Below are 56233 nucleotides of genomic sequence, written 5' to 3'. Positions count from 1 at the left end.
CAGCCCGGCCGCGGGTGACTCGATGAAGCGCGCCTCCGCTTCGATCCGGCCGCGCAGGTCAGGTGCCAGCGAGGCTGCGAGATGGCGCATCAGTCCGGCGTTGCCGAGCGTCGCGGCCGCCTCGATCCGGCGCAGCTGGCGTGCGGCATCCAGCCGGCCGATGCGGCGCAGGGCCTCGATCGCCGGGTCGCAGGCCGCCGGCAGGCTGTCGCCCCGATCCCACAGGCTCAGGGCGTCGTCCACCACCGTTGCGTCGTCGCCCTGGGCGAAGCGCGCGGTCAGCGCGTGGCAGCGCAACTCCGGATCGTCGCCATCGCCCGGACCGAGCCCGATGCGCTGGAAGCCCGACCAGTCCCGGCGCTTGGCCAGATCCAGCAGCACCGCCCGGCGCAGGACCGCGCCGACCGGCGCCTCGCCGTGACGGTCGAGGAAATCGATGGCCTCGGGGATGTGCAGATGCACGTCGCGCCCACGCAGGTGCTGTTGTTCGACCCACGGCCACAGAGGATCCCCGCCAAGCCGCCGGGCCAGGGCGAGGAACTCGCGGTCATTGGTTTTGGGCGCATCCGCGAGCGCCCGTCGTAGTTCGGACAACCGCTCCGCATCGCTGGCAGGCAGCGTTTGCGCGCGCGCCGGCAGAGCCGCCGAGAGGGCGAGCAGGCAGGGCAGGGCGATGAGCAGGCGCTTCAACATTCCGTGTCGTCGATGGCAGGGTGGGATGGGCCTGTCGCGGGCGGCAGGCATGGGAGAATCCGACACCGCGTGGCGTCAGCCCTCAAGCGCGCCACGCACACGCCCACGATCTGAGTCAGCCAAGTGCGGGCTCGCCGCCGATTCTTCCACAGCCCTTCCGGCCCTGCCGTCGCGATTGGATGTCTCCTGATGACCCTCTGGCTGATCTACCCCGCATTGGGAGCCTTGGCCGGCCTCTTGGCAGGCCTGCTCGGCGTCGGCGGTGGCCTGGTGATCGTCGCCGCCCTGGCTTGGCTGCTGCCCCTGCAGGGGGTTCCCGCAGACCAGGTCATGCACGTGGCGCTGGCCACCTCGCTGGCCAGCATCGTACTGACCGGGCTGTCCTCGGCGCGGGCGCATGCGCGCCGCGGCAGCGTGCTCTGGCCCAGCGTCTGGACCCTCGTGCCCGGACTGGTGCTGGGCGGCGTGCTCGGTGCCATGCTGGCCAGCAGACTCGACAGCGACACCCTGCGCTGGTGCGTGGCCGGGTTCTGTCTCCTGGCCGGCAGCCAGCTCGCCTTTGGCTCGCCGCGCGCCGCGCGCGAGCGCAGCGATGCACCGCGCTCACCGGCACTGGCCGCGGCCGGGCTGGGCATCGGCGGGCTGTCGGCGGTGGTCGGTATCGGTGGCGGCAGCATGACCGTGCCCCTGCTGGTCTGGCTTGGCGTGCCGCCGGTACGCGCTGTCGGCACCTCCAGCGCCTGCGGCGTTGCCATCGCGCTCGCCAGCGCCATCAGCTACGCCGGGCTGGCGCCCCCGGCCCCCGGTCTGACCGGCTCCATCGGCTACGTCTACCTGCCGGCTGCCTTGGGTATCGCGCTCGCTTCGGTGACGATGGCACCGCTCGGCACCCGACTCGCGCATCGCCTCAGTGGCCCGGCCTTGAAGCGGGTGTTCGCCGGTTTCCTGTATCTCGTGGGCCTGAGTCTCCTCGTCCGGTGAGCGGAACGCCGCTGGCCGAACCATGCCTTTCTAAAGCGGACCCGTCGGCTGAAGTCTTGTCAGTCAGCTGGCCGCCCGGTCAAACTCCACGCGCTGCCGGCCTCGGGGGAGCCGGCAGACTACCGATCCGCGCCCAAGGGCGCCCTTTGCATGAGGGGAACCATGAATACCATCCGTCACCGCCTGTCGGCGGCGATCCGCTGCGCCTTGCCTGTCCTGCTGTTGCCCGCGCTCGTCGTGGCGCAGGATGAGCCGCGTGAACTCGACCGTGTCGAGGTCACGGGATCGCGCATCAAGAAGGCCGAGATCGAAGGCCAGTCGCCGATCCAGGTGATCACGCGCGAGCAGATCCAGCGCACGGGTCTCACCGCCGTCGCCGACCTGCTGCAGCAGATGACCGCCGGCGGTTCCTCGCTCAACACCAAGTTCAACTCAAGCGGCAACTTCGGCTTTCCGCCGGACGGCAGCGGCGTGGGTGCGGGTGCGGCCACGGTCGACCTCCGTCACCTCGGCGCGCAGCGCGTGCTGGTGCTGGTGGATGGCGTGCGCTGGGTGAACGAATCCTCGGCCTCGGGCGTGGGCTCGGCCACCGACCTCAACACCATCCCAGTCGGCATCATCGAGCGCATCGAGATCCTCGAAGACGGCGCCTCCTCGATCTACGGCTCGGACGCCATCGCCGGCGTGGTCAACATCATCACCCGCCGCGAAATCGATGGTGCCCAGGTGTCCATCCAGTACGGCGGCTATGGCGGTGATCGCGGCGAGACCAGCTCGATCGATGCCAGCCTCGGCGGCAGCGGCGAGCGCCATGCCTTCTTCCTCGGCGTCTCGCGCACCGAGCAGAAGCAGATCGCCTCCTCGACCTACGATTTCTCGGGCGTGCCGCGTCCGGGCACGGGCCTGACCTTCGGCAGCTCGGCGACGCCGAACGGCCGCTTCATCTTCACCGACCCGAATACCGGGCAGACGGTCAGCCTGACCACCCCGAACGGCCAGTCCTTCCCGAACAATCCGAGCTACCCGCAGGACTTCATCCCCTTCACCACGGCGAACCGCTTCAACTTCGCCGAGTACAACCTGATCCTCACCCCGAGCACCCGCAAGTCGGTGTTCTCGCAGGGCCGGATCGAGCTGGGCGAGTCCACCACCGCGTATGTGCGCGCCCTGTTCAATCGCCGCGAGTCGGCCAACCAGGCCGCGCCCGAGCCGATCTTCCTGGGCCCCGATGCCGGCACCGGCAACCCCTATGCGGATGACATCCGCATCTCCGCCAGCAACCCCTTCAACCCCTTCGGCTTCGACCTGATCTCCAGCGGTCCCGGTGCCAACCTGATCCTGATCGGTCGGCGTCCGGTCGAGGGCGGGCCGCGTCGCTTCGAGCAGGTGGTCGACACCTGGTACTTCGGCACCGGCCTCGAGGGCAGCTGGGACCTCGGCAGCCGCAGCCTGCTGTGGGACCTGAACTACGCGCGCAGCAGCAACCAGGCCGAGCAGACCAACTTCGGCAGCTACAACATTCGTCGCATCGCTCAAGGCCTCGGCCCGCTGGCCGCCTGCCAGGCCGATCCGCAGTGCGTGCCGCTCAACATCTTCGGCGGCCCGGGCACGCTCACCCGCGAGATGCTGGACTACATCCAGCCGGTGGTCCGCGATTCCAGCGAGAACAACATCGAGCTGATCTCGGGCAACCTGACCGGTGACCTGTTCAGCCTGCCCGCCGGCGCGCTGTCTTTCGCGACGGGCTTCGAGCACCGCCGCCTCGACGGCTTCTACCGCCCGGATGCACTGACCGTCGCCGGCGAGTACAACGGCGTGCCCTCGCGCCCGACCTCGGGCGAGTACGACGTCACCGAGTACTACGTCGAGTTCAACGCGCCGATCTACGAGGCCGGCAGCTCGCGCCTCGACCTGAGCGTCGCCGGTCGCTACTCGGACTACTCCACCTTCGGCGGCGAGACCACCGGTAAGCTCGGCTTGCGCTGGCAGCTCAACGAGCAGTTCCTGCTGCGCGGCACCTTCGCCGAAGGCTTCCGCGCGCCCTCGATCGGTGAGCTGTTCGGTTCGGCCAGCCGCTTCGACGCCCAGCTGGACGACCCCTGCCTGATCAGCCTGTCGGGCGCGCCGCCCACTGCCAACTGCGCGGCCTTCGGCGTGCCTGCTGGCGCCCAGCAGGCCAACTCGCAGATCTCGGTCACCACCGGCGGCAACGCCGAGCTGCAGCCGGAGATGGTCGACAGCACTTCGGCCGGCTTCGTCTGGAGCCCGGGCTTCGCCGAGAACAGCGGCTGGTCGCAGCGCCTCGACATCGAGTTCGCCTGGTACAAGCACGAACTGGAAGGCGGCATCCAGGCCATCGACGCGCAGACCCAGCTGAACCTGTGCGTGGCCGGCGGCCCGTCCTCGCCCTTCTGCCAGGGCATCACGCGTGCGTCGACCGGCGGCATCAACGGCTTCGACAACCGCCTGCAGAATCTCGGCAGCATCGAGACCAGCGGCTTCGACCTCGACATCGGCTGGACCCTGCCGGAAACCGGCCTCGGCCAGTTCCGCGTCGATTGGCAGAACACCTTCGTTGACGATTACGAGGCCCGCGGCGCCAACGGCGTGCAGCAGCCGCGCCGGGTGGGTATCGAAGTCAACAACAGCACCATCCCCGAGTGGACCTCGAACCTGGCGCTCGACTGGACCTACGGCGACTTCAGCGCGCGCTGGACGACCCGCTTCATCGACCGGGTGACCGAGGACTGCGGCGACGCCCGTACCTTCGCGGTCTGCCGCAACCCGGCACCGAACGCCAACCCGCTGGGTTCGACCACGTATCACGACCTGCAGCTGGGCTGGCAGGCGCCGATGCTGGAAGGCACCCAGTTCACCCTCGGCGTGAACAACCTGTTCGAGAAGCAGGCGCCGCTGTGCCTGTCCTGCTCGCTGAACGGCTACGACGCCTCGACCTACGATTTGCCGGAGCGCTTCATCTACGGCAAGATCGACGTGCGCTTCTGAGCACGGGTGCGATCCGAGGCTGAAACGCATGAGCCCCGCTTCGCGCGGGGCTCATGCTTTCTCGGGATTCGGGATTCGGGATTCGGTATAGCGAGAGCTCCAGTGCGCACATGCGGATTGCCGCTACAGCGCCACGGGAACCTCGATCTCGGCCGCGACCGGCAGATGGTCCGCGGGCGCGCCCTCCAGCAGCCAACGGCGCTGCACGCGGATGCCTTCACTGACCAGGATGTGGTCGATCGCGCGCTTGGGGCGCCAGCTGGGGAAGCTGGGCAGCAGACGATCCGGTGGCAGCAGTCGGGTGCGGCGATACAGGGCCTGCATCTCGGCGGCCAGCGGCTCGCAGTTGAAGTCGCCCATCAGGAGCGCGCGCGGCGCGTTCTCGATGAGTTCGGCGATGAAGCTGAGCTGGGCCAGCCGCGACTTCACGCCCAGTGAGAGATGCGCCACCACCACCACCAGCTGCCCGCTGCCTTGCCCGTAGCGCGCCAGCAGGGCGCCGCGGCCGGGAATGCGGCCGGGCAGGGGATGGTCGATCACTTCCTGTGGTTCCAGGCGGCTCAGCAGCGCGTTGGCGCTGGTGGCGATGCCGCCCATGCGCCGGTTCGGCTGGTGGCTCCAGAACGGAAAACGCCCGCGCTCGGCGAGGTAGTGGGTCTGGTTGACGAATCCCGAGCGCAGCGAGCCGGGGTCGGTCTCCTGCAGGCCCACCAGGTCGAAGCCGCGGGCCATGCCGGCCAGCGCATCCAGGTTGCCGCGCTTGTCGCGATGCGGCAGCACATGGGTCCAGGGCCGCGACACGTAGTCCATGTAGCGGTCGGTGCGCGCGCCGGCCTGGATGTTCGCGCTCAGCACCGAAAGCTTGGTGGAGGCCGGGGCCGGAGACGCAGCGGCCCCGGGCGCGGGCGCGACCGGGGCCGAGGGTGGACGCTTGGACATCTTGGTGGCTGCGGGCGGGCGATCAGCCGCCCTTGGCGGCGGCCAGCTCCTGCGCCACAAGGGCGTCGACGATTTCGAGCATGCGCTGGAAGCCGCCCTCACGCGGGGACATCACGCGGTACTTGCCGTTGACGATCATCGACGGCGTGCCCTCGACGCCGTAGCGCTGCACGGTCTGCTGGGCGCGGGCGATCTTCGCGTTGACCGCAAAGCTCTGCATGCTGGCCAGGAAGTCCTCGCGGGTCACGCCGTAGGCGGTGTACAGGTCGGCGACGTCCTCGATGCTCTGGATCGGCTTGCGGTCGGTGTGGATGGCCTTGAAGACCGCGTCATGCGACTGCTCGAGGATGCCCATGGTTTCGGCGGCGTAGTAGGCGCGGGCGTAGATCTCCCAGGCACCGCCGAACACGGCCGGCATGTAGCTGAACTGCACGTGCTCGGGCAGGGCCTTCTTCCACACGTTGACCACGGGCTGGAAGGTGGCGCAGTGCACGCAGCTGTAGCCGAACACTTCCACGACCTCGATCTTGCCCGGCGCGGCGCTCGTCGGCACCGGCGGATTGATCAGCACGTAATCGGTGCCGGCGACAGGAGCCGCGGCGGTGGCGGGTGCCTGCGCCGAACAGGCGGTGGCGGCGAGCAGGGCAGCGGCAGCGAACAGGCGCATCAGCATGGAGGGTCTCCAGATAGGTGAAGGCCCGCCGAGGGTAGGCGGGCCTGTCTGAACATCAGGTCACGGCTCGCAGGCGCGCGGGCCGGGCCTGCGACCGCGGGCGGCGTGCGAGGGTTCCCGCACTTACTCCGCCTGGTGCAGGCCTTCAATGTAGGTGGCGAGCGCCTGGATCTCTTCGTCGGTCAGGTAGCGCGCCACGCCGGCCATCACCGCATTGGCGTTGGCGTCACGGCCGTGCACCGTGCCGTCGCGGAAAAGGTTCAGCTGGGCGGCGGTGTAGGTTGCGTGCTGGCCGCCGAGGTTCGGATAGGCCGGGCCCGGATTGCCCTTGCCGGCCGGGCCGTGGCAGGCCGCGCAGGCCGGGATGCCGCGCTCCAGATCGCCACCGCGGTACAGCTTCTCGCCGACCTCGTAGAACTTCTTGCCTTCGTTCGGGCCGCTGGCGATCACGCTCTCGTCGGCGAGACCCGCGCGCACCTTCTGGGTGGCGAAGTAGGCGCCGATGTCCCGCATGTCCTGCGGGGACAGACCGGCCGCGAAACCGAGCATGATCGCGTTGTTGCGCTCGCCGCTCTTGTAGAGGGCCAGATGGCGGGCGATGTAGCGCTCGTGCTGGCCGGCCAGCTTCGGATACTGCGGATCGGCAGAATTGCCGTCCATGCCATGGCAGGCGGCGCAGACTGCAGCTTTGCCTTGGCCCGTGGCGGCATCGCCCGGCACGGCTTTGGCGCTGTCATCGGCCAGGGTGGCGACCTCGGCGGGCGCCTGTTCCGGCGCGGCGGTCACCTCCGCGGCGTTCTGGGCGAGGACGGAAGAGGCGGCCAGCAGGCCCGCCAGCCCAAGGAAGCGGCGAAAACTCATACACTTGCTCCGAACTGGAATGCTGTCTCGACCGCTGGCACCACCGTAGGCTACGGCAGGCGCGGGAATCGCGGGATTATTCCAGCCCGCCCATGACGGGTCAACGAAGCCGCATCGCGCGCCGCCCCGTCCGCCTTGGATCCTCCATGTCAGAGCCGAACCCGTTCCGCGCCGCCAGCTACCTGCTGAGCGTGCATACCCCGCGCCAGCTGCCGGCCGACGAAGCCGTCGAAGTGGCGATTGCCGGCCGCTCCAATGCCGGAAAATCCAGCGCGATCAACCGCATCTGTGACCAGGGCGCGCTGGCGCGGACCAGCAAGACGCCCGGCCGCACCCAGCAGCTGGTGTATTTCCAGCTGGCGCCCGCGCGCTTCCTGGTCGACCTGCCAGGCTACGGCTTTGCCAAGGTGCCGCCGGAGCTGCGCGAGCACTGGCGCGGCCTGATCGAGGGCTATTTCCAGAATCGCCGCTCGCTGGCGGGCCTGGTGGTGGTGATGGACATCCGCCATCCGCTGCGTGATTTCGACCGCCAGATGCTCGGCTTCGGCGAAGCCCGCGGCCTGCCTTGCCACGTCCTGCTGACCAAGGCGGACAAGCTCGGCCGCGGCGCCCAGGCGCAGACCCTGCGCGAAGTCCGCGCCGAACTGGGCGAGGGCCAGAGCGCGCAGCTGTTCTCGGCGCAGACCGGGCTGGGTGTGGATGAGGCGCGTGCGCGGCTCGCCGACTGGCTGCAGCTCGGCGCGACGGGCGGATGAGCGCGGCGGATCCGGCGCTGCGCGCGCGCCTGCAGCAGCTGATGGGGGCTGGCCAGATGCGGCAGGCCCTGGACCTGCTCGATGTTCTGCCCCTGCAGCAGCAGGATGCCGAACTCGCCTACCTGCATGCGGTGGCGGCCGCGCGCTGCGGGCAGCATGGCCGCGCCGAGGCGGCGCTCGCCCACTGTCTCGCGCTCTCGCCGCAGCACCCGGGTGGGCATTTCCAGCGCGCGGCCTTGGCTCTCGCGGCAGGCGATCTCGAGCGCGCGCGCCAGGGCTTCGCGGCGGCAACCCGTTCGGCGCCGGCTTGGGCCGAGGCCTGGTACAACCTGGCGGTGGTCGAGGCCACCCGGGGTGCCTTTGCCGAGGCCGAGCAGTGCTATCGGGCCGCCCTGCGCGCCAATCCGCGGCTGGCGCCGGCAGCCAACAACCTGGCCAACCTGCTCTGCGAGCGCGGTGCGCAGGACGAGGCCGTGGCGCTCATGCAGTCCGCGCTGGCCGCCGCGCCCGAGTTCGCGATCGGCTGGTGCACGCTCGGGCGCAGCCTGTTCCGCGCGCGTCGACTCGGTCCGGCGATCGAGGCCCTGCGCCGCTCGCTGGCGCTCGACGCCGGCCAGGACGCGGCCTGGGAGAATCTCGGCGAGGCCCTGCAGTTGAATGGGCAGACGGCCGAGGCCGCCGAGGCCTTCGCGCAGGCCCTGGCGCTCAATCCCGACTCGCCGAGCCTCGCCTTCAAGCTCGATACCCTGCGCGGTGCGCAGCCGACGCGCCCGCCGGATGCCTTCGTCAGCGGCCTGTTCGATGGCATGGCCGCCGAGTTCGACCAGTGGCTGGTGGAGCGCCTGGGCTATCGCCTGCCGGAGCAGCTCGGCCGCTACCTGCCGAGCGCTACAGGTCTGAACGTGCTCGATCTCGGCTGCGGCACCGGGCTGGCGGCGCCGGCCCTGCGGCCGCTGGCGCTACGCCTGGAAGGCGCCGACCTGTCCGCGAAGATGCTGGAGAAGGCGGCAGCGCGCGGGCTCTACGATGCCCTGCATGAGGAATCGCTGCAGAGTCTGCTGGCGCGCCAGCCGCAGGCCTGGGACCTGCTGCTGGCTGCCGATGTGTTCGTCTACGTGGGTGCGCTGGACGAAGTGTTCGCGCTGGCCGCGGCCGCGCTGCGCAGCGGCGGCTGCCTGCTGTTCTCGGTCGAATTGCTCGACGAGGCGGATGCTGCCGGCGTCCGCCTGCAGCCCAGCGGCCGCTACGCGCACTCGACCCCCTACCTGCACGCACTGGCCGCGACCCACGGCTTCGAGGTCGAGCTGGACGCACCGATCGACCTGCGCCGCGAGCGCGAGGCCATGCTGCCCGGGCGGGTGCTGCGCCTGCGGCGGCGCTGAGCGCCGGGCCCGGCGCTCAGAACAGCTCGATGTCGTCGCCCTTGTTCTTCATCTTCTCCATGAACTCGGCCAGCGCCTGCTGGACGGTCTTGCCGTGCAGCAGCACGGCTTCGAACATCTCCACTTCCTCAGGCATCGAGTAGCGGGCGCGGATCTTCTCCTGCAGAGCCAGCCACTCGTCGGGGGTGGTGGCCCGCTGTTCGTCGCTGACCACCTCGGCCAGCCACTCCAAGCCATGGCTGACGTGGCTCAGGCGCTGCACCAGGCGGTCGTAGAACTGGAAGGCGATGATCGACTGGTGGACCATGCCGGTGACCTGGGCGGCCGCGCCGGACATCCGACGCTTGATCTCGCCCAGTTCGCCCTCGTCGGGCAGGCGTGCGGCATCCTCGGCGATGGTGCCCATGTGCCTCGCCATCACCGTGAAGGTGTCGGTCAGCACCTGCACCGAACTGTCGCTGTCGCGCATGGCGCCTTCGATCTGGCCGACCGCGAGCTCCATCATCAGCACCGTCTCGCGCATCTTGTCCCAGTTCGGATCCGGGATCCGCACGCGGGTGCCTCGGGGCTCGGCGGTGTCGCTCATGTCTGGGCTCCTGTGGGGGCGGGCGCTTGCGGCCCGTCTGCGGTCGATGGGGTTCGAGAGCCTCAAGCAAGTCCCGTACCGTGGAACTGCGACGGTCCGGGCGGGCGCCGCCCGCGCAGGCGCGCGGCATGTCGTTTGCAGCATCCGGCGCGCAGTTTGTGCTGCCTCATGCCCGGATATCGATCCTTTGGCCGTTGCCGCCCCTACGCCAGCCACCCCATCGTCGCGTGAGCGGCGCGCGCGCACGCTCGCGGCAGTGCTGGTCGCTGCCGTTGTCGCGCTGCTGCTGGCTGTCGCCGCGGCGCCCCCGCCGCAGCCGCCGCTGACGGTGGCGATGGGGCCCTGGTTGGGCTACGACCCGCTGGTGCTGCTGCGCGAGCAGGATCGGCTGCCGCCCGAGCTGCGCCTGGTCGAACTGCCTTCTGCGACCGACACCCTGAATGCCCTGCGCGACGGTCGCCTGGATGCCGCCGCGGTCACCCTCGATGAAGCCTTGCGCCTGTGGCGGCGCATGCCCGATTTGCGGGTGATCGCCGTGTTGTCGGAGTCGCGCGGCGCCGACGGCGTGGTGCTGCGCGCCGGCCTCGACCGCGCCCAGGGACTGTCTGGGCGTCGCGTGCTGGTGGAGGACAGTGCGGTCGGCGGCCTGATGCTGGCCGCCAGCCTGCGTGCGGCCGACCTGTCGGACGATGCCGTGTCGGTGATGCAGGTGCGCGCCGTCCACCTGGAACGACGTTGGCGGGATGGCGATGCCGAGGTGGTCGTCTGCTACGAACCGCTGTTGAGCCGCCTGCTCGCGGAGGGCCACACCCTGCTGCACAGCACGCGCGAGATGCCGGGTCTCATCTACGACGTACTGGTGGCGCGTCGCCCGGTGATCGAGCGGCGCGCCGACGCTCTTTCCGCGCTGCTGCGTGCCTGGGAAGGCGAGATCGACCACTTCCGCGCCCCCGGCGAGCTGCCCCTCGACCGCCTGCTGCCGGGCACCGGGCTGACCGACGAGGACTACCGCACCGCCCTCGCCGGCATCGAGTTCTTCGACGCTCGGCACAGCCATCGCCTGCTGGGCGCGCCCGATTCCCCGCTGGCGAGGATCCTGCCCGAGCTGGCCGCCCTGTTGGCCGCGCGCGCGGAGCTGGTCGAGGCGCCTAGCGCGGCCCAGCTGCTGGATCCAGGCCCACAGGCCGCCGTGCTCGGAGCCCCCGGCCATGGGCATTGAACAGCGTCTGCGCGCGCTGCTGATCCGCTGGCCGGCGCGGCTGACCCTGCCGGTGCTCATGGTGTGCGTGTGCGCGGCCCTGCTGCTGGTGATGTTCCAGCTGCGCAGCGCGCAGGCCCTGCGGGATGCGCGCGAGGACCTCCTCGTCGAGATCAGCGAGCTGACGGGGCAGACTGCACGCCGGCTGGAAAGCTACGCCGAGCTGGGGGAAGGCAACGGCCGCCGCGCCATGATCACCCGTCTCGCCCTCTACCCGGAGGTGCGCGAGGCCTGGCTGTTCGACGACGCGGGCCTGGCTCTGGCCAGTCTGCGCCGCGCCGACACCGGCCTTGCGCTGTCGGTGATCGAGACCCGGCTGGGGGCGTCCGAGCGGGGGCTGCTGCGGCAGCTGGCCGGGCAGGCCAGCGACGAGGCCCTCAGCCTGGTGGACGCCTCGCTGCGGCTGCAGGTCGAGCCGGTGCTGACCCGCAGCGCACCGCCCGCCTATGGGCGCGTGATCGTGCTGGCGGACAGCGGCTTCGAAGAGGCCCGCGCGCGCTGGAATGCCCTGCGTCTGTTCCGCGGCGAGGCCTTGATCCTCCTGCTCGCAGCGGGCCTGATCTGGTGGCTGCTGCGCCTGCAGCTGCTGGAGCGCAGCGCACGCCTGCAGGTGGCGGCGCACTCGCTCTATGCCGGCGCCAGCCCCGAGGCTTCGCGGGTCGATGGCGACGACGAGCTGGGCGTGATCGGACGCGCGCTCGACGCCGGCCTGGAGCGCCTGAATCGCCACGAATGCGTTCAACGCCTGGCCCTGCACGGCAGCCGTCTGCTGGTCGAGGATCGTCCCCTGATCGAACGCCTGCAGGCGCTGTGCACCCTGCTGGTCGACAGCGGCGGTTTCGCTGCCGCGCGCGTGCTGGCCGCAGACTCCCCTGCGCAGCGCCTGTGCGAGGCCGGCGACGTGGGCCACTGCGAGCGCGAAGCTGCGCATCTGCGCGCGTGGCGCTTCGATCTGCGCGGGCAGACGGAGGAACGCTCGACGGTGCCGGCGCTGCTCGAAGTCTGGGGCTATGCCGGCGAAGGCGAGGCTGAATGGCTGTCGGCACTGGAGCTGCTGGTGCGCGACCTGCAGATGCTGATCGCCCGCCAGCGCGCGGAGCAGGCCAGGCGCGGCGCCGAGCGTCGCGAGCGTCTGGCGATGGAGGCCGCCGAGCTCGGTGCCTGGCAGCTGGAGCTCGCGCCGGCGCGGCTGCGCCTGTCCACGCGCGGCGCGCGGATGCTCGGCGCCGATCCGGGCGAGGTCGGACCGATCGAGGGCGACGCGCCCGGCGAGCCCGGCGCCAGCGATTCCCTGCATCCCGCCGAGCTGCTGCTGGCGCTTCTGCATCCCGAGGACGCCGAGCGTCTGCGCGAACGCCTGCGCCCCGGCATGCCCTGTCCCAGCCTGCTGGATGAGGAGTTCCGCGTGCGTCGCGGCGAGGGCTGGGCCTGGCTGCTGGGGCGCGGCACCGTGGTCGAGCGCGACGCCGCCGGCGCACCGCGCGCGCTGGCCGGCGTGCTGATCGACATCGATGCCCGCAAGCGCGCCGAGTCCGCCCTGCGGCTGGCCAGCGAGGTGTTCGCCAGCAGCCAGCTCGGCATCCTGATCTGCGATGCCGAAGGTCGCATCATCGACGTCAACCAGGCCTTCGAGAGCATCACCGGCTTCCCCCGCGGGGAGGTGCTGGGCCAACGCCCCAGCCTGCTGGCTTCGGGCCACCACTCGCCCGATTTCTATGCAGCGATGTGGGGCGCGCTGCTGGACGGCGGCCGCTGGGAGGGCGAGGTCTGGAACCGGCGTCGCGACGGCACCGTCTACCCCCAGTGGCTCACCATCACCCGCATCGACGATGCCGAGGGGCGTCCCCTGCACTACATCGGCCAGTTCGTCGAGACCTCCGACCGCAAGGCCTTCGAGTCGCGCATCGAATACCTCGGTGCGCATGACCTGCTGACCGGGCTGCCGCGCCGCGAGCGCCTGATCGAGGCGCTCGACGCCGAGCTGCAGGCCGGGCTGTCGAAGGTGGCGCTGATGCATGTCGACATCGACCGCTTCCGCCAGATCAACGAATCGCTGGGCTATGCCACCGGCGACCTGGTGCTGCGCGCGGTGCCGACGCGGATGGCGCGCGAGCTGCCGGCCGAAGCCTGGATGTCGCGGATCAGCGCCGACGAGTTCCTGGTGGCCGTGCCGGCCCAGAGCGCCGAACAGGCCTTGGTGCTGGCCTGCCGCCTGCAGCGTGCGCTCAGCGAGCCGATCGAGGTCGATGCCCGCGAGCTCAGCCTCGGCATCAGCATCGGGCTGGCGATCGGTCCGACCGATGGTGCTTCCGCGGAAGCCCTGGCCAAGTCGGCGGAGCTGGCGCTGGGTGCCGCCCAACTGGCGGGGCGCAACACCGTGCAGGCCTACCGCGAGGACCTCGCCAGCCGTGGTCTGGAAGCGCTGACCCTGGAATCGCAGTTGCGCCAGGGCCTGCAGCGGCAGGAGTTCTTCCTGGTGTTCCAGCCGCAGATCGACCTGCGTTCCGACGCGCTGGCCGGCTACGAAGCCCTGGTGCGCTGGCGGCATCCACAGCGCGGACTGGTCTCGCCGGCCGAGTTCATTCCGCTGGCCGAGGCGACGGGCCTCATCGTCCCGCTCGGCGAATTCGTTCTGCGCGAGGCCTGTGCCGCCGCCATGCGCCTGCGCGAACGCGGCCTGCCGGCGGTGCCGGTGTCGGTCAACGTCTCGACCCTGCAGTTCAGGCGTGAGGATTTCGAGGCCACGGTCGAGGCCTCGCTTGCCGACAGCGGCCTGCCGGCGGAAGCCCTGGAACTGGAGCTGACCGAGTCGGTGCTGATGGACCACGCCGAAGCGGTGCTGCGGAGGCTCGATCGCCTGCGTGCGCGCGGATTGAAGCTCGCTATCGACGACTTCGGGACCGGCTTCTCGTCGCTGTCCTACCTCGGGCGCTTGCGGCCGGATCGCCTCAAGATCGACCAGAGCTTCGTGCGCGGCATGGGGCGATCGGTGACCAGCCAGGGCGTGGTCAAGGCGATCCTCGCGCTGGCCGAGGAGTTCGGCCTCGCCACCGTCGCCGAGGGCGTCGAAACCCACGAGGAAGCCGCGGTGCTGCGCGCGCTCGGCTGCGACGCCGGCCAGGGCTACCTGTTCGCCCGACCGCAGGAGGAGCACCTGCTGCGCTGGCCGCTGGCGCCTGCCGGTCAGGAACAGGATCGGCCCACGCCCACGTCGCCCTGAGTCTGCGCGCCCTCATAGGGTGGGCTCTGGCCCACCACCGCTACGACCCGCATCGCAGGTTTGGCCGGAGTGCGCGCACACATCCGCACACCTCGGGGCTAGGGTGGGCCAGGGCGCACCCTATGATTCGCGCTGCTCAAATCGCGCGCGCAGGGCGTCGACCACCGCGTTGACCAGCACGATGCCGACACCGACCGTCGCCACCACGCCCAGCACCAGGGTGTAGTCGCGATTGAGCGCACCCTGCACGAAATAGCGCCCCAGACCCGGCAGGCCGAAGATCTGCTCGACCACCGCCGAGCCGCTCAGCAGGTTGATCGCCGCCGGCGCGATCCAGGCCAGCAGCGGCAGCAGGGCGACCGGCGCGGCATGTCGCAGCAGCAGCGCAGAAGATGACAGCCCGCGCGCCTTCGCCGCGCGATACCAGTCCGACTCCCAGGCCTCGAGCAGACCCGCACGCACCAGCCGCGCCGCATAGGCGAGGTTGGGCAGGCTGAGCGCCAGCACTGGCAGCACCAGCTGATCGACGCGCCCCCAGCCGCCGGCCGGCAACAGCTTCAACAGCACGGCGAACACCAGGACCAGCAGCGGCGCGACCACGTACTTCGGCAGTGCCAGCCCGAGACCGGATACGCCCATCAGCAGGCGATCCGGCCAGCGTCCGCGCGCGCGTGCCGCCAGCCAGCCCAGCGGCAGCGCCAGCGCGATCGCCAGCAGCAGGGCGAGGCCGCCGCTGACGAGCGTCACCGGCAGCGCCTGCAGGATCAGGTCGCCGACCCGCTGGTCGGGGTAGGTGAAGCTCGGGCCCAGATCGCCGCGCAGCAGGCCGCCGAACCAGTCGAGGTACTGCTGCCACAGCTGCGCATCGAGCCGATAGGCCTGGGCCAGTGCGGCTTCGATCTCGGGCGGTGCGGCGCGCTCGCCGTCGAAGGGCCCGCCCGGCGCCAGCCGCAGCAGCACGAAGCACAGGCTGAGCAGCAGCCACAGGGTCAGTCCGGCTTCCAGAACGCGTGAGGCGAGGCTCGGCAGCTTCATTCGGCGAAGTGCAGGAATCGGCTGGGGTGGCGGTCCAGCGGGTTCGGCTCGAAGCCGCGCAGGCGCGGGCTGACCAGATGCTTCGAGGTGTAGAAGTACAGCGGCACGATCGGAAAGGCCTCGAGCAGACGCGCCTCGGCTTCGCCGCGCAGACGTGCGCGTGCATGCGGATCGCTGGCCGCGCGCGCCTCGCTGAGCAGACGCTCGTACCCGGCGTCGGCAAAGCCGCTCCAGTTCAGCGGGCTGCCGCTGGCGAACAGGTCCAGAAAGCTGCCGGCATCGTCGTAGTCGGCAATCCAGCCGCCGCGGAACACTTCGGTCACGCGGCGCTGCCGGCGATTGGCCACGAACACCTTCCACTCTTCGTTGCGCAGCTCGGTGATCACCCCGAGCTGCTCGCGCCACATCGCTGCCACCGCCAGCGCAACGCGGCGATGCACGGTCGAGGTGTTGTAGCGCAGGCTGAGCCGCGCCGGGTTCTCGTTCGAATAGCCGGCCTCGGCATAGGCAGCACGGGCGCGCTCAAGCCGCTGTTCGGGCGTCCACCGCGCCCACTCGGGTTCGACTGGGCTGTGCCCGCGCACGCCCGGCGGCACGAGGGTGTAGGCCGGCGCTTCGCCCATGCCCGTCACCGCGCGCACCAGCAGCTGGCGGTCGATGCTCAGGTTCAGCGCCTCGCGCAGCGGCCTGGAATCCAGCGGCGCGCGCTCGATGTTCAGGCCCAGAAAGAACACGCCGAGATAGGGGCTGATGCGCAGCTCGTCGCCGAAACGCGCGCGCAGCCGATCCAGACGGCCCGGCGGCACCGTCTCGGTGATGTGCAGGTCGCCGGCCGCGTAGCGCTTGAGCTCGCTGGCGGCGTCTTCGGTGACGTGGAAGCGCACGCGCTCGATGGCCGCAGGCGTGTGGAAATGGGGATTGCGCGCCAGCGTGATCATCGACTGCGGCCGCCAGGCTTCGAGCACGTAGGCGCCGTTGCCGATCAGCCGGCCGGGCTGGGTGTGGCCGCTGCCGTGCGCCTCGACGGCGTCGATGCGCAGCGGAAACGCGATCGGCAGGGTCAGGCGCGGCAACAGGTCGACGGGTTCGTGCAGGCGGATGCGCAGCGTTCGCGCGTTGACCGCCGCTACGCCGAGCGCGCCGGGCGGCGCGCGGCCCGCCTGCACCTCGGCGGCGTTCTCGATGGCATGCAGCAGCGGCGCCAGCGGTGCGGCCGTGGCCGGTTCAAAGGCGCGGCGGAAGCTGGCAGCCACCTGCGCGGCATCGATGGTCTGGCCGTCGCTCCAGCGTGCCCCCTCGCGCAGATGGAAAGTCCATTCGAGGCCGTCCTCGCTGCGCTGCCAGCGCTCCGCCAGGCCGGGGATCAGATCGCCATGGGCGTCTTCCGCGACCAGGCCCTCGTACAGGTCGCGCAGCACGTTGGCGCAGGCGATCTCCTGGCAGCGATGGGCGTCCAGCGTGGACGGCTCGGGTCCGTTGCCGCGCTCCAGCGTCTCCGCCGCCTTGGACTGCGGGACGAGACAGGGCAGGGCGCAGGCCAGCAGCAGGGCGCGAATGCGGGGGCGGGCGATAGACAGGCGCATCGGCAAGGTCGAAAGGCTTCCATGAGGGGCTGCTAAGCTCGCGGCCCCGCGCGATCTGCCGCGCGCCGCGCATGATGGCATCCCCGTGAGCCCGACATCTCCTTCTCATACCGCCGACACTTCGGCCAGCCTCGCCGAGCAGCTGCAGCGTCTGATCGAGGGCCTGCCGTCGGACGGTCTCGCGCTCGGCGCCCTGCTGGACGCCGTCGGCGACGAAGGCCTGCTGCTGCTCAGCCTGCTGCTGGTGCTGGTGTTCCTGATCCCGGTTTCGATCCCCGGCGTCAGCACGGTGTTCGGCGCGGCCATCCTGCTGGTGGGTTTGAGCCGGCTGTCGGGTCGGCCGCTGTGGATTCCGGCGCGGCTGAAGCAGCGCCAGCTGCCGTCGGAGCGCGTGCGTTCGGGTTTGAGTTCGGGTCTCGTCTGGGTACACCGGCTTGAGCGCATCAGCCGCCCGCACCGCCTGCCGTCGCTGGCCGATGGTCGTGGCATCGGCCTCGTCAACAACCTCGCCTTCATCAGCGCGGCCCTGCTGCTGATGGCGCCCTTCGGCCTCGTGCCCTTCAGCAACACCCTGCCGGCACTGGCCCTGCTGTTCTACGCGGTCGGCCTGATCCAGCGCGATGGCCTGGCCATCCTGATCGGCCATGTCGCCCAGATCGCGACCGTGATCTACTTCGGCGTGCTGATCGGTGCAGGCGGCCTGGCGCTGGGTCAGCTCTGGCAGAAGTTGGGCGGCTGAAGCCAGGCGGCCTCGCCGCCGCTTCACGCGGCCGCGCGCAGTGTGCGCGCCGCTTGTATGGCGTCCCTCCCGGCCCCACTTGCCAGCACTCGGCAAACGCAGCGCGTGCGCCATCGCTTCGGCCGCGAGCCGGGGCCCATCGCCACCCAAGGAGTCCCGCGTGTCCAGCCCCAGCAGCGCGCCCGGTTCACGGATCGAATCCAAACAGCAGCTCATCGACGACCTCGCCGCCGGCAACAAGCCGCGCGAAGCCTGGCGCATCGGCACCGAGCACGAGAAGTTCGGCTTCCGACTCTCCGACCTGCGTCCGCCGACCTACGACGGCCCGCAGGGCATCCGCGCCGTGCTCGAAGGCCTGGCCCAGTTCGGCTGGACGCCGGTGTTGGAGGGCGGGCACCTGATCGCGCTGAAGAAGGACGGCGCCTCGGTCACGCTCGAACCCGCCGGCCAGCTGGAGCTCTCAGGCGCGCCGCTGGAGAACCTGCACCAGACCTGCCGCGAGACCGCTGGTCATCTGGGTGAGTTGAAGATCGTCTCCGACCGGCTCGGCATCGGCTTCCTGGGCATGGGCTTCCAGCCGAAGTGGGCGCGCGAGGACATGCCGTGGATGCCCAAGGGCCGCTACAAGATCATGCGCGAGTACATGCCGAAGGTGGGCGGCCTCGGCCTCGACATGATGACCCGCACCTGCACCGTGCAGGTCAACCTCGACTTCGCCTCCGAAGCCGACATGGTCAAGAAGTTCCGGGTCTCGCTGGCGCTGCAGCCCATCGCCACCGCGCTGTTCGCCGACTCGCCCTTCCGCGAGGGCCAGCCCAACGGTTTCCTGAGCTACCGCTCGCACATCTGGACCGACACCGACCCCGACCGTACTGGCATGCTCGACTTCGTGTTCGAGGACGGCTTCGGCTTCGAGCGCTACGTCGACTACATCCTCGATGTGCCGATGTACTTCGTGTATCGCGAAGGGCGCTACATCGATGCCGCGGGGCTGAGCTTCCGCGATTTCCTGCGCGGCGAACTCAGCGTGCTGCCCGGCGAGAAGCCGACGCTGTCGGACTGGGGCGATCACCTCACCACGGCCTTCCCCGAGGTGCGTTTGAAGCGCTATCTGGAAATGCGCGGCGCCGATGCCGGCCCCTGGAGCCGCCTGTGCGCGCTGCCGGCCTTCTGGACCGGTCTGCTGTACGACGATGCCGCGCTCGACGCGGCCTGGGACCTGGTGCGTGATTTCAGCATGGAGGAACGTACGGCACTTCGCGATGGCGTGCCGAGACAGGCGCTCAAGCTGCCCTTCCGCCACACCAAGGTGCAGGAACTCGCGCGTGAAGCCCTGAAGATTTCCGCGCTCGGCCTGCAGCGGCGCGCACGCCTCAACTGCAACGGCGTGGACGAGCGGATCTACCTCGAATCGCTGATCGAGATCGTCGACAGCGGCCAGACCGCCGCCGAGCGCAAGCTGGAGCGCTTCCATGGCGAGTGGGGCGGCTCGGTCGATCCGCTGTTCCGGGAGTATGCGTACTAGCAGGGATTCGGGATTGGGGATTCGGGATTCGTAAGAGCCGAGGATTCCATTCCGCGTCGATGCTCTATGTACTGGCTCGATCCTGACAGGGGCGGCGACGGCCGCAGTGTCTACGGCGCGACTCGGCCCGAAGCGTTCAGTTCGATTAGGCCGAGGTCGAGAGGACAATGTGCCACGTGCGTTCGGTCGGCGAGCTTCTGACGAATCCCGAATCCCCAATCCCGAATCCTGCGCCGCAGGCGCCGCCAGGCGCCTGCGGCGTTACCATGTCGACCCCAGCATTCCAAAGGCCGACTCCATGCCCTCGATCACGCCGCCCAATGCGCCGTTCTCCGACGCCGATTTCCAACGTCTGGATGACCTGCTCTGGGATGGTGCGGTCCCGCGCGACGGCATGAACCTGGAGGCCGTCGACGGTTTCTTCAGCGCCATGTTCGTGGCGCCCGAACCGGCCGATATCGAAAGCCTGCTGCCCGCAGTCTGGGGCGGTGGCGATGCGCCCTTCGAGGATGCCGAACGCAACGAGGAGCTGCGGCGTCTGCTGCTGGCGTTCTGGCGTTCGGTGGGGCGCCGCATCGCCCAGACCGACACCGAGGATCTCACCGCCCACATGCCGGCGATCCAGCTCAGCGAGGAGGTGTTCCAAGCAGTGACCTCCAACAGCCTGGAGGCGCTGGAGGACGACACGCCCTATGGCGCCGACTGGGCCGCCGGCTTCGAGTACGGCATGTACCTGCAGCAGGACGCCTGGGATGAGCGTCTGGACGACGACCCCGAACTTGAAGAGGCGGTGAGCGTGATCTTCGCGCTCAGCGATCCCGATGAGGACGATCAGGGCGATCTCGACGACGACCTCGAGGACGACGATTTCGAGCAGGACGAAGAGGCCCCCCTGGAGGATGCGCTGACGCCCGAGGACGTGGCCGCCGCCATGGCCGACCCCGAACTCGCCCGCACCGCGAGACTGATCGAGCAGGCCGGCGTGCCGGACACCCAGGTGCGCGCCGCGCTCGACGAGATCATGAACGTGGTGCGCGGCGGCGAGCCGCTGCCCGGCAGCCCGATCACCCGTGGCGCACTGGACGAAGCCCTGCGCGAGGTCCGCGATGAGGCCGACGAACTCGACGAGGGCTTTGACGCGTCCGAGTTCGAGGGGGATGAGGACATGGAGCCGCTCAGCGCCGCCGAGCGCGTGCAGCTGATCATGGAGCTGCCGGCCGTGCTGCAGGCCCTGTACTACGCGCGGCTCGACGAGCAGAAGCCGCAGCCGGCGCGGCGCGAGTCTGAGGTCGGCCGCAACGATCCCTGCCCCTGCGGCAGCGGCAAGAAGTACAAGAAGTGCCACGGCGCGCCCGAAGCGCTGCACTGAAGGCCGAGTCAGGACGCCGCCCATGTCGCGCACCATCGCCATCGTCGAGGACGAGCCGGCCATCCGCGCCAACTATATCGACGCGCTCAGCCGCTACGGCTACCAGGTGCATGGTTTCGCCAGCCGTCCCGAGGCGCGCGCGGCCTTTGCGCTCAAGCTGCCGGACCTGGTGCTGATCGACGTCGGCCTGGGCGACGAGCCCGAGGGCGGCTTCGAGCTCTGCCGCGAGCTGCGCACCCGCGCGCCGACGCTGCCGATCCTGTTCCTGACCGCGCGCGATGCCGACATCGACGTGATCTCCGGCCTGCGCCTGGGCGCCGACGATTACCTCAGCAAGGACATCTCGCTGCCGCAGCTCACCGCTCGCGTCGCCGCGCTGTTCCGCCGCATCGATGCGATGCGCTCGCCGGCCGCGCGCGACACCGTGTTCACCCTGCGCGGCCTGCGCCTGGAGCTGGAGCGCATGCAGGTCAGCTGGAACGGCGAGTCGGTGCCGCTCACCGTCACCGAGTTCTGGATCGTGCACGCGCTGGCCCGCCACCCCGGCCATGTGCGCTCGCGCGAGCAGCTGATGCGCGAGGCCGAAGTGGTGGTCGACGAGGCCACGATCACCTCGCACATCAAGCGCATCCGCAAGAAGTTCGAGGCCATCGACGCCAAGTTCGACGAGGTCGACACCGTGCACGGCGCCGGCTATCGCTGGCGGCCGTGATGGCCTCCGCGCACAACACCTGAACGCATGCGCCTGCGCCAGCAGCTGGTGCTGCTCGCCGCCGCGGCGCTGGCCCTGCCCGCCGCCGGCTGGGTGCTGGTGCGTGAACTGGAAGCCCAGCTGCGCCGCGGCCAGGAGGCCCAGCAGAGCGCCACGCTTGAAGTGATGAATCGTGCGATGGAGCGCGCCCTGCTGCGCGACCCCGGCCTGCTGCCGCTGGCTCCCGGTGGCATCACGGTCCCAGAGTCGTCTGGTCCCATCGAGCTCGACGGCTATGACAGCGACTGGCCGCAGACGGCGGGGTCCGCGCGCGCGCTCGACAGCTCTGGCCGCCTGCATCTGCGCGCCGCGCGCAGCGAGCAGGCCCTGCACCTGCTGATCGATGTCGCGGACACCAGCCGCTTGCGTGCCGAAGCCGCGCAGCCCGAGGCGCAGTACGCCGATCGCGTCGAGCTGGATCTCGATACTCTCGACGGTCGTGCACGCCTGCGTCTTGCCAACGCGGCACCGGGGGCGCTGTCGGTACAGGCCCTGGGCGGCCCGGCACCGCGGGTCAGCGGCCACTGGCAGGAGGATGCCGCCGGCTACCGCATCGAGCTGCGCCTGCCGCCGGGCCTGCGCCCGCTGGCGTTGGGCCTGCAGGCCATCGACCACGCGCGCCCCGGCGAGGCTGGGCAGCGCCTTGGCGACGGCCTGCTGCGGCCGCTGCGCGAGCCCGAGCCGGCGCTGTCGGAGCTGCTGGCAGCGCTCTGCCCGCAGGCGCACATTTGCGAGCTGCAGGATGGCGAAGGCCACCCGCTGCTGCAGGTCGGCGAACTGGCCGCCGATGCCGGCCAGGTGTCCGGCTGGCGGCGCCTGTTCACTGCCGTGCTGGGTGGCATCGAGCCGGCGAACCCGGATCCGACCGGCGCCAGTGCCATCGATGGCGTTGAGCCGCCGCGCTGGCGCGCGATCGAGGACGGCAACCGCCTGCAGCTGTCCGACCGTGCTCGCATCGAGATCGAGGGCGAGACTCGCGGGGTGTTGGTGCTGCGCCAGGCCAGCGCAGCCCTGCTGCTGGCCGACCGCGCTCTGCTGCGCGTGCTGGGCGTAAGCCTTGCTGTCGTCCTGCTGCTGGCGGGCCTGCTCTATCTGTTCGCCGGTCGCCTGTCGGCGCGCATCCGACGACTCTCGCAGCAGGCCGAGGCCGCGCTGGCCCGCGGTGGCGCCGATGCCGCGCGCGGCTTCGAGCGCAGCGCGGCGGTCGACGAGCTGGGTGAGCTTTCGCGCAGCTTCGGCACCCTGCTCGACGAGGTCGCCGGCTACACCGCCTACCTGCGCAGCCTGGCGGGCACGCTGTCGCATGAGCTGCACACGCCGCTGGCAGTGGTGCGCGGTTCGCTCGACAACCTCGAAGCCCAGGGCCTGCCTGCAGCGAGCCGCGTCTATCTCGACCGCGCCCGCGCCGGCAGCGAGCGGCTGGCGGCGATCGTCCGCGCGATGGGCGAGAGCTCGCGCATCGAGCGCGCCATCGCCAGCGCCGAGCCCGAGGATTTCGACCTGGCGGCTCTGGTCCGCGCCTGCGGCGAGGGCTATCGCGAGCTGCTGGCACCGCGTGCTCTCGAGGTGCGGGTGCCGGCCCAGCCCATCCTTTTTCACGGCGCCCCCGACCTGATCGTTCAGGCCCTCGACAAACTGGTCGACAACGCCCGCAGCTTCTGTCCACACGAAGGCAGTGTCCGTATCGAGCTTGGCGCGAGCGCGCAGGGGCCGCGCATTGCCGTCGCCAACACCGGCCCGACCCTGGCGCCGGGCCGCCACGAGAAACTGTTCGACGCCCTGGTCAGCCAGCGCCCGCGCGGCGTGGCAGCCGGCAGCGCGCCGCACCTCGGCCTTGGCCTGCACATCGTCCGCCTGGTCGCCGAGCGCCACGCCGGCAGCGCGCGTGCCGCCAACCTCGCCGATGGCAGCGGCGTCGAGTTCACTCTCGATCTGCGGGGGATGCCGCGCGCGCGCTGAGTGATGGCGTCGCGGCCGCGGTCTAGTCCGATTTGTCTCCGCCCTGCGGGTTCTCGCTGCGCGGCTGTTCGCGCATCAGGCTGGCGCAGGCGGCGCCGAACAGCAGGCTGGCGAACAGCGCCGTCAGCGGCAGGATGATCACAAGATCGGTCGTGGTGCGTTCGCCCCATCGCCAGGCCGAGCCGTAGCCCAGCAGCAGGAAGCAGGCGAGAAAGACCAGGGTGGGGCGCAGGGCGGATCGCATCATCGGCAGAGTCGCATGGGCGTCTAGACGCACTCGCAAAGGAGCCCTCGGACAGATCACCGTGCGAGTCGAGGGTCGCGGTGGGGATGAGTTTGCGCCGAGCCAGGGCGACCCTATGGCCCGAGCAGCGCAATCTCGGCGGCCTTCGCCCAGGCGGCGTAAAGCTCGGCGCTCGGATGCAGGCCGTCTTCGGCCACCCATTCGGCACCGCGTTCGCGCGAGACAGCGCTGGTGTCGACGAAGCGCACGCCTCGCCCGTGCGCAATCTCGGCCGCCGCGGCGTTGAAAGCGTCGAGCTCGCGCGCGGTCTGCGCGGTGTCGCGGCCGCTCTTGGCGCCGAAGGGGGTGACGCCCCAGTCGGGGATGGCCAGCACCAGCACTCTCTGCGGGTCGTCGCCGGCCAGCGCCAGCGCGCGTTCCAGCAGCGCACTGAACTGCTCCCGGTATTCGTCGAGCGGGCGGCCGCGGTACTGGTTGTTGACGCCAATCAGCAGGCTGACCAGATCGAAGTCGGCGCGGGTGCCGACCGGGTACTTGGCATCCATCGCCGCCGCCAGCTCGTCCGTAGTCCAGCCGGTGGTGGCGATGATCTCGGGCGGGTCGAAACGGAATTCGCGGCGGTTCAGCAGGTCGACCAGCTGCACCGGCCAGCGCTGGTCGGCGGCGACCGCTTCGCCGATGGTGTAGGAGTCGCCCAGCGCAAGGAACTTGCGGCCCATCATCCTAGATTCCGCAGTTGAACGTGCCCGAGAGTGCGCTTGGCCGTGCGGATGGCAAGGCGCGACGACGCGCAGGTTGGCCACCTGCAAGGAGGACCGAGCTCCGCGAAGGCGTAGCCGCGAAGCGGCCGAACAACGCAGCCAGACGGCCGGCCAGGCGTGCTATCGGGTGCGTAGTGGCCCTCACCCATCGCAAAGAGGTCGGTTGTGGTGGGGATCTCGAACCGCATCAGAGAGTTGCTCGAAGTAGGAAACGGTCGACTGCGGAATCTAGGATCATGCGACCGCCCGCTTGATCGCCTGCGCCTGCCGCTCCAGCGCGCCGTCGATGCGCCGGAACACCTCGGCGATGTCGGCCGGCTCGGGCAGCAGGGTCACGCGGAAGTGGTTGCGGTAGGCCACGTTGAAGCTCGAACCCGGCACGATCAGCACGCCGTCCTGTTCCAGCAGCTCCAGTGCGAACTGGTAATCGTCAAAGCCGGGCAGGTCGCGGGTGTCGACCCCCGGAAAGGCGAACATCGAGCCGCCGGGCGCCACTACCGACAGCCGCGGGCTCACCGCACAGGCGTCGATCACCGCCTGCCGGGCCGCATGCAGGCGCCCGCCCGGCGCGGTCAAAGCGCTGGCGGTGTCGGGGCCGTTCAGCGCCGCCGGGATCGCCCACTGCGCGGGCACGTTGGCGCACAGGCGCAGCGCACCGAGCAGATCGAAGGCGTGGTGGTACTCGGACAGCCGTCCACGGTGGCCGGACAGCACCACCCAGCCGGCGCGGAAGCCGCAGCCGCGGTAGACCTTGGAGAGGCCGCCGAAGGACAGGCAGGGGACGTCGCCGCACAGCGGTGCGAGCGGCACGAACTCCGCATCCTCGTAGGTCAGGCCGTCGTAGATCTCGTCGACCATCAGCACCAGTCGATGGCGCTCGGCGATCGCGACGATCTGCTGCAGCAGCTCGCGCGGATACACCGCCCCGGTCGGGTTGTTCGGATTGATCAGCACCAGCGCGCGGGTGCGCGCGGTGATCAGCGCCTCGATCTGCTCGGGATCGGGCAGGAAGCCGTGCTCGGGCCGGCAGTGGTAGTAGCGCGGGTTGCCACCGTTGAGCAGGGTGGCCGCGCTCCACAGCGGGTAGTCCGGGCTCGGCAGCAGCACTTCCTCGCCGGGGTTCAGCAGGGCGCGGAGCGCGATGTCGATCAGCTCGCTGACGCCGTTGCCGAGGAACACGTCGTTCGGGGTGACGCCGGCGCTGCCGCGTGCGACATGCAGTGCCGCCACGGCTTCGCGGGCCTGCGGCAGGCCCTGCTGATGGCAGTAGGGATCGCTGTCGGCGATGTGCTCGGCGATCGCCTGCTGGATGTGCGCGGGCGCGTGCAGACCGAAGGCCCCGGGGTTGCCGATGTTGAGCTTGTACAGCTTGCGTCCCGCCTGCTCGAGGTCCCGGGCTCGCCGCGCCAGCTCACCACGAATTTCGTAGCGGACCTGTTCAAGGCGTTGGCTGGTCGGAACGGGACGGTGCGACATGGGCGTGGGGCGGAGCGTGGAAGGGGCGTCAAGACTAGCGGGAAACGCCTGGCGGCGTTAGGAGGAAGCGTGCCGCTTCCTCCGGGATTCGTTATTTGGGATTCGGGATTCGCAGGCGGCGAGGTGCAGTGCGCTTCAAGAACTCAGGCCGCTTCAACCTGTGGGTCACAAAAAGAAAAGCCCCCGCACAGGGCGGGGGCCTTCACTCTCGCGGGAACCGGCTTTAACGAATCCCGAATCCCGAATCTCGATTCCCGGCCGCCATCACACCAACTTCTTGAACCGCACGCGCTTCGGCTTGGCACCTTCCTCGCCGAGGCGACGCTTTTTGTCTTCCTCGTACTCGCGGTAGTTGCCCTGGAAGAACTCGACGTGGGAGTCGCCCTCGAAGGCCAGGATGTGGGTGGCGATGCGGTCGAGGAACCAGCGGTCGTGGCTGATCACGAAGACGTTGCCCGGGAACTCCAGGATCGCGTCTTCGAGCGCGCGCAGGGTCTCGATGTCGAGGTCGTTCGAGGGTTCGTCGAGCAGCAGCACGTTGCCGCCCTGCAGCAGGGTCTTGGCCAGGTGCAGGCGACCGCGTTCACCGCCCGAGAGGGTGCCGACCAGCTTCTGCTGGTCCTGGCCCTTGAAGTTGAAGCGGCCGATGTAGGCGCGCGACTGGATCTCGATGCCGTTGATGTTGAGGATGTCCGAGCCGCCCGAGACTTCCTGGAACACATTGTGGTCGCCGTCCAGCTTGTCGCGGCTCTGGTCGACGTAGGCCAGCTTGACGGTCGGGCCGGTGGTGATCGTGCCGGAGTCGGGCTTCTCCTGGCCGGTGATCATCTTGAACAGGGTCGACTTGCCGGCGCCGTTGGGGCCGATGATGCCGACGATGGCGCCCGGCGGCACGATGAAGCTGAGGTTCTCGATCAGCACGCGGTCGCCGAAGCTCTTGGTGACGTTCTTGAACTCCATCACCGAGTTGCCCAGGCGCTCGCCCGGCGGGATGAAGATCTCGTTCGTCTCCTGACGCTTCTGGTAGTCGACCGACTGCAGCTCGTCGAGCTTGGCCAGACGCGCCTTGCCCTTGCTGCGGCCGCCCTTGGCGTTCTGCCGCGCCCATTCGAGTTCGCGCGCGATCGCCTTCTGGCGGGCCTTCTCCTGGTTCTCTTCCTGCTTGAGGCGCTCTTCCTTCTGGACCAGCCACTCGCTGTAGTTGCCCTTCCAGGGAATGCCGCGACCGCGGTCGAGTTCGAGGATCCACTCGGCGGCGTTGTCGAGGAAGTAGCGGTCATGGGTCACCGCCACCACGGTGCCGGTGTAGCGCGCGAGGAACTGCTCCAGCCACTCGACCGATTCGGCGTCGAGATGGTTGGTCGGCTCGTCGAGCAGCAGCATGTCGGGCTTCTGCAGCAGCAGGCGGCACAGCGCCACGCGGCGCTTCTCGCCGCCCGAGAGCGGGCCGATCTTGGCGTCCCAGGGCGGCAGGCGCAGGGCGTCCGCGGCCACTTCGAGCTGCTGTTCGAGGGTGTGCGCATCGCCCGATTCGAGAATGGCTTCGAGGCGCGCCTGCTCGGCGGCGAGCTTGTCGAAGTCCGCACCTTCCTCCGCATAGGCGGCGTAGACCTTGTCCAGCTCGGCCTGCGCCGTGAAGATCTCGCCCAGGCCTTCCTGCACGGCCTCGCGCACGGTGTGCTCGGGGTTGAGCTTGGGCTCCTGCTCCAGGTAGCCGACCTTGATGCCCGGCTGCGGGCGGGCCTCGCCCTGGAAGTCCTTGTCGACGCCGGCCATGATCCGCAGCACCGTCGACTTGCCGGCGCCGTTCAGGCCGAGCAGGCCGATCTTGGCGCCGGGGTAGAAGGACAGCGAGATGTCTTTGATGATCTGGCGCTTCGGCGGCACGATCTTGCTGACGCCGATCATCGTGTAGATGTACTGCATGGCGGGGTCCTGATCCTCGGGCGTGGGTCGCGCAGAGCCGTGGCCCGATGCCGGAAGGGCAGCAGGCGGTCGCACGGGCGCGGAAGACCGCGAAGTCTAGCAGGGCGGGCGCCGGAGCGCCCCGGGCACCGTCGCAAGCGTCGACCCTTGCGGTGGGCCAGCGCCCAACCTTGCCGCCATGCCGCATGGGGTGGGCCCAGGCCCGCCGTGAGCGCCGTGCTCGCCGAAATCTCTCACCGAACCGGAATAGGGTGGGCCGTGGCTCACCCGATGCGCGTGCTGCTTCGCAGCATCGGTCAAAGGTACGGCAGCGGATGCCCGAGCCCGGCGGGTAGAATCCGCGGCCTTGCCACACTCCCTTGCGAGGCCACGCCCATGAGCGACACCGCACCCGCCGTCCGCGGCGGCAAGAACAAGGTTTACCCCAGCGCCGAGGCCGCGCTGCGCGATCTGGTGGCCGATGGCCAGACCCTGGCGGTGGGCGGCTTCGGCCTGTGCGGCATTCCCGAAGCCCTGATCGCCGCCCTGCGCGACTCCGGGGTGAAGGGGCTGACCGCGATCAGCAACAATGCGGGCGTCGACGGCTTCGGCCTGGGCCAGCTGCTCAGCACGCGGCAGATCCGCAAGATGATTTCCAGCTACGTCGGCGAAAACAAGGAGTTCGAGCGCCAGTACCTCGGCGGCGAACTGGAACTCGAGTTCAATCCGCAGGGCACGCTGGCCGAGCGCCTGCGCGCTGGCGGCGCCGGCATCCCGGCCTTCTTCACCCGCACCGGCTACGGCACCGTCGTCGCCGAGGGCAAGGAGACCCGCCAGTTCCCCGACGGCCACTGGTACGTGCTGGAGACCGCCCTGCACGCCGACGTGTCCCTGGTAAAGGCCTGGAAGGCGGATCGCGCCGGCAACCTGGTCTTCCGCAAGACCGCGCGCAACTTCAACCCGGCCTGCGCCATGGCGGGCAAGGTCTGCGTGGCCGAGGTCGAGGAACTGGTCGAGATCGGCGACATCGATCCCGACCATGTGCACCTGCCGGGCATCTACGTCGACCGCATCGTGGTGAACGCCACGCCCGAGAAGCGCATCGAGCAGCGCACCACGCGCGCCGCCTGAGGCCGCGATACGCATCGGGTGGGCCCTGGCCCACCGGAGTTCGACACGGCCCCGTTCCCCATCCATCACGACACCGCGGGCTCAGCGCCCGCTCCATCGAAGGAACCCTCGACATGCCCTGGACCCGCGACGAGATGGCGCAGCGCGCCGCCCGCGAACTCACCGACGGCGCCTACGTCAACCTCGGCATCGGCCTGCCGACGCTGGTGGCCAACCACATCCCCGACGGCATGGATGTCTGGCTGCAGAGCGAGAACGGCTTGCTCGGCATCGGCCCGTTTCCGACCGAGGCCGAGGTCGATGCCGACCTCATCAACGCCGGCAAGCAGACCGTCACCGCCCGCGCCGGCGCCAGCTACTTCGGCAGCCACGACAGCTTCGCGATGATCCGCGGCGGCCACATCGACCTCGCCATCCTCGGCGCCATGCAGGTCACCGCCACAGGCGACCTCGCCAACTGGATGGTGCCCGGCAAGATGGTCAAGGGCATGGGCGGCGCGATGGATCTCGTCGCTGGCGTCAAGCGCGTGGTGGTGCTGATGGAGCACACCGCCAAGGGCGGCGAGCACAAGATCCTGCCCGCCTGCACCCTGCCGCTGACCGGCGTCGGCGTGGTCAACCGCATCATCACCGAGCTGGCCGTGCTCGACGTGACGCCTGCAGGCCTGAAGCTGGTCGAGCTGGCGCCGGGCGTCAGCATGGAGGAGCTGCGCGAGAAGACTGGAGTGCCGGTCGCGGCCTGAACGGCTTCCACATCTCGCATCACACACAGGGCGCCTTCGGGCGCCCTGTGTGTTTCCGCAAAGGCAAGGCTGAAGAATTCGGCGTTGTCGCGCCACCGAGGGCGCGCCCGCGGATCAGGCACGCGAGGCTCGATCCGGCGTGACCGCGCGCAGCGATGGCCTCGCCGCGTAGCGGTCGAACGCGTCCGGATCTGTGCCGGACGCGCGACCTTTGTTCGAGGCCGGGATGGGCGGGATCCGTGGTGCCTCGACTGTGTTCACCTGCGAGTTCGAGGCCTGGGTCGCGAAGCGCGCGGTGCGGCTCGGACCCGTGCTCAGCCTTCGCCGATCAGCAATGAGGGCGCGATCCGGCCGTTCTCGACCGGCAGGGTCTCGCCGGGCTTCTCACGCAGACGGCTCTCGCCTTCCAGCTCGCCGTAGCGCCAGCGCACGTCGTAGCCGATCACGCGATCGCGTTCGCCGATCTGGATCTGCGCGCCCGGCTCCGTGCTCACGCGCTGGGTGCCGGTGCCGGTCTCGCCGCGGTACTCGACGTCCCAGGCCACGACCACGCGCTCACTGTCCTGGATGTCGCGGCATTCGCTCACTGTCTCCGTGTAGCGGCGACCGCCGGTGTGGCGTCGGTCCATTTCCTTGCCGATCGCGCCGCCGGCCAGCACTCCTGCGGCGGTGGCGGCGGCGCGACCGCTGCCGTCACCGATCTGGTTGCCGAGCAGGCCGCCGATCACCGCACCCGCGACCATGCCGTCGCGGTCGCCGAAGCGCTCGGGGGCGCGTCGCTGCACGCTGCGTTCGCTGCACTGCTGGCGACTGACCGGACGGTTCTCTTCGACCGGGGTCACGCGAAGCACGTCGGCCAGCACCGGCTCGGTCACGCGGATCGGTTCGGCCGACAGCACCTCGGCCTGGTTGGCACGCGAAAAGCCGCCGTACGAGGCGACGGCCACGCCGCCCAGGGCCAGAACGGAAATCGCAGCGATGATCGGGGTCTTCATGGGATCCACCTTGGAATGTCGTTTTGCAGCCCCCTGCACCGTCGGCAGCCTAGTGATTGCAACTGAATGTTTCCGGAAGTGGGGCGGTGCGCGTGGGGACGGCATTCAGCGGCGTGAAGCGGCGGTGCTTGCAGCGACAGCGGCAAGCGGTCGAGGCCGCAGTGGGCCGGGGCCCACCCCCTGTATTTCGAAGCGCGGTGGTAGGTGTGGGAGCCGAAGCGCGGTGGTCAGCGTGGGAGCGCCGTTCAGCGGCGTAGAGCGGCGCTGTTGGCAGCGACGGGGGCCAGCGTTTGAGGCTGCCGTGGGCCCTGGCCCACCCCATGCGGGCGCAGTGCGGTGCCGCCTTCGGCTCTGGATCTGTCGGTCGCACGCAAACCCACCACACGCGCCGCGCTCGCCCCGATCTCAAACAAAACGAACATGGGGTGGGCCCCGGCCCACCGGGCGCTCAAGGCTCGCCCCGGATCTGAAACAAGGCGCGCATTGGGTGGGGCCTGGCCCACCCTGCGCCACACGCTCGCCACAGTCCCCCACCCAAGGGATCAGGGCGTCCGCTCAGCCCCCGAAGCGCTCCACCACCTCGTTCTGACGCGGAATCGCCAGCGCCGCGCCGCGGCGTTCGGTGGACAGCGCCGCCACTTGGCCGGCTGCATGCACGGCCTTGGCAAAGGGTGCTTCCGGCGCGGAGGCCAGGGCGGCTGCCAGCGCACCGCTGAAGGCATCGCCGGCGCCGGTGGTATCGACCGGCTGCACGCGCTCAGGCGCGCTGCGGTAGTAGGGGTGCGCATCCCCGTGCAGGGCTTCGGCGGCATGCGAGACAAAGGCGCCGTGGCCGCCCAAGGTCACCACCACCGTCCCCGCAGGCAGCGCTCGGCAGAGCGCATGCAGTGCCTCATCGCCGCACGCCGCCAGCGCCTCGGCCGCGGGCGCTTCGATCCCCCGCAGCTTCAGCAGCTGCACGAACTCGGTCTCGTTCGGGGTGATCAGATCCGCGCCGTCGACCAGATCGAGATCGCGTGCATCCACCGGCGGCGCCGGATTGTGCAGGCAGAGCACGCCGGCCGCGCGGGCGATCTTCTGCGCGGCCAACGAGGCCTCGTAGTTCACTTCGTGCTGGGTTACCAACACCCGCGCGGCGCGAATGACCGCGGCTTGCGCGGTGATGTGGGCGACGCTGAGCGCCGCGTTCGCACCGGGCCCGACCACGATAAGGTTCTGCCCGCTGTCCTCGACCAGGATGGCGGCTGTGCCGGTGGCAAGTTCGGCATGCGTCTCGCAGTGCAGGGCCAGGCCCTCGGCGAGCGCCAACTCGCGCATGCCGCGAGCCAGCGCGTCATCGCCCAGCGCACCAATGAAGTGGGTGGCCACGCCCTGGCGCGCGCAGGCGATCGCCTGGTTGAAGCCCTTGCCGCCGGGGCCGGTGTCGAAGGCGCCCAAGCGCGTCTCGCCCGGCACCGGAAAGCGCGGCGTGCGCCAGACCATGTCCTGGTTGTAGCTGCCGACAACGACGACGCGCGCAGGCATGGATTCAGCCTGCAAGCTGGGTCAGCACGCCGGCGATCGTGGCCGTCATGAAGGTCGCCAGCGAGCCGCCCAGCACGGCCTTCAGGCCGAAACGCGCGAGATCCGCCCGACGCTCGGGCGCCAGCGAGCCGATGCCGCCGATCTGGATCGCGATGGAGCTGAAGTTGGCGAAGCCGCAGAGCGCGTAGGTGGCGATGATCACCGAGTTCTCGCTCAGGCTTTCCTTGACCGTCGACAGCTGGTTGTAGGCGAAGAACTCGTTCAGCACGACCTTGGTGCCGATCAGGCTGCCGACGGCATTGGCGTCCGCCCAGGGCACGCCGATGATCCAGGCGATCGGCGCCAGCACGTAGCCGAGCAGCACGGACAGGTCGGCACGCTTGCCGATCGCCTCGGAGAGGCCAGTGATGTCGCCCAGCCAGCCGATCGGCGCATTGATGAGCGCGATCAGGGCAGTGAACGCCAGCAGCATGGCGCCGACGTTGAGCGCCAGCTTGAGGCCCTCGGAAGCGCCCGCCGCCGCGGCGTCGATGACGTTGGCGGTGGTTTTCTCCACTTCGACCTCGACCTTGCCGAGCGTCACCGGCTTGCCGGCTTCGGGGCAGAGGATCTTGGCGATCACCAGGGTCGCGGGCGCAGCCATGATGCTGGCGGTGAGCAGATGCTTGGCGAACTCCGCCTGCTGGGCCGGATCGTTGCCGCCCAGCATCAGCACGTAGGCGCCGAGCACGCCGCCGGCGATGGTGGCCATGCCGCCGACCATCAGCGTGAGCAGCTCCGAGCGGGTCATGCTGGCGACATAGGGCTTCACCACCAGCGGGGCCTCGGTCTGGCCGATGAAGGCGTTGGCGCAGACCGACAGAGTCTCTGCGCCCGACACCCGCATGGCCTTGGTGATCACCCAAGCCATGCCCTTGACGATCATCTGCATGATGCCGAGGTGGTAGAGCACGCCCATGAAGGCGGCGAAGAAGATGATCGTCGGCAGCACCTGGAAAGCGAAGATGAAGCCCAGCGTCTCCGACTTGGCGAGGTCGCCGAAGATCAGCTGCGAGCCCTCGGAGGTGAAGCTCAACAGGCCAACGAAGCCGTTGCTGAGGGCGTTGAAGATGCTGGCGCCCCAGGGCGTCATCAACACGAAGATCGCGAACACGATCTGCAGGGCGACGCCGGTGCCGACCAGCCGCCAGTCGACGCTGCGCTTGGCCTCCGAGAACAGCCAGGCGATCGCAATCAGGCAGGCCAGGCCGAACAGGCCGAACAGGATCTGCAGCATCGGGACTTCCCCCGCGGCGCGCGGCCGCTCGAATACGCGAAGAGCGGCCACCGCGGCGGCCGGAACAGGTCGTTACCACGGCAGGCCGGCGGCCCCTGCGGTCAGGCCGGGCAGGGTAGGACAGTGCAGGCGGGGTGACAAGAATTGGGCCCTTGGGGCCGGGCCGGAGGCAGGCGACCCGCGCGCCACTGCCGCGCGGGTCGCCAGAACGCCCGCGCGTGGTATGCGAGGGCCGGGCAGGGATTCGGGATTTGCCAGAGCCGGGCCGTATCGGGTGGCCCTGGCCCACCATGAGCTCGACGCTCGCCACGCGTCGATGCCCGAGCGGCGTGTTCGCCACGGGTCGCGACGTGTCGAGGCTACGGTGGGCCAGGGCCCACCCTATGGCCTGTTCGCATCCGGATCGCGTGTTCGCACCAACGCGCTGGCGTACACTGCGTGGCCCCATCGGGGAGTAGTCGCGCGCCCAAGTTCCTCGCGGAACCGGCGCGACCGCGCGTCAACACACTGGGCCGGCCGGCCCTGGCGCGTGGAGTCGGTGGCCGGAATCTTCCGGCATCGGGCCTGACGAGACCGCTGGCGATGCGTCGACCCGGGCCGGGTGCGGCGGATCGTCCGCGCGTCCCACCCGTCACCCGGCCCTGTGAGAGCCCACCCATGGAAGCCCTGCTGTTCTCCACGCTCGCCGTTGCGATTGCTGAAATCGGCGACAAGACGCAACTGCTGTCCCTGATCCTCGCGGCCCGCTACCGGCGCTTCTGGCCGATCGCCTGGGGCATCCTCGTCGCCACCCTGCTCAACCATGCGCTGGCTGGCTGGCTGGGCTCGGTGGCGGCGCATTACATCCCCGAAGGCGCGCTGCGCTGGATCCTGTTTGCCTCGCTGCTGGGCATGGCGGTGTGGGTGCTGATCCCCGACAAGCTGGATGACGAGGACGCGCCCAAGCACCGCTTCGGGCCCTTCCTGGCCACCACCTTCGCGTTCTTCATCGCCGAGATGGGCGACAAGACCCAGATCGCCACCGTGCTGCTGGCCGCCAAGTACGAGCAGCTGCTGATGGTCGTGCTCGGCACCACAATCGGCATGCTGCTGGCCAACGTGCCAGTCGTGGCGCTGGGGGCCAGGTTCGCCCATCGCCTGCCGCTGAAAGCCGCGCACTACGCGGCGGCGCTGGTGTTCACGGTGCTGGCGGTGCTGGTGCTGGTGCAGGTCGAAGCCGGCTGAGCGCAGGCCCAAGGCCGCTGCGACATACGCACGGGCATGGACCTTTGCGGCGCGCGTGGGGCGCTACCATGGGCGGCCCCGCTGTCACCTGAGCCCTGCGCCCGACATGTCCGACAACGACGCCTTCAAACAAGCCGCCCTCGACTACCACCGTCAGCACCCGCCCGGGAAGATCAAGGTCACCCCGACCAAGGCGCTGGTGAACCAGCGGGATCTGGCGCTGGCCTATTCGCCGGGCGTCGCTGCCGCTTGCGAGGCCATCGTCGCAGACCCGAACGAAGCGTCCACGGTCACGGCGCGCGCCAATCTCGTCGCCGTGATCTCCAACGGTACGGCGGTCCTCGGCCTTGGCAACATCGGTCCGCTGGCGGCCAAGCCGGTGATGGAGGGCAAGGGCGTGCTGTTCCAGAAGTTCGCCGGCATCGACGTCTTCGATATCGAAGTCAGCGAGAACGATCCGGACAAGCTGGTCGACATCATCGCCGCGCTCGAGCCCACCTTCGGCGGCGTGAACCTCGAGGACATCAAGGCGCCGGAGTGCTTCATCGTCGAGCGCAAGCTGCGCGAACGCATGAAGATTCCGGTGTTCCATGACGACCAGCATGGCACCGCCATCATCGTCGGCGCGGCGGTGCTGAATGCCCTGCATGTCGTCGGCAAGAAGATCGAAGACGTGAAGCTCGCCACGTCCGGCGCGGGTGCCGCGGGTATCGCCTGCCTCGACATGCTGGTGGCCCTGGGGCTCAAGCCGGAGAACATCCTGGCCGTCGATCGCGACGGCGTGCTGCACAGCGGCCGAACCGATCTGGATCCGGACAAGCGCCGCTATGCCCGCGACACCCCGGCACGCACGCTGGCCGACATCCTCGTCGGCGCCGATGTGTTCCTCGGTCTGTCGGCCGGCAACATCCTGAAGCCCGAGATGCTGTCGACCATGGGCGAGCGCCCGGTGGTGCTGGCGCTGGCCAATCCGACGCCCGAGATCGACCCCGGGCTGGCCCGCGCCACGCGGCCGGACTGCATCGTCGCCACGGGGCGCTCGGACTACCCCAACCAGGTCAACAACGCGCTCTGCTTCCCGTACATCTTCCGCGGTGCGCTCGATGTGGGCGCGACCACGATCAACGAGGCGATGAAGCTGGCCTGCGTCAATGCGATCGCCGAACTGGCGCGCAAGGAGGCCTCGGACCTGGGTGCGGCCTACGCGGGCGAGACGCCGAGCTTCGGTCCGGACTACCTGATCCCGCGGCCTTTCGATCCGCGTCTTCTGGCTTCGCTGGCGCCGGCGGTGGCGAAGGCGGCGATGGACTCCGGCGTGGCGACGCGGACGATCGACCTCGACGCCTATCGCGAGCGGCTCAATACCTTCGTGTTCCGCACCGGTCTGCTGATGAAGCCGGTGATCGACCGCGCCCGCGCCAACCTGCAGCGCGTCGTCTACGCCGAAGGCGAAGAGGAAGTGGCACTGCGCGCGGTGCAGACCGTGGTCGACGAGCGCATCGCGCGGCCCATCCTGATCGGTCGTCCGGCGGTGATCGAGGCGCGCATCGAGCGCCTGGGCCTGCGTATCCGGCCGGGTGTCGATGTCGACATCACCAACATCGACGACGACCCGCGCTTCAACGAGTACTGGCAGCTCTACCACCAGATCATGCAGCGCCGCGGCGTCACCCCGGCCGCCGCCAAGGCGATCGTGCGCTCGCGTGCCACGGTGATCGCGTCCTTGATGGTCCGCCGCGGTGAGGCCGATGCCCTGCTCTGCGGCCTGGTCGGCCGCTACCAGAAGAAGGCCAAGCACGTGCTCGACGTGCTCGGCACCGACCAGGGCGAGGACAAGGTCGCCGCGCTGTCGGCGGTGCTGAACGACAAAGGCGTGTTCTTCTTCACCGACACCCACATGCAGGTCGATCCGACCGCCGATCAGATCGCCGAGAGTGCCCTGCAGGCGGCCTACCGCATCAAGATGTTCGGCATCGAGCCGAAGATCGCGCTGATCAGCCACAGCAATTTCGGCACCCATGACAGCCCCAGTGCGATCAAGCTGCGCGAGGCGCTGAAGAAGATCCGCGTGCGCGCGCCCAAACTCGAAGTGGAAGGCGAGATGCACGTGGACGCCGCGCTCAACGAGGACATCCGCGAGCGCCTGTTCCCCGACTCGCGCCTGAAGGGCCGCGCCAACCTGTTCGTGTTCCCCAATCTCGACGCGGCCAACACCGCCTACAACCTCGTTCGCAGCATGACCGATGGCGTCGGCCTTGGGCCGATCCTGATGGGCGTCTCGCACAGCGCGCACGTGCTGACCCCGTCGGCCACCGTCCGTCGCGTGGTCAACATGAGTGCGATCGCGGCAGTGGAAGCCCAGGTGCGGAGTGCGATGCGGGGCTGAAGATCCCTGCGGGCGGCCGGATCCCCTCCCCGGAAGGACGGCATTCATCCTTTCTGGCCGTTCGTATAGATTGAGCGCGCCCGTGCGTCTTGCCAGCAGCATCACCCCGCATCGGCGGGGTGATGTCGGCGAAGCAGGCGTGCGCACCTGCGGACGCGGCTGAAAGCGATCTGCGGCGTTTTGCCGTTTTGGCGTTCCTCTTACTTTCATGATCAGGCGGCCAGCCGCCGGGAGCTTCCACCGATGAAACGGTTCTATTCCGCGACGCATGGCGCGTCGCAGCTGCTGTGTGCATTGCTTGCGGCGGGCTCCGCAACCGCCTTTGCCCAGGTGGGATCTCCGGCCAGCGAACCGACACGGATCGCGGCCGGGCTGTCCGAATATCCCTCCGCGCCATTGGCGCAAAGCGTGAGTCCCGGCGGTCGTCTGCAGCGTTTCTGGCTTCGCGAGCCGTGGCCCGGCAGCCCCATCCTGGTCCGCAGCTTTGAGCGACCTGCGGGCTACTTCGGTGAGCGTGTCGAAGATCCCTTTGCGACTGACCTCGGCAGTGGTCCCTTGTTGGCCTCGGGTACGGTCGAGAGCGCGCGCTCCACCCTGGTGTACTGGGATGCCACGGGAGAAGTGCGATTCCAGCGCTTCGGTTTCGAGGGCTGGCCGGAGTCCGCGTGGGCCGAAGTCCTCCCGGGCGTGCGCGGCCCCCTCTCCAACCCGACGCTGGCCACGGACGAGAACGGTGAATTCGCGGTTCTGGCCTGGTCTGCCGAGGGTGTTGAAGGGTTCGAGCTGTATGCGCAGGTGCTGGCGCCGTGGGGCGCACAGGGCGCCCCTGTGAGGCTCGGCGGCGGGGTCAGTGCAACGCCCGTGCAGGCGCGCCTGGTCTCAACGCAACCGGGCGAATTCCTGCTTGTCTGGGCAGAGGACGACACCCACCAGCCCGGGCTGCGCAGGCTGCAGCTGCAGAGCTTCGACGTGTGGGGGCATACGCCGCAGCCGCCGACCCTGGTCGAAGAGGGGCCTGCTGCTGAGCTGGGTGCGCCGGATATCGCCCGTTCGGGCTTGGGGGCGATCAGAATCGCCTATGCCGCCTACGGACAGGTGCGCATCCGCGGATACGACTGGGGCTTGGGTCCGGTGGAAGACGTGCATGCGCTGCCGCCGAGCCTGCCGGAAGCGTCGCCCCGCTCGATTCGCATCAGCGCCGATGCCGAGTACGGGTTCACGATCGCGTGGGCGGGCCCGGCGTCGCTTGAATGGCCGGAGACCGATGTCATCGAGGCCTTCTGGACCAACGCCTTCGGCCAACCGGCAGGGGCACCCGTCCGCGTGCTGGAAGCGCCCGGTCGCGCACTGCGCCTGCTGGACATCGACAGCGATGCCGACGGCGACCTGCATCTGGCGTGGAGCAGCCAAGCCCGCGAAGGCGGTGCACAGGACGTGTGGGCGCAGGTCCTGCGCGGTCCTGCGATCGTCGATCTGGATCTCCAGGCCGACCCGCATTCTGCGCCGGTGGCTGCGGGCGAGGATGTCTGGCTGAATGTTCGCCTGCACAACTTTGCGCCGCAGGATCCCTGGAGCTCCGGGCGGAACGCGGCAACGGGAGTGCGCTTGTCGATCACGGGTCTGCAGGGCGGTCAGCTCGATCCCGGCTCGCTGCCCCTGGGCTTCGAGTGCAGCCAGGATGCTGACCGTGCCGAATGTGTGCTTTACCGCGATTTGCCGGCAGGCTCGGTGGAGCCGCTCTGGCTGCGCTTCACTTCCCCGGCCTCGGAAACCGCATGGCCGCTGCAGCTTTCCGTCAGCGCTCACCAGACCGATGATTTCGAGCCCAACAACGCGGCTGCCGTCACGATCGTACGTCCGGATCTGATCCCCGACGCGTTCGCGTTTCCGGTGCACGAGGGCGTTCCCCGTGGCGAGGTCCAGTACTCCGCCATCGCCCGCCTCGAGGGTTTCGATGGCGTGCTGCCGCTCTCAATCGCCGGCGGCGAGTACAGCCTGGACGATGGGCCTTGGACGCAGGCGAGCGTGGAAGTATCGGCGGGACGCACGATCAGGCTTCGGCATACGGCCTCCAGCCAGTACTCAAGCGCCGTCTCCAGCACCCTTCGTCTGGGGGTGGTGTCGGCGGAATTCACCAGCATCACCGAGGCGGCTGACACGACGCCGGACGCGTTCAGCTTCCAGGACGTGTCTGGGGCGAGGCGCAATCGATCGATCACGTCGAACACGCTCCGCCCGGTGGGCTTCTCCGAGCCCGCGACGATCAGCATCAGCGGCGGCCAGTACTCACGCAACGGCGGGGCATTCACCAGTGTCCCCGGCGTCCTGAATCCAGGCGACAGCCTGCGTCTGCGCACGACGTCCTCAAGCCAGTCCTCCGCCACGGTCAACGTCATCGTCAACGTGGGTGGGGTCAGCGATACCTGGTCGGTGACCACCGGTCGCTGACGCGGGCGGCCGGTCCGCGCGACGTCGTGCGGGCCGGTCACGCCGAAGTGCCTCGGCGCATGGTGACCCGCATCGCCCGGGTCAGACGCGCACGGATCTCGCTGGCGGCGGCCCGGCTGTGTCGGTCGCGCAGGGAGAGGTGACGGGCGTCGGAAAGCGACGGGACGCGTCTTCGTCGCGCGTCCTGACCCCGTCGGCCACTTGCCGTCGCGCGGTCAATAGGAGTGCGATCGCGGCAGTGGAAACCCAGGTGCGGAGTGCGATGAGGGGATGAGAGGCTGGGAATCGGGAATCGGGAATCGAAACGCGTGGCGTCTCGAACGCTTCCCGGTCTGGCGCCGATGGAAGCGCGAAGTACTAAGACGCCGCTGTCTCCGCGTGCCCTGCGCGATTCCCGATTCCCGTGGACCGATTCCCAGCTTCAGAACGCTTCTCATCTGATCGCGTCCACGCGGGCTTGGGTATCCTGCCCTCCGGTTTTTGTGGAGGCGTCGCCATGCAAGGGCATCCGGAAGTTGTCGAGTACCTGAAGTTCCTGCTGCGCGGTGAGCTGGCGGCTCGCGATCAGTACCTCATTCACTCGCGTCGCTACGACGACCTCGGCCTTGCGGCGCTGTACGAGCGCATCAACCATGAGGCGGAGGAGGAGGGTCAGCACGCCGACGCCCTCCTGCGCCGCATCCTGTTCCTCGGCGGCGACCCCGACATGCGGCCCGATGCCTTCGAGCCCGGCCGCACGGTCGAAGAAATGCTCGAGCGCGACCTGCAGCTGGAATACACGGTGCGCGGGCATCTGGCCCGTGGCGTCGCCCTGTGTGAGAAGCACGGCGACTACGTCAGCCGCGACATCCTCGTCGCGCAGATGAAGGACACCGAGGAAGACCACACGCGTTGGCTGGAGCAGCAGCTGCGCCTGATCAAGATGATCGGCCTGGAGCGCTACCAGCAGAGCCAGATCCGCGGCGCGTAGCGGGCGAGTCAGTGCGCTGCGGCGCGCGTCGAATCGCGTGGGGCCTTTGGGAGACTAAGGGTGCGCTCCGCATCGCGCAGACCCAGGGATCAGCTCCGCCCACCGTCGTCTTGGCGTAGTCCCTGGTCGCTTCCCGGGTCGAGCCCGCTGTCGCGCTCGGGCATCCACGCGCGCGCTTCGGATCCGCCACGAGGGCAGGCGATTCCTTGCGGTCATGCATCCGCGTGCGATGCCGGCATTCCGTTTCGTGGATGTGGGGAGCAGCGGAGCGGTCGGCGTGCTCGCGCATGCTTTGCGGGTCGGGACCGGGGCGAGTGTGCGGTTCACGGTGGGCCAGTGCCCACCCTATGCTTCTCCCGAATCCCGAATCCCGAATCCCGAATCCCGAATCCCGACACTCAGGCGAAATCGTCGACCAGGCCTTGGCGTGTGCGGACGGGCGCGTCGGGTGATGCTTCGATCGCGTCGACCTGCGGCGCGTCGCCCCTGTCCCCGTGGGCGGCGAAGTTCTCGCGCTGCTGCGGCCCGTCCTGGTAGGCCGCGCGCTCTTGTCCGACCTGGGCGTCGGCCAGGCTGAAGCCCTGTTCGGCGAGCAGCTCACGCAGGCGCGGCACCTGGGTTTCCAGCAGGCTGCGCACTTCGGCGCTGCGGCTGCTGAATTCGGCGCGGATCTCGTCGCCGCTCATTTCCAGGCGGATCTCCAGCGGGCCAAGCTCCTCAGGGTCGAGCCGCAGTTCGGCGCGGCCGACCTGCTGGTTCGCCATCCACTGCATCTGCTGGCCCAGGGCGACGCTGAACTGTGGCGTGGTCGGGTCGAGGCGCGCACCCGTGAGCAGGGGCGGCAGGCTGGCCAGGCTCTCGCGCGGGGCGGCGCCGAGCTCGGAGCGCTCCAGACTGAACGAGACAGTAGGCAGCAGGAAGCCCGTTTCGCCGGCGACGCGGCGCAGGCCGGAGGCGGGTTCTGCGTCGGCCCGGCCGAGTGACAGTGCCATTGCATCGGGCATGGCGGCAGGCGAGGGCGCTAGGCCAAGCGTCGTGGCCGCGCCCAGAGGCGGCTGGCTGGGCAAGGGGCTCAGGCTGAAATCGGCGGCCGGGCGCGGTGATGCCCGCAAGGCGACGTTCGTGAGGCGGATCGACGTGGCGTCCGTCGTCAGCGCGGCGAGCCGCGCCTGCTCCAGCGCCGAGGTGTCGGCTCCGCGTGGCGCCTGCATGGGTGGCGCGACCGCGGTCGCCGCGAGGTTCTGCGCGAAGTTCGCCGGCAGTGGCGCGGAGCCGGCTTGGGCGGTGGCGGCTGCTGACTGTGCCGCCGCGGGCAGGGTCTGCTGCGCCTCGGTGGTCGCCGCCACGGAGGCCGCCTTCGCCGGCGCGAGTAGTCCAGCCGCCAGCGCCGCAGTCGAAAGGCTCCCTGCGCTCGGGCTCGGCGTGGTGTCCGCCGTCGGCGATCCGACCACGCGGGTCGCTGTGGCTGTCGCGGTGGCGAACTGCGGCAGAGCGCTGGCGGCAGGCAGCCCCTGTGCCGCGGCGAGTCCGCTCTCGCCAGCGTCCGAGAGCGTGCTCCAGCCGCCCCCTGAAATCGGCGCCAGCGGCAGCGGCACCAGTCCCAGCCCCAGTGCGGCCAGCAGGCTGGCGTCGGCGTCCGCGGGCGGACTCTCGTCGGCGCCGCCCGTCTGCGGATCGGCGACGGTCTCGGCGGCGCGCAGCGGTCGGGTCGGCTCGGCCGATACCTCGGCGCCGGCCAGCAGCTCGGTGAAGCTGCCGCTTCCGCTGCTTCCGCTGCTTCCGCCCTCGCTGCGCGGAGCGGGTTGACGGGCGCCGCCGAGTCCGCTGGCGCTGGCGCTGACTGCGCTGGGGTTCATGGGGCGTCTCCAGCGCTGCGCAAGTGCTGTCGCGCGGCGTGGTCGTCCAGCTCGCGCTGCGCGCGCTGGTTGTCGATGTGGGCTTCGCGCTTCTGGTAGGCGGCGGAGAGCTTCTCCAGCACCGCTTTCTCGCGGCTGGCGAGCAGCAGCCGGGTGCGCTCGATCTCGCAGTTCTCCTCGGCGCGGCGCACCGCCTGCTGCTGTTGCTTGAGCGCGTCGTCGAGCCTGTCGAGGAAGGCACGGCGGTTCAGCAGCTGGGCGGCGCTGGTGAGCTGGGCGGGCGGCTGGGCGTACTCGTGCGCGTACTTCGAGAGCTCATCGAGGCGTTGCTGGTGCGTCGCCAGATGCTTGCTGCGCTCGGCGAGCGCGCGGGCGCGCTCGGTCTCGCGGTCGGTCGCGATCTGCTGGATCGGGCGAAGACGCTTGCTGTCCATGCTCAGGCTCCGGTGCTGCCTTCGTGGATCAACTGGGAGAGTGCGGCGCGACTGCTGGCGATGTCTGCGGCGTCGGCCACATCCTGGTTCAAGAAGCGCATCAACGCCGGCCAGCGCCGCAGGGCGTCGTCGACGCGTGGATCCGAGCCGCGCTGGTAGGCGCCGATCGAGATCAGATCCTTGTGGCTGGAGTAGGCGGACATCAGCTGGCGCACCTGGCTGATCTGCGCGCGCCAGTCGGCGTCGGCGATCTCGCTGACTACGCGGCTGACCGAGGCCTCGACGTCGATGGCCGGATAGCGGCCGCCCTCGGCCACCGCGCGCGAAAGCACGATGTGGCCGTCGAGAATCGCGCGGGCGGCGTCCGAGATCGGTTCGTGCACGTCGTCGCCTTCGGTCAGCACGGTGTAGAAGGCGGTGATCGAGCCGCGGCCTGCTGCGCCGTTGCCGGCGCGCTCGACCAGCTGCGGCAGGCGCGCGAACACGCTGGGCGGATAGCCGCGGGTGGTCGGCGGTTCGCCCACCGACAGGCCGATCTCGCGCTGGGCCTGGGCGAAGCGGGTCAGCGAATCCATCAGCAGCAGGACGTTGCGGCCCTGGTCACGGAAGTATTCGGCGATCGCAGTGGCCCGCCAGGCGCCGTGCAGGCGCGCCAGCGGTGGGCGGTCAGCCGGCGTGGCCACCACGACCGCACGGTTCAGGCCCATCTGGCCCAGGGTGTTCTCGACGAAGTCGCGCACTTCGCGACCGCGTTCGCCGATCAGGCCGACCACGACCACATCGGCCGAGGTGTAGCGGGTCATCATCCCGAGCAGGGTCGACTTGCCGACGCCGGAGCCGGCGAACAGGCCGACGCGCTGGCCGCGGCCGATCGGGATCAGCGCATTGATGGCGCGCACGCCGACGTCCAGCGATTGGTGGATGGGTTCACGCTGCAGCGGGTTGATGACCGGCCCGGTCAGGCTGACCGTGGCCTCGCAGCGCGGCTCGCCGCGACCGTCCAGGGGCACGCCTTCGCCGTCGATGACGCGGCCGAGCAGGGCTTCGCCGACGCGGACGCCGGCGGCGCCGCCCGGCACCGGGACCACGCGGGCGTTCGGCAGCAGCCCCTGTACCTCGGTGCTGGGCATCAGGAAGGTGCGCTCGCCGGAAAAGCCGACCACCTCGGCATCGACCCAGCTGCCGTTGGCGGTCTGCAGGCGGCAGTTGGCGCCGAGCGGCACCTCGCAGCCCACCGCTTCCAAGGTGAGCCCGACCACGCGCTTCAGCACCCCCTCGCGCAGGAATTCGCGCGCGCCCGGCGACGGTGCCGTGTGCGAGCGCAGGCGCGCGGCGAGCCGCGCATTGCGGGCGCTGATTTCCGGGCGCGCGCTCACGCGCGAGTCTCCTCGTCTCCACCGGAGGGCTCGGACAGCAGACGCGGCAGGATCTGCTCCAGCCGGGTCGACAGTCGCGCATCGAGGCGGACGTCTTCGGCATGCACACGCAGATCGCCGCGGGCCAGCGCGGGATCGGCGATCACCCGCACGCCGCTGGCGGCAGGCAGCAGGGGCTCGACCGCCTCAAGATCTTCAGGGTGCAGACGCACCTCCACGCTGCGCGGCTTCTCGCCGAGGCTGGCCAGCGCTTCGCGGGTGAGCTTTGCGATCAGCGCGGGCTCCACGGCATAGGCATGGCGCACCAGGGCGCCGGCGATGCGCGCGGCGAGCTCGGACAGCGCGCGTTCGACTTCGCCTTCGAGCTCGGACAGCGGCCGCGAGAACGCATCGAGGATGCCTTCGAGCCGCGCCTGCAAGCGGCGCATCTCGGCCTGGGCCTGGGCCAGACCCTCGGCGTGTCCGGCAGCGTAGCCTTCTTCGTGGGCGGCGCGCTGGATGGCCTCGATCTCTTCCAGCGAGGGCGGCTGCGGCAGCGGCTCCTCGGGCTCGGTGTCCGCGCCGCCGCCGCGAGGCGCATCGAGCGCAGGCACCTCCCAGCGGCGCAGCTCCGGGCTGTCCGGCAGCATGCGCACCGGCGCCTGCGGGCTGCCGCTCACAGCAGCTCCTCAGTCTTGGAGCCGAGCTGGATCTCGCCGGCATCGGCCATGCGGCGGACGATGGCGAGGATCTCCTTCTGCGCGGCTTCGACGTCGGACAGGCGCGCGGGCCCGCGTGCTTCCATGTCTTCGACCAGCATCGCCGCGGCGCGCTGCGACATGTTTTTCAGGACCTTGTCCTTGACCTTCGAATCGGCGCCGCGCAGCGCCAGGCCGAGCTTGTCGCCCTGGACCTCGCGCAGCACGGTCTGGATGGCGCGGTCGTCGAGGTCGGCGACGTTGTCGAAGACGAACATCAGCTCCTGGATCTGGTTGCAGAGCTCGGGATCGATCTCGCGGATACCCGTGCTGATCTGCTGCTCGGTGTTGGTGTCGAGGAAGTTGATGATGTCCGCCGCCACCTTGACCCCGCCAACCTGGCTCTGATTCATGCTCTGGTTGCCGGCGAAGCGCTTTTCCATGATGTCGTTGAGTTCGCTCAGCGCATTCGGTGGAATGCCCTCCAGCGTGGCGATGCGCATCAGGGCATCGACGCGGGTGCGCGCCGGCAGCAGCTTGATGACGTCGGCCGCCTGGTCGCTTTCGAGGAAGCTCAGCACGATCGCGATGATCTGCGGATGCTCGTTGCGGATCAGGTCGGCGATCGAGCGCGGGTCCATCCACTTCAGCGTCTCCAGGCCCTTGCTGTTGCGGCCCAGCAGAATGCGTTCGATCAGGTTGCCGGCCTTGTCCTCGCCCAGCGCCTGCACCAGCACCTTGCGCACGTAGTCGTCGGCGCCCAGTCCGAAGGCGGTCTGGCTCTGCAGGTCCTCGACGAATTCATCGACGACCTCGATCACCTGGTCCTTGGTGACGTTGCTGATGGTCGCCATGGCCACGCCCAGCTTCTGCACCTCCTTGGCGTTGAGTTGGCGCAGCACTTCGGCCGCCTCGGCCTCGCCAAGCGACATCAGCAGAACGGCAGCGCGCTGCGTGCCGGTGAGTTTGTCGTTGTTGTCAGGCATCGGCGGCCACCCAGTTCTTCACCACCTGCGCGACGATCTTCGGATCCTGCGCCACGGTGCTGCGTGCGAGCTGCAGCTTCTCGTCCAGCGTCTTGGCGGCGGCCACCATGGCCTCGCGCTGCTCCTGCGTGTTAGTGACCTGGCCGGGCAGCATGCGCAGGCCGTCCTCGTCAGTGTCACCGCCTTCGGTGCGTCCGCTGAGCAGCGGCACGTCCTCTTCGTCTTCGTTCGCCTGCCCGCGCTGGCGCGGCGCTGGCGCCAGCAGGCTGCGGATCACCGGGCGCACCACGAACAGGATCAGCATCATCACCAGCAGCAAGCCGCCGCCGTACTGCAACAGCGGCCAGAACCAGGGCTGCTCCATCAGCGGCACCGCCTCGTCGACCGGTAGCGGTGCCTCGCGCAGGAAGGGCGCGTTCATCACGCTCACCGCGTCACCGCGCGCCTCGCTGAAACCGATGGCCTGCTTGACCAGCTCTTCGACCTGGGCGAGTTGTTCCGGAGTCAGGGGCTGCAGGGCGGGGAGGGCCGGAGCGGCGGTCGCTGCGGCGGCCGGATCCGCTGCGGGGTCCGCCGCCGGATCGGCGGCAGGGTCCGCGGCAGGATCGGCCGCGGCGGGCGCAGCGGCCGGGTCGGGCACCGACAGCACATGGTCGATCAGCACCGCCGCGGTGATCCGCTGCACGCGCCCGGTGTCGTTGCGGCTGTGGCTGACCGTGCGGTCCATCTCGAAGTTACGGGTGGCGCTGCGCGAGGCGCTCTGCGGGCCGGCGGCCGCCGCGTCGGCACCCGCGCCCGGCGGCGTGTTGGCGGTGGCGCCGGGCACACCCTCGTTCGGCGGGGTGCTGCTGGTGCTTTCGGCGACCTGCTCGGAGCGCAGCTTGGCGGGGTCGGGTTCGAAGCGCTCGCGCGCTTCCTCGATCACCGAGAAGTCCATGTCGACGCTGACCTGCGCGCTGACCCGGCCCGGCCCGGCCAAGGGCTCCAACAGCTGCTGGATGCGCGCGACCAGGGTGTCCTCCAGACGCCGGCGCTGCTCGAACTGCAGGGCCGCCAGCACATTGGGATCGTTGGGGTCGTTGTTGGTCAGCAGGCGGCCGGCCTGGTCGATGACGGTGACCCGCTCGGTGGCCAGATCCGGGATGCTGCTCGCCACCAGATGCACGATCGCCGCAACCTGGTCGCGCTCAAGCTGGCGCCCTGGGTAGAGCTGCAACATCACCGAAGCCGAAGCGGGCTGGCGCGCGCGGGTGAACGCGCTGGGCTTGGGCAGGGCCAGATGCACCCGCGCCTCGCGCACCGGGCGCAGTTCGCTGATGGTGCGGGCGATCTCCATTTCCAGGGCGTGCTGGTAGCGCGCGCCTTCGACGAACTGGCTGGTGCCGAAACCGGGGTTCTCGTTGATCGATTCGATGCCCGGGCGGGTGGTCTGCGGCAGGCCCTGGGTGGCCAGCTGCATGCGCGCCTCGCGGGCGCGCGCTTCGGGCACGCGGATCGCGCCGGTGATGGCGTCGACTTCATGCGGGATCTGCGCGGCGCGCAGGGCGGTCACCACCTCGGCGGCATCGCGGTCGGGCAGGCCGGTGAACAGGTTGATGTAGGTCGGCGACAGCGACCAGAAGAAGCCGGCGATGCCGAGCGTGATAGCGCCGGCCAGGGCCAGCAGCAGGCCGGCCTGACGCACGGCCGGAATGTCCTTGACCTGGGAAAGGGTGATCTGGGTGTCCATCGCCGGCGTCCTGCGCTTACAGCGGCATGTTCATGACGTCCTGGTAGGCCTGGACCAGCCGGTTGCGCACCTCGACGGTGGCGCGGAAGCTGACCGAGGACTGCTGCGAGGCAAGCATCACCCGCACCAGGTCGACATTGGGGTCACCCATCTCGAAGGCCTTCGCCAGTGCGGCCGACTCGTTCTGCTCGGCATTGACCTGGGTGACCGCGCGTTTCAGCGTGTTGCCGAAGCCGGTTTCGGCGGCTGCCGGCGCAGGGGTTTCCACCGGGCTGGGCCGGTTGGTCTGCAGCTGTCCCTGCAGACTGCGGATCTGCGAAAGGATGGCGTTGATGCTGGCGTCGCTCATGGAAGGCCTGGACCGTCCTGACGGGGTTCAGGCGAATCAAGGCAAGAGCTGTGCCGCAGTGATGTCAGGAATCTGGCGTCAAATTCAAGTCGCCATCGCGACCCAGACCGTACTTGCGCAGCTTCTCGACCAAGGTGGTGCGGCGCAGGCCCAGCAGCTGGGCGGCATGCGCGACCACGCCGTCGGCGCGCTCCAGCGCCGCGCGGATCAGGCTCATCTCGATCCGGGCGATGTGATCCTTGAGGTCGATGCCCTCGGGCGGCAGGGTGTCGACTGCGCCGTGTGACTCGTTGGCGATCACCGCGTCGAGTTCGTTCTCCTCCGGCAGCTCGATGCCGTCGCGGTAGCGCGCCGGCAGGTCGCGGGCGCGCACCATCCCGCCGGGGTGCAGCACCGCCAGGCGCTCGATCAGGTTCGAGAGCTCGCGCACGTTGCCCGGCCAAGGATAGGCCTGCAGCACCTGAAGGGCCTCGGGCGAGAGTCGCACGCTGCCGCGGCCCGACTTTTCCAGCTGCTTGGTCAGCGCGCTCACCAGCTCCGGCAGGTCCTCGCGGCGGTCGCGCAGGCTCGGCATTTCGATCGGGAAGACATTGAGCCGGTAGAACAGGTCTTCGCGGAAGCTGCCCTTGACGATCGCTTCTTCGAGGTTGCGATGGGTGGCGGCGATCACGCGCACGTTGCAGCGGATGGTGTCACTGCCACCGACACGCTCGAAGCTGCGCTCCTGCAGGACGCGCAGCAGCTTGACCTGCATCGGCATGCTCATGTCGCCGATCTCATCCAGGAACAGCGTCCCGCCCTCCGCGAGCTCGAAGCGCCCTTTGCGTGAGGTGATGGCCCCGGTGAACGAGCCCTTCTCATGGCCGAACAGCTCGCTTTCGAGAAGCTCGGCGGGGATCGCGCCGCAGTTCACCGCAACGAAGGGGCCGTTGCGCCGGGCGGAGCGCTCGTAGATCGCGCGCGCGCAGACTTCCTTGCCGGTGCCCGACTCGCCGAGGATGAGCACCGTGGTGTCGAAGCTGGCCACCTGTTCAATCATCCGCCGCAGTTTCTGCACGGCCGCACTGCTGCCGGTCGGGCCGCCGCGTGGCACGCCGGCATCGGCGATGTCCTCCATCTTCTTGATGCTGGCGCGGCGCAGATGTTCAACCAGCTGCGGCTGCTTGATCGGATAGTCCAGCGGCCAGAAGTTGGCATCGTTCAGGCCGAAGGCCTCGGGGCCGTCGAGATGATGCTCGGGCAGGGCCAGGATCGGCGGGTGCAGCGGATCGCGCTTCATCCAGTCGAGGAAGGCTTTCCAGCTCTTGGCGTCGGTGATCTCACCCATCACCACGGCCAGCCAGTCCTGCGGGTCATGCCGCGACAGGTGCAGCTCGTCGGCGTCGGTGACCACCCGCGGGGTCAGATCCATGAAGTCGAGGATGGTGCCGATGCGCTCGCCGCGGCCGCGGTCGGCATCGATCACCAGCACGCGTGATTCAGACATGGCCCCGCTCTCCCGCCAGCCGCGCCAGGATGGGCATGACCTCCTGGACGTAGTTGAGCTTGCTGATGAAGGCGTCAGCGCCGGCGCGGGCGGCGTGCTCGCGGTGCTCGGCGTCGTCGAAGTGGCTGGCGATCACGATGTAGGGCGGGGCGGTCTGCGCCTTGATGAGGCGCGTCGCCTGCAGGCCGCCCATCTCGGGCATGGCCAGGTCCATCAGGACCACGGCCGGCTTCAGCTGCTCGGTCTGGGCGATCGCCTCCAGGCCGTTCATCGCGCGGCCGACCACTTCCAGCCAACCGACGTTGCGGAAATGCCGCATCGCCGCGTTGAGGAAGCCATCGTGATCATCGACCAGCAGGACGGTAAGGCGATTCATGGGGCAGTTCTCGTAAGGTGGGGAACGCGGGGAGCGCGATGATCGCCCATCGCGTGCAGGCGGCGCTCCTTGGCCGAGCCGATGCCCAGCATCTCGCGGTATTTGGCGACCGTGCGACGGGCGATACTCACGCCCTGGCGAGCCAGCAGGCTGACGATGGTGTCATCGGCCAAGGGCGCCGAGGGGTTCTCCGAGTCGATCAGCCGCTTGACCATGGCGCGCACGGCCACGCCGGCAACGGAGGCGCCCTCCAGGCGGACGGCGAAGAAATACTTGAGTTCGAAGGTGCCGCGCGGGGTCTGTACGTACTTGCCGGTGGTGATGCGCGAGATCGATGACTCGTGCATGCCGATGGCGTCGGCCACCTCGCGCAGGGTCAGCGGGCCCATGCCCTCCTCGCCGCGCTCGAAGAAGCCGAGCTGGCGTTCGACGATCGCCTGGGTGGTCTTGAGCAGAGTGTCATAGCGCATCGACAGGCCGCGGGTCAGCCAACGCGCGTCCTGCAGCAGCTCCCGCATCTTCTTTGCACCCGCATCGTCCTGCGAGGCATTCTCCAGCAGGGCTTCGCAGACGGGGCTGATCCGCACCTTGGGCGCGGTCAGCGGGTTCAGGCTCACCACCCAGTTGCCGTTGCGGCCCTTCCGCACGATGACGTCGGGCACGACGTACTGCTGCGGCTCGGGCGTCGAGTAGGCGCCGGGCTTGGGGTCGAGCGCCATGATCAGGCGCTCGGCGCAAATGACCTCGTCGGCGCTGACGTCGAGCGCGTCGGCAATGGCGTTGTGGTCGTGCTCGGCCATCAGCTGCAGGTGCTCGGAGACGATGCGCAGGGCCAGCCCGTGGCCGGGCTCGTCGTGGTCGCGCTGTTCCAGCTGCACCAGCAGGCATTCGCGCAGGTCGACCGCGCCGAAACCAGCGGGCTCCAGCCGCATGAGCTTCTGGCGGATGCCGGCCAGACGCAGCGGGTCGATGCCGCGCGCGCGCGCAGCGGCGGCGAGGTCCTGCAGCGGCAGTTCGAGGTAGCCGGCATCGTCGACCTGGTCGATCAGCCAGGCCGCCGCTTCGAGCTCCTCGCGGGTATGCAGTTCGAGGCTCAGCTGCTCCAGAAGGCGCTGGCGGATGCCGCCGGTTTCGCGGGCCACGCAGCGGGCCAGCGGATCGTCATCGTCGCTGGGGGCACTGTTGACCCGGCTCAGGCCCGCTTCGATGAATTCGCTGGGCAGGTCTTCGCGAGGCCCGTCGAGGCTGTCCTCCAACTCGACCTGTGCGCCTTCGGCGGCGTCCTCCGGGGACTCGTCGTCGACATCGGCCTCCAGCAGGGGGTTGTCCTCCAGCGCGCGGTTGACCTCGGCCTCGAGCTCGATCGCATTCAAGTGCAGCAGCCGGATCGACTGCAGCAGCTGTGGGGTCAGACTGAGCGTCTGGCTGAGCTGCTGTCGCATGCCCTGTTTCATGGGGACCCCTCGCAGAACTACGGCGACGCCCGCACAAGGGGCATGTACTGAACATTCTCGGCAGCGAACGTCGGAAAATTAATCAGGGTGGACCCTACACGCGTCGGGAAATCCCCCACAAAAACGGAAACCCGGCGTTGGATCGTCGGGTTTGCAGCGGGTTTTGACGGTTGATCCGGGCAGGAACCGGGCGATGCCGCCGAGGAGACTCGCTTGGCGTCGGTGGATCGACGTCAGGCGTCGAGCGCGCGCTGCACGGCGAAACGCAGCAACTCACTGGAGCGTCGGATTCCCAGCGTCTCCATCATCCGCGCGCGGTGGGTCTCGACCGTCTTGACGCTGATGCCCAACAGAGCGGCGATCTCCTTGGTCACCTTGCCCTGGGCAAGCAGGCGCAAGATCTCGCGCTGTCGTGGCGGCAGGGATTCGAGATCCTGCGCGCCGGGCACGCGCTGGTGGCTGTTGCCGAGCATGCGGGAGGAGATCTTGGGACTCAGGAAGGTATCGCCACGAAGGGCTGCGCGAAGGGCGATCTCCAGCTCGGCGGGGGCGGCTTCCTTGACGACGAAACCCAGTGCGCCGCGCTCCAGTGCCGTCCTGACGTAGGCGGGGTCCGCGTGCATGGACATCATCACAATGACCGTTTCAGGGAACAGGCGACGCATGTCGATCAGCACGTCAAGGCCGTTGCGCCCCGGCATGGCGAGATCGATCAGGGCGACATCCGGTCGATGGATGGCCGTGAGGTCCAGCGCCTCCTGGCCGTCCTGGGCCTCGGCAACCACTTCGATGTCGGGCTGCGATTCCAGCAATCGGCGGATGCCGGCGCGCACCAGGGTGTGGTCGTCGGCGATCAGTACGCGCATGCGTGGTTTCCGGGGAAGCGGACTCGGAATCGAAACTTAACGCAGCGCACGGGTTGGCGGAAGCATGATGGAGTTCACGTTGGACAAATCAGTTGCCGCCCCGGCGGTGGGCGGCGATCTGTCGGCGGTGCTGGCGGAACAGGAATCGCTCCAGCGCGGCCTCCAGACCGGCTGACACAGGACTGAAGGCCAACCAGAGCGCGATCTGCCCATCTTCACGCGGCTCGCTGGCGAGTACCTCGACGGGCAGGCGCAGCGGCAGGTTGAGCCCGGTGGGCAGCTGCAGGCTGAGCAGATGGCGGCTGCCGGGTGCGCGCTCCGAGGAGGCAAGCACCTGCGCGCCCAATCGCGACCAGCGTGCCGGACGCGGCGGCGGCTGCGGCTGCTCGGCGGCCAGCATCCGGCCAAGCAGCTCAAGGGCCAGGTCGATCTTGGCCTCCATGCGCAGCAGAGCGACGTCCTGCGGGCTGTGCTCGGCATCCTCGGGACCGGCGGTCTCGGCGCTGGCGGCGCTGCGCAACAGGCGCTCGGCCATCGCCTGGTGGCGCAGGATCTCATCCGCCCGTTCGGGGCCCGGCGTCAGCGTCCAGGGCAGGTCGTCGCTGCAGACCAGGGCTTCGCCGAACAGCCTGCGCTCGGCTTCGCCCGGGCTCATTCGGCGCTATCCGTGAGGTAGTGGCTGACGGCGCTATGGCCGCGACGCGCGCTGCCGAGGCGCTCGCCCAGCTGGTCGCGGAGGGCGAGCATCAGCGAATGCACCTGGTGCTGGCGGGCGAGCAGGCTGCGCGCCAGCACTTCATCGATCGGGCCCGGGCTGGCGAATGCGGCACGCACGGCACGGTCGTGATCGGCCAAAGCCTCGGCGGCGCCCTCGAATTCACCGCGCTCCAGTCGCGCCGCGAGGGCTTCGAAGCGGTCGAGGATCTCGCGCATGCTGTGGGCTCCGGGGCCAGGGGATCAGCCAGCTTTCTGCTGCAACTCCGGTGGAATGGCGGCCCAAGCCGATTGAACCTCGGCGAGCAGGGCGTCGACTTCACCAAAGGCGGCCGGGTCGTTGCTGGCATTGCCTTCGACCAGCCGGCGGGTGGCGTAATCGTAGAGGGCTTCGAGGCTGCCGGCCACGTCGCCGCCGGCGCCATGATCGAGCGAGCCGCGCAGGCTGTCGATGATGGCGCAGGCGCGGCTGATGGCCTCACCTTTCGCGGCCACCCGACCCTCGGCCATGGCGGCCATCGCCAGCGCGATGCGTTCGCGTGCGCCGCTCAGCAGCAGGCTGATCAGCTTGTGCGGGCTGGCATCGATCACCGAGCCTTCGAGGCCGGTGCTGCGGTACTGCTTGAGATAGGCCTGTGCGCCGTGCATGGGAGTGTCCTCGTGGTTTAACGGGCGGCGGAGGGCAGCTGGGCCAGCTGGCCGGCCAGGAAACTGCTGGTGCCCTGCAGCTGGGTGACGATCTTCTCCATCGCCGTGAACTGGGCGAGGTAGGTGGCCTGGACGCGCTCCATCCGCCGATCCAGCGCCTCGCGCTGGACGGTGACGTCGCTCAGACGCTCGTTGATTGCCTTGCTGCGGCTGGTGATGGCGCCATTCGCGCCGGTGAAGCTGTCGACGAGGTCGACCACCCGCTTTCCTGTGCTGCCGTCGCCACTGAACAGCTTGGCCACCGCCTGCGGATTGGCATTCATCGCCGCATCGAAGCGGGTGGCGTCGAGCTTGAGGCTGCCGTCGGCCTGGAAGGTGATCCCCACCGAGTTCAGTGACTCGAACCCGGCCGGCTGACCGGCCACGTTGGCGCCGATGGCGTTACGCAGCTGGCTGACCAGTGAGCGCGGCAAGGCATCGCCGGTCAGCGGCGAGGTCACCCCGGTCTGCGGATTGGCGAGCGTCGCCACCTTGACCGTGCTCAGCACGCTGTTGACGGAGGTGACGAAGGCTTCGGCCTGCTTGCGTGCGGCGCCATCGTCGCGGCCCACGGTGAGCGTGGTGCGCGTGCTTGCGGGGTCGGTCTCCGACTTGGTCGCCGTGAAGCTGACCCCCGGGATCACCGAAGCGAAGGTATTGGTGCTGGACGACGCCAGGTTGCCATCGACGCGCACCTGGGCGTTGGCGGCGGTCGTGTTGACGGTGACGGCCGCTGCGAAGGCGGTCAGATCGCCGCTGCCGCTGATCGACAAGGTCTTGGACGCGCCGGTTTCGCGCCCCGTGAGCACCAGCCGCACACCGTCGTCCGTGGTGACCAGGCTGGCAGAGACGCCAGCGTTGTCGCTGGCGTTGTTGATGGCGTCACGCAGGCCCTCGAGGGTGATCGGACCGCCGCCGCCGTTGACCGTGAAGCTTGCACTGCCGACGTTGAGCGTCAGGCTGCCGCTGCCGAGCGAAGTCGAGGCCGTGGCCTGGGGGGCCGAGCTGATCTTGCCCGCTCGTGCCAGGTCGACCACCTCGATCTCATAGCTGCCCTGCTGGGCCTGTGGCCCCGCGGTTGCGCTCAGATAGTTGCCATTGCTCAGGCTGACCGTGCGTGCGCCGAAGCCGCTGGAGGTGCTGAAGGCAGTGGCAGCGGACTTCAGCTGGGCGAGCACGCTGCTGATGTTGCCGAGTGAACTCAGCTGGGCGCGCGCGCTGGTTTCGATCCGCGACAGCCGCTGCGCCTGCGGCGCACGCTCGGCTGCCACGAGCTGGCTGACCAGACCCTGGATGTCGAGACCCGAACCGACGCTGCCGATGCTGGACATGGCTGCCGTGCTCCGTTCGCGCTAGGCGCTTTCGTTGATCATGCCCGAGCCCAGCTCGGCCATGCGCTTGGCGATGCGCAGCGAAACCTCGGACGGTATCTGCTGGATCACGTCGCCCGATTCACGGTCGACGATGCTGACCACGACCTGGTCGGCATCATCATCGACGCGGAAGCGCAGCGCGGTCTGCACATCCTTCATGACCTCGTCGAGCTCGCGCTGCAGGCTTTCAGCCTGGTCGCGCCCACGCGGCCTGTCGCCGGCTTCGCCCTTGCCCGGGGGCGCTTGCAAGGCTTGGGCCTGCGGGCTGTCGGACGCAGCCACGGCGGCGGCGGACGGCACCGGTACCGGCGCCGAAAGCGCGGAAGCCCCGCTGCTGCGTAGCGCAGCCGCCGGGCTCATCAGGGTGGACAGCGGATTGATGGTGTTCATGGCGGACTACCTCGGACCGGAGGGGGCAGGGTGCGACCCTGCCCCCCGGTGGAGCCCGGAACCCTACCTTAACGGAGCAGGCTCAGGACGTTCTGCGGCAGCTGGTTGGCCTGGGCGAGCATGGCGGTGCCGGCCTGCTGCAGGATCTGGGTGCGGGTGAGCTCGGCGGTTTCCTTGGCGTAGTCGGCATCGCGGATGCGCGAGCGGCTGGCCGAGAGGTTTTCGCTGGCGGTCTGCAGGTTCTGGATCACCGAGCTGAAGCGGTTCTGGATCGCGCCCATGTCGGCGCGCGCCGAATTGATGGTGGTCAGCGAGGCGTCCATCACCGCGATCGCCTGCTGGGCGCCCAGAAAGTCCGAGATGTCCACATCGGCGACGAAACTCGCCGTGGTCGGTGCGGCGGCGGTGAGCGTCGCCGAGCCGTTGGTGGCGGTTGCCGTGGTGGTAATCGCCGTGGAGCGGTTGGTGATGCCGTTCAGTTCGATTCCGGCAGCACCGTCGGCCGTCGCCAGCACGCCGAGTTCCGGCGCACGCTCATTGATGGCGCTGACAAGGGCCGTTTGCATGGCGGTCACCATGGCCGCACTCTGGCCGGCGCCTGCGGCCGCGACCGTGAAGCTGCCGATGTTGACGCCGTTGATGGTCACGTCCTCAAGCTCGAAGTCCGCGGTGGGATCGGTGACTGCCAGGGCGATATCGCCGGTCGCGAACAGGGTCGAGCCCAGGCTGTCGGTCTGCGCATTGGTGACGGCGCTGACCGTGATCAGCTGACCGGCATTGGCGCCGACCTGGAAGGCCTGGCCGGTGAAGCTGCCGTCGAGCAGCTTGGTGCCGTTGAACTCGGTCTGGGTGGCGACGCGCTGGATTTCCGACTGCAGCTGGGCGACTTCCTTCTGCAGGGCTTCGCGGTCGGTGGCGCTGTTGGTGGCGTTCGACGACTGCACGGCCAGCTCGCGGATGCGCTGCAGGTTGTTACCGATCTCGGCCATCGCACCTTCGGCGGTCTGTGCAAGCGAGATGCCGTCATTGGCATTGCGGGTGGCGACGTTCAGGCCGCGGATCTGGGTGCTGAAGCGCTCGGA

Annotated in this window: 47 protein-coding genes, 2 pseudogenes and 1 riboswitch (1 of these 50 cut by a window edge); of the genes and pseudogenes, 18 read left to right on the top strand and 31 right to left on the bottom strand. The window is 69.4% G+C overall.

The genetic code is table 11. The features are described 5' to 3' along the window. On the bottom strand, positions 1-693 hold the 5' portion of the coding sequence (locus BLP83_RS14040) for a transglycosylase SLT domain-containing protein (protein WP_143006691.1). It extends 1293 nt beyond the left edge of the window; 693 of the gene's 1986 nt are visible here — the first part of the coding sequence; the start codon lies at positions 691-693; its stop codon lies off the left edge, out of view. Positions 694-882: 189 nt separating this feature from the next. On the opposite strand from BLP83_RS14040, the gene BLP83_RS14035 reads away from it, so the two are divergent. Further along, on the top strand, positions 883-1674 hold the full coding sequence (locus tag BLP83_RS14035) for a sulfite exporter TauE/SafE family protein (protein ID WP_091244052.1): 792 nt from the start codon (positions 883-885) through the stop codon (positions 1672-1674). A gap of 162 nt (positions 1675-1836) precedes the next feature. Further along, positions 1837-4680 carry a TonB-dependent receptor domain-containing protein gene (locus BLP83_RS14030; protein WP_091244050.1) on the top strand — a complete coding sequence of 948 codons (2844 nt, stop codon included), beginning with the start codon at positions 1837-1839 and terminating at the stop codon, positions 4678-4680. 123 nt (positions 4681-4803) lie between these two features. On the opposite strand, the gene BLP83_RS14025 is transcribed toward BLP83_RS14030, so the two are convergent. From BLP83_RS14025 to BLP83_RS14015, 3 genes are all read right to left on the bottom strand, one after another. Beyond that, positions 4804-5535, bottom strand: coding sequence for an endonuclease/exonuclease/phosphatase family protein (locus BLP83_RS14025; protein ID WP_176764208.1), 732 nt, complete (start codon positions 5533-5535; stop codon positions 4804-4806). 106 nt (positions 5536-5641) lie between these two features. Further along, a complete protein-coding gene (locus BLP83_RS14020) occupies positions 5642-6292 on the bottom strand; it encodes a thiol:disulfide interchange protein DsbA/DsbL (RefSeq protein ID WP_091244046.1) in 651 nt (216 codons plus the stop codon). A gap of 123 nt (positions 6293-6415) precedes the next feature. Continuing rightward, positions 6416-7153, bottom strand: a complete 738-nt coding sequence (locus tag BLP83_RS14015) for a c-type cytochrome (protein WP_091244042.1) — start codon at positions 7151-7153, stop codon at positions 6416-6418. Positions 7154-7299: 146 nt separating this feature from the next. Between BLP83_RS14015 and yihA the strand changes: the two genes are divergently transcribed. After that, on the top strand, positions 7300-7908 hold the full coding sequence (gene yihA, locus BLP83_RS14010) for a ribosome biogenesis GTP-binding protein YihA/YsxC (RefSeq protein ID WP_091244039.1): 609 nt from the start codon (positions 7300-7302) through the stop codon (positions 7906-7908). Further along, the gene (locus BLP83_RS14005; protein ID WP_091244037.1) at positions 7905-9290 is read left to right on the top strand and encodes a tetratricopeptide repeat protein; all 1386 of its coding nucleotides are present in this window, start codon (positions 7905-7907) and stop codon (positions 9288-9290) included. Before yihA ends, BLP83_RS14005 begins: the two co-directional genes overlap by 4 nt. A gap of 16 nt (positions 9291-9306) precedes the next feature. Here BLP83_RS14005 and BLP83_RS18750 read toward each other — a convergent pair whose 3' ends face one another. Beyond that, positions 9307-9876, bottom strand: a complete 570-nt coding sequence (locus BLP83_RS18750) for a hypothetical protein (protein ID WP_091244034.1) — start codon at positions 9874-9876, stop codon at positions 9307-9309. 256 nt (positions 9877-10132) lie between these two features. Between BLP83_RS18750 and BLP83_RS18745 the strand changes: the two genes are divergently transcribed. Together BLP83_RS18745 and BLP83_RS13990 are read left to right on the top strand one after the other, a co-directional pair. Further along, a complete protein-coding gene (locus BLP83_RS18745; protein ID WP_091244031.1) occupies positions 10133-11095 on the top strand; it encodes an ABC transporter substrate-binding protein in 963 nt (320 codons plus the stop codon). Then, a complete protein-coding gene (locus BLP83_RS13990) occupies positions 11085-14354 on the top strand; it encodes an EAL domain-containing protein (RefSeq protein ID WP_091244029.1) in 3270 nt (1089 codons plus the stop codon). Before BLP83_RS18745 ends, BLP83_RS13990 begins: the two co-directional genes overlap by 11 nt. Before the next feature lie 120 nt (positions 14355-14474). Here the strand turns inward: BLP83_RS13990 and BLP83_RS13985 are convergent, their stop codons facing one another. Both BLP83_RS13985 and BLP83_RS13980 read right to left on the bottom strand, forming a co-directional pair. Continuing rightward, positions 14475-15389, bottom strand: coding sequence for an ABC transporter permease subunit (locus tag BLP83_RS13985; RefSeq protein ID WP_091244028.1), 915 nt, complete (start codon positions 15387-15389; stop codon positions 14475-14477). Continuing rightward, a complete protein-coding gene (locus BLP83_RS13980; protein ID WP_176764207.1) occupies positions 15386-16972 on the bottom strand; it encodes a peptide ABC transporter substrate-binding protein in 1587 nt (528 codons plus the stop codon). The genes BLP83_RS13985 and BLP83_RS13980 overlap by 4 nt, the downstream gene beginning before the upstream one ends. Positions 16973-17057: 85 nt before the next feature. Here BLP83_RS13980 and BLP83_RS13975 point away from each other — a divergent pair, with 85 nt between their 5' ends. From BLP83_RS13975 to BLP83_RS13955, 6 genes and pseudogenes are all read left to right on the top strand, one after another. Continuing rightward, complete coding sequence (locus BLP83_RS13975) at positions 17058-17711, top strand: exopolysaccharide biosynthesis protein (RefSeq protein ID WP_091244023.1); 654 nt, start codon at positions 17058-17060, stop codon at positions 17709-17711. 160 nt (positions 17712-17871) lie between these two features. After that, positions 17872-19236: a glutamate--cysteine ligase gene (locus BLP83_RS13970; RefSeq protein ID WP_091244022.1), complete on the top strand. Its 1365-nt coding sequence runs from the start codon at positions 17872-17874 to the stop codon at positions 19234-19236. A gap of 298 nt (positions 19237-19534) precedes the next feature. Next, positions 19535-20122, top strand: a pseudogene (locus tag BLP83_RS19405) (UPF0149 family protein); the annotation flags it as partial. Positions 20123-20500: 378 nt separating this feature from the next. Next, positions 20501-20605 (top strand): annotated as a pseudogene (locus tag BLP83_RS19400) (SEC-C metal-binding domain-containing protein); the annotation flags it as partial. Positions 20606-20627: 22 nt separating this feature from the next. Beyond that, complete coding sequence (gene pdsR, locus BLP83_RS13960) at positions 20628-21317, top strand: proteobacterial dedicated sortase system response regulator (RefSeq protein ID WP_091244017.1); 690 nt, start codon at positions 20628-20630, stop codon at positions 21315-21317. Positions 21318-21344: 27 nt separating this feature from the next. Next, positions 21345-23315, top strand: coding sequence for an ATP-binding protein (locus tag BLP83_RS13955; protein ID WP_091244014.1), 1971 nt, complete (start codon positions 21345-21347; stop codon positions 23313-23315). 22 nt (positions 23316-23337) lie between these two features. Here the strand turns inward: BLP83_RS13955 and BLP83_RS13950 are convergent, their stop codons facing one another. The 4 genes from BLP83_RS13950 to ettA all read right to left on the bottom strand — a co-directional run bounded on the left by BLP83_RS13950 (position 23338) and on the right by ettA (position 27722). Continuing rightward, the gene (locus tag BLP83_RS13950) at positions 23338-23562 is read right to left on the bottom strand and encodes a hypothetical protein (protein WP_091244011.1); all 225 of its coding nucleotides are present in this window, start codon (positions 23560-23562) and stop codon (positions 23338-23340) included. A gap of 110 nt (positions 23563-23672) precedes the next feature. Then, complete coding sequence (locus BLP83_RS13945) at positions 23673-24278, bottom strand: GDSL-type esterase/lipase family protein (protein WP_091244204.1); 606 nt, start codon at positions 24276-24278, stop codon at positions 23673-23675. Between the two features lie 276 nt (positions 24279-24554). After that, positions 24555-25796 carry an aminotransferase class I/II-fold pyridoxal phosphate-dependent enzyme gene (locus BLP83_RS13940; protein WP_091244007.1) on the bottom strand — a complete coding sequence of 414 codons (1242 nt, stop codon included), beginning with the start codon at positions 25794-25796 and terminating at the stop codon, positions 24555-24557. 264 nt (positions 25797-26060) lie between these two features. Further along, positions 26061-27722 (bottom strand): energy-dependent translational throttle protein EttA, encoded by a 1662-nt coding sequence (gene ettA / locus BLP83_RS13935; protein ID WP_091244005.1) that lies wholly within the window; start codon positions 27720-27722, stop codon positions 26061-26063. A gap of 375 nt (positions 27723-28097) precedes the next feature. Here ettA and BLP83_RS13930 point away from each other — a divergent pair, with 375 nt between their 5' ends. Further along, a complete protein-coding gene (locus BLP83_RS13930) occupies positions 28098-28832 on the top strand; it encodes a CoA transferase subunit A (protein ID WP_091244002.1) in 735 nt (244 codons plus the stop codon). A gap of 113 nt (positions 28833-28945) precedes the next feature. Then, entirely contained in the window at positions 28946-29575 is a 630-nt protein-coding gene (locus BLP83_RS13925; protein ID WP_091243998.1) for a CoA transferase subunit B, read from the top strand. Positions 29576-29889: 314 nt separating this feature from the next. Here the strand turns inward: BLP83_RS13925 and BLP83_RS19285 are convergent, their stop codons facing one another. The 3 genes from BLP83_RS19285 to BLP83_RS13910 all read right to left on the bottom strand — a co-directional run bounded on the left by BLP83_RS19285 (position 29890) and on the right by BLP83_RS13910 (position 33370). After that, complete coding sequence (locus BLP83_RS19285; RefSeq protein ID WP_143006688.1) at positions 29890-30570, bottom strand: glycine zipper 2TM domain-containing protein; 681 nt, start codon at positions 30568-30570, stop codon at positions 29890-29892. Between the two features lie 555 nt (positions 30571-31125). Then, positions 31126-32094, bottom strand: a complete 969-nt coding sequence (locus BLP83_RS13915) for a ribokinase (protein WP_091243991.1) — start codon at positions 32092-32094, stop codon at positions 31126-31128. A 4-nt stretch (positions 32095-32098) separates the two neighbouring features. Further along, positions 32099-33370 carry a NupC/NupG family nucleoside CNT transporter gene (locus tag BLP83_RS13910; protein ID WP_091243986.1) on the bottom strand — a complete coding sequence of 424 codons (1272 nt, stop codon included), beginning with the start codon at positions 33368-33370 and terminating at the stop codon, positions 32099-32101. A 445-nt stretch (positions 33371-33815) separates the two neighbouring features. After that, a riboswitch (yybP-ykoY riboswitch) is annotated at positions 33816-33920 on the top strand. Between the two features lie 107 nt (positions 33921-34027). Between BLP83_RS13910 and BLP83_RS13905 the strand changes: the two genes are divergently transcribed. From BLP83_RS13905 to bfr, 4 genes are all read left to right on the top strand, one after another. Further along, positions 34028-34594 carry a TMEM165/GDT1 family protein gene (locus BLP83_RS13905; RefSeq protein ID WP_091243983.1) on the top strand — a complete coding sequence of 189 codons (567 nt, stop codon included), beginning with the start codon at positions 34028-34030 and terminating at the stop codon, positions 34592-34594. A gap of 106 nt (positions 34595-34700) precedes the next feature. After that, on the top strand, positions 34701-36980 hold the full coding sequence (locus tag BLP83_RS13900; RefSeq protein WP_091243980.1) for an NADP-dependent malic enzyme: 2280 nt from the start codon (positions 34701-34703) through the stop codon (positions 36978-36980). Positions 36981-37160: 180 nt separating this feature from the next. After that, on the top strand, positions 37161-39428 hold the full coding sequence (locus tag BLP83_RS13895) for a hypothetical protein (protein WP_143006687.1): 2268 nt from the start codon (positions 37161-37163) through the stop codon (positions 39426-39428). A gap of 496 nt (positions 39429-39924) precedes the next feature. Further along, on the top strand, positions 39925-40398 hold the full coding sequence (bfr, locus tag BLP83_RS13890; protein ID WP_091243974.1) for a bacterioferritin: 474 nt from the start codon (positions 39925-39927) through the stop codon (positions 40396-40398). A gap of 398 nt (positions 40399-40796) precedes the next feature. Here the strand turns inward: bfr and BLP83_RS13885 are convergent, their stop codons facing one another. From BLP83_RS13885 to BLP83_RS13805, 17 genes are all read right to left on the bottom strand, one after another. After that, positions 40797-42254 carry a flagellar hook-length control protein FliK gene (locus BLP83_RS13885; RefSeq protein ID WP_091243971.1) on the bottom strand — a complete coding sequence of 486 codons (1458 nt, stop codon included), beginning with the start codon at positions 42252-42254 and terminating at the stop codon, positions 40797-40799. After that, the gene (gene fliJ, locus BLP83_RS13880) at positions 42251-42688 is read right to left on the bottom strand and encodes a flagellar export protein FliJ (protein WP_091243968.1); all 438 of its coding nucleotides are present in this window, start codon (positions 42686-42688) and stop codon (positions 42251-42253) included. The genes BLP83_RS13885 and fliJ overlap by 4 nt, the downstream gene beginning before the upstream one ends. Before the next feature lie 2 nt (positions 42689-42690). Beyond that, positions 42691-44064: a flagellar protein export ATPase FliI gene (gene fliI / locus BLP83_RS13875; protein ID WP_091243963.1), complete on the bottom strand. Its 1374-nt coding sequence runs from the start codon at positions 44062-44064 to the stop codon at positions 42691-42693. After that, positions 44061-44693, bottom strand: a complete 633-nt coding sequence (locus tag BLP83_RS13870) for a FliH/SctL family protein (protein WP_091244201.1) — start codon at positions 44691-44693, stop codon at positions 44061-44063. Before BLP83_RS13870 ends, fliI begins: the two co-directional genes overlap by 4 nt. 26 nt (positions 44694-44719) lie before the next feature. Then, the gene (fliG, locus tag BLP83_RS13865; RefSeq protein ID WP_091243961.1) at positions 44720-45727 is read right to left on the bottom strand and encodes a flagellar motor switch protein FliG; all 1008 of its coding nucleotides are present in this window, start codon (positions 45725-45727) and stop codon (positions 44720-44722) included. Further along, positions 45720-47456, bottom strand: coding sequence for a flagellar basal-body MS-ring/collar protein FliF (gene fliF / locus BLP83_RS13860; protein WP_091243958.1), 1737 nt, complete (start codon positions 47454-47456; stop codon positions 45720-45722). Before fliF ends, fliG begins: the two co-directional genes overlap by 8 nt. A gap of 16 nt (positions 47457-47472) precedes the next feature. After that, positions 47473-47805, bottom strand: a complete 333-nt coding sequence (gene fliE, locus BLP83_RS13855; RefSeq protein ID WP_091243955.1) for a flagellar hook-basal body complex protein FliE — start codon at positions 47803-47805, stop codon at positions 47473-47475. A 64-nt stretch (positions 47806-47869) separates the two neighbouring features. Further along, positions 47870-49291, bottom strand: a complete 1422-nt coding sequence (locus tag BLP83_RS13850) for a sigma-54 dependent transcriptional regulator (protein WP_091243953.1) — start codon at positions 49289-49291, stop codon at positions 47870-47872. Further along, a complete protein-coding gene (locus BLP83_RS13845) occupies positions 49284-49667 on the bottom strand; it encodes a response regulator (protein WP_091243949.1) in 384 nt (127 codons plus the stop codon). Before BLP83_RS13845 ends, BLP83_RS13850 begins: the two co-directional genes overlap by 8 nt. After that, positions 49664-51121 (bottom strand): RNA polymerase factor sigma-54, encoded by a 1458-nt coding sequence (gene rpoN / locus BLP83_RS13840; protein WP_091243947.1) that lies wholly within the window; start codon positions 51119-51121, stop codon positions 49664-49666. The genes BLP83_RS13845 and rpoN overlap by 4 nt, the downstream gene beginning before the upstream one ends. A 233-nt stretch (positions 51122-51354) precedes the next feature. Then, the gene (locus BLP83_RS13835) at positions 51355-51987 is read right to left on the bottom strand and encodes a response regulator (protein ID WP_091243945.1); all 633 of its coding nucleotides are present in this window, start codon (positions 51985-51987) and stop codon (positions 51355-51357) included. Between the two features lie 88 nt (positions 51988-52075). After that, a complete protein-coding gene (locus tag BLP83_RS13830) occupies positions 52076-52642 on the bottom strand; it encodes a PilZ domain-containing protein (RefSeq protein WP_091243943.1) in 567 nt (188 codons plus the stop codon). Then, positions 52639-52920, bottom strand: coding sequence for a hypothetical protein (locus BLP83_RS13825; RefSeq protein WP_091243940.1), 282 nt, complete (start codon positions 52918-52920; stop codon positions 52639-52641). The genes BLP83_RS13830 and BLP83_RS13825 overlap by 4 nt, the downstream gene beginning before the upstream one ends. 24 nt (positions 52921-52944) lie before the next feature. Beyond that, positions 52945-53349 carry a flagellar export chaperone FliS gene (gene fliS / locus BLP83_RS13820; RefSeq protein ID WP_091243939.1) on the bottom strand — a complete coding sequence of 135 codons (405 nt, stop codon included), beginning with the start codon at positions 53347-53349 and terminating at the stop codon, positions 52945-52947. Between the two features lie 17 nt (positions 53350-53366). After that, positions 53367-54719, bottom strand: a complete 1353-nt coding sequence (gene fliD / locus BLP83_RS13815; protein WP_091243936.1) for a flagellar filament capping protein FliD — start codon at positions 54717-54719, stop codon at positions 53367-53369. Positions 54720-54740: 21 nt separating this feature from the next. After that, on the bottom strand, positions 54741-55151 hold the full coding sequence (locus BLP83_RS13810) for a flagellar protein FlaG (protein WP_091243933.1): 411 nt from the start codon (positions 55149-55151) through the stop codon (positions 54741-54743). Between the two features lie 68 nt (positions 55152-55219). Further along, on the bottom strand, positions 55220-56233 hold a 1014-nt coding region (locus tag BLP83_RS13805; RefSeq protein ID WP_143006686.1), incomplete at its 5' end, for a flagellin.

The organism is Aquimonas voraii, from assembly GCF_900101825.1.
GTDB classification, from domain to species: domain Bacteria; phylum Pseudomonadota; class Gammaproteobacteria; order Xanthomonadales; family Xanthomonadaceae; genus Aquimonas; species Aquimonas voraii.
Note: the sequence above shows the minus strand (reverse complement) of the source record. Positions and strands in the feature narration are given on the sequence as shown.

What these genes read in the sequence shown, in the direction of transcription:
- BLP83_RS14035 (WP_091244052.1), top strand. Translation starts at nt 883, where the DNA reads ATGACCCTCTGGCTGATCTACCCCGCATTGGGAGCCTTGGCCGGCCTC.
- BLP83_RS14030 (WP_091244050.1), top strand. Translation starts at nt 1,837, where the DNA reads ATGAATACCATCCGTCACCGCCTGTCGGCGGCGATCCGCTGCGCCTTG.
- BLP83_RS14020 (WP_091244046.1), bottom strand. Translation starts at nt 6,292, where the DNA reads ATGCTGATGCGCCTGTTCGCTGCCGCTGCCCTGCTCGCCGCCACCGCC.
- BLP83_RS14015 (WP_091244042.1), bottom strand. Translation starts at nt 7,153, where the DNA reads ATGAGTTTTCGCCGCTTCCTTGGGCTGGCGGGCCTGCTGGCCGCCTCT.
- yihA (WP_091244039.1), top strand. Translation starts at nt 7,300, where the DNA reads ATGTCAGAGCCGAACCCGTTCCGCGCCGCCAGCTACCTGCTGAGCGTG.
- BLP83_RS14005 (WP_091244037.1), top strand. Translation starts at nt 7,905, where the DNA reads ATGAGCGCGGCGGATCCGGCGCTGCGCGCGCGCCTGCAGCAGCTGATG.
- BLP83_RS18750 (WP_091244034.1), bottom strand. Translation starts at nt 9,876, where the DNA reads ATGAGCGACACCGCCGAGCCCCGAGGCACCCGCGTGCGGATCCCGGAT.
- BLP83_RS13990 (WP_091244029.1), top strand. Translation starts at nt 11,085, where the DNA reads ATGGGCATTGAACAGCGTCTGCGCGCGCTGCTGATCCGCTGGCCGGCG.
- BLP83_RS13985 (WP_091244028.1), bottom strand. Translation starts at nt 15,389, where the DNA reads ATGAAGCTGCCGAGCCTCGCCTCACGCGTTCTGGAAGCCGGACTGACC.
- BLP83_RS13980 (WP_176764207.1), bottom strand. Translation starts at nt 16,972, where the DNA reads ATGCGCCTGTCTATCGCCCGCCCCCGCATTCGCGCCCTGCTGCTGGCC.
- pdsR (WP_091244017.1), top strand. Translation starts at nt 20,628, where the DNA reads ATGTCGCGCACCATCGCCATCGTCGAGGACGAGCCGGCCATCCGCGCC.
- BLP83_RS13955 (WP_091244014.1), top strand. Translation starts at nt 21,345, where the DNA reads ATGCGCCTGCGCCAGCAGCTGGTGCTGCTCGCCGCCGCGGCGCTGGCC.
- BLP83_RS13950 (WP_091244011.1), bottom strand. Translation starts at nt 23,562, where the DNA reads ATGATGCGATCCGCCCTGCGCCCCACCCTGGTCTTTCTCGCCTGCTTC.
- BLP83_RS13945 (WP_091244204.1), bottom strand. Translation starts at nt 24,278, where the DNA reads ATGGGCCGCAAGTTCCTTGCGCTGGGCGACTCCTACACCATCGGCGAA.
- BLP83_RS13940 (WP_091244007.1), bottom strand. Translation starts at nt 25,796, where the DNA reads ATGTCGCACCGTCCCGTTCCGACCAGCCAACGCCTTGAACAGGTCCGC.
- ettA (WP_091244005.1), bottom strand. Translation starts at nt 27,722, where the DNA reads ATGCAGTACATCTACACGATGATCGGCGTCAGCAAGATCGTGCCGCCG.
- BLP83_RS13930 (WP_091244002.1), top strand. Translation starts at nt 28,098, where the DNA reads ATGAGCGACACCGCACCCGCCGTCCGCGGCGGCAAGAACAAGGTTTAC.
- BLP83_RS13925 (WP_091243998.1), top strand. Translation starts at nt 28,946, where the DNA reads ATGCCCTGGACCCGCGACGAGATGGCGCAGCGCGCCGCCCGCGAACTC.
- BLP83_RS19285 (WP_143006688.1), bottom strand. Translation starts at nt 30,570, where the DNA reads ATGAAGACCCCGATCATCGCTGCGATTTCCGTTCTGGCCCTGGGCGGC.
- BLP83_RS13915 (WP_091243991.1), bottom strand. Translation starts at nt 32,094, where the DNA reads ATGCCTGCGCGCGTCGTCGTTGTCGGCAGCTACAACCAGGACATGGTC.
- BLP83_RS13910 (WP_091243986.1), bottom strand. Translation starts at nt 33,370, where the DNA reads ATGCTGCAGATCCTGTTCGGCCTGTTCGGCCTGGCCTGCCTGATTGCG.
- BLP83_RS13905 (WP_091243983.1), top strand. Translation starts at nt 34,028, where the DNA reads ATGGAAGCCCTGCTGTTCTCCACGCTCGCCGTTGCGATTGCTGAAATC.
- BLP83_RS13900 (WP_091243980.1), top strand. Translation starts at nt 34,701, where the DNA reads ATGTCCGACAACGACGCCTTCAAACAAGCCGCCCTCGACTACCACCGT.
- bfr (WP_091243974.1), top strand. Translation starts at nt 39,925, where the DNA reads ATGCAAGGGCATCCGGAAGTTGTCGAGTACCTGAAGTTCCTGCTGCGC.
- BLP83_RS13885 (WP_091243971.1), bottom strand. Translation starts at nt 42,254, where the DNA reads ATGAACCCCAGCGCAGTCAGCGCCAGCGCCAGCGGACTCGGCGGCGCC.
- fliJ (WP_091243968.1), bottom strand. Translation starts at nt 42,688, where the DNA reads ATGGACAGCAAGCGTCTTCGCCCGATCCAGCAGATCGCGACCGACCGC.
- BLP83_RS13870 (WP_091244201.1), bottom strand. Translation starts at nt 44,693, where the DNA reads ATGCTGCCGGACAGCCCGGAGCTGCGCCGCTGGGAGGTGCCTGCGCTC.
- fliG (WP_091243961.1), bottom strand. Translation starts at nt 45,727, where the DNA reads ATGCCTGACAACAACGACAAACTCACCGGCACGCAGCGCGCTGCCGTT.
- fliF (WP_091243958.1), bottom strand. Translation starts at nt 47,456, where the DNA reads ATGGACACCCAGATCACCCTTTCCCAGGTCAAGGACATTCCGGCCGTG.
- fliE (WP_091243955.1), bottom strand. Translation starts at nt 47,805, where the DNA reads ATGAGCGACGCCAGCATCAACGCCATCCTTTCGCAGATCCGCAGTCTG.
- BLP83_RS13850 (WP_091243953.1), bottom strand. Translation starts at nt 49,291, where the DNA reads ATGTCTGAATCACGCGTGCTGGTGATCGATGCCGACCGCGGCCGCGGC.
- BLP83_RS13845 (WP_091243949.1), bottom strand. Translation starts at nt 49,667, where the DNA reads ATGAATCGCCTTACCGTCCTGCTGGTCGATGATCACGATGGCTTCCTC.
- rpoN (WP_091243947.1), bottom strand. Translation starts at nt 51,121, where the DNA reads ATGAAACAGGGCATGCGACAGCAGCTCAGCCAGACGCTCAGTCTGACC.
- BLP83_RS13835 (WP_091243945.1), bottom strand. Translation starts at nt 51,987, where the DNA reads ATGCGCGTACTGATCGCCGACGACCACACCCTGGTGCGCGCCGGCATC.
- BLP83_RS13830 (WP_091243943.1), bottom strand. Translation starts at nt 52,642, where the DNA reads ATGAGCCCGGGCGAAGCCGAGCGCAGGCTGTTCGGCGAAGCCCTGGTC.
- BLP83_RS13825 (WP_091243940.1), bottom strand. Translation starts at nt 52,920, where the DNA reads ATGCGCGAGATCCTCGACCGCTTCGAAGCCCTCGCGGCGCGACTGGAG.
- fliS (WP_091243939.1), bottom strand. Translation starts at nt 53,349, where the DNA reads ATGCACGGCGCACAGGCCTATCTCAAGCAGTACCGCAGCACCGGCCTC.
- fliD (WP_091243936.1), bottom strand. Translation starts at nt 54,719, where the DNA reads ATGTCCAGCATCGGCAGCGTCGGTTCGGGTCTCGACATCCAGGGTCTG.
- BLP83_RS13810 (WP_091243933.1), bottom strand. Translation starts at nt 55,151, where the DNA reads ATGAACACCATCAATCCGCTGTCCACCCTGATGAGCCCGGCGGCTGCG.